Raw genomic sequence first — 57,671 nt, 5'->3', positions numbered from 1 at the left:
AAAACAGCATGTATGTATATTTGCCCTAACGACCTTATGGTTCTTGACCCAACTGCAATGAAGGCTTACAATCAGGAGCCGGATCAGTGCTGGGAATGCTTTTCATGCGTGAAAATATGTCCTACTCAGGCGATTGAAGTTCGTGGCTATTCCGATTTCGTACCTCTTGGAAGCAGCATTATGCCTATGATGGGTACAGAGGATGTTATGTGGACATGTAAGTTCAGAAATGGCCTTATTAAACGCTTTAAGTTCCCCATCAGGACAACTCCTGAGGGTCAGGCTAATGCCTATTTAGATCTTAAAGGAAAAGATCTTGACAGTGCTCTTCTTTCAACAGAAGAGACTGATGGACGCGTACTTCCAGTACCTGCGAAATAAACAGGTTTGGTTAGCTTAAGTTTAAATTTAAAAGAATAATGATGAATAAAATTTCTTAAGGAGGATTTAATATGGCATTACCTAATAAACCTTTGGGTGAAACAAAGGCCGTCAAAGATCCGGCAGTTGAAGAGCTTGAAGTAGATATTCTTATAGTAGGTGGCGGTATGGCTGCATGCGGAACCGCTTTTGAAGTAAAGAAATGGGCTGCTCCGGATGCGAAAATATTACTGTGCGATAAAGCTGCCATGGAAAGAAGCGGCGCTGTTGCTCAGGGCCTTTCAGCTATAAATACATATATTGGTAAAAATACACCAGACGATTACGTCAGAATGGTACGTAACGACCTTATGGGTATTGTACGTGAAGACCTTATTTTTGACCTTGGTACTCATGTGGATGATTCAGTTCATCTTTTTGAAGAATGGGGACTTCCGGTATGGAAAAAAACTGCTGAAGGCAAGAACCTCGATGGTAAAAAAGGTCAGGCTGCCGGTACATTAAAAAGCGGTTCAGAGCCTGTCCGTACAGGTAAATGGCAGATAATGATCAATGGTGAATCATATAAGAGAATAGTTGCAGAAGCTGCAAAACTTGCTCTTGGAACAGATAATATTCTTGAACGCTGCTTCATCGTTGAATTGCTTCTTGATGCCAACAAGCCAAATCAGATTGCAGGCGCTGTTGGTTTTTCAGTTCGTGAGAACAAAGTTTATATCATCAAATGCAAAACCATGATGGTTGCATGCGGTGGTGCTGTTAATATTTATATGCCGAGAAGTGTTGGCGAAGGCAAAGGCCGCGCATGGTATCCAGTATGGAATGCAGGCTCCACATACACAATGTGTATGAAAGTTGGTGCCGAGCTTTCAATGATGGAAAACCGTTTCACCCCGGCTCGTTTTAAAGACGGTTATGGCCCGGTAGGTGCATGGTTCCTTCTTTTCAAGGCCAAAACACTTAACGGTCTTGGTGAAAACTTTGCAGCAAGTGATGCAGCAAAAGCAGAACTTCAAAAATATGCTCCTTATGGAACAGCTGCTGTTACACCGACCTGTCTGCGTAACCACCTCATGCTGTTTGAAATGAAAGCAGGACGCGGTCCGATCATAATGGATACAGTTACAGCTCTTGGTGAGCTTGGTAAAACCATGGACAAGAAAGAACTCAAACACCTTGAGTCTGAAGCATGGGAAGACTTCCTTGATATGACTTGTGGTCAGGCAAATCTGTGGTGTGCCCAGAACTGCGAGCCTGAAAAGAAGGTTTCCGAAGTTATGCCTACAGAACCGTACCTTCTTGGTTCACATTCCGGCTGCTGCGGCTTGTGGGCATCCGGCCCGGATGCTGCCTGGGTCCCCGACTCATATAAATGGGGAGATGCAGGAAAAATTTATAACCGTATGACCACAGTTGTCGGTCTGTTTACAGCTGGTGACGGTGTAGGTTGTTCAGGTCACAAGTTTTCTTCAGGGTCACATGCTGAAGGCAGAATTACTGCAAAGGAAATGGTAAAATTCGTACGTGATCATGCCGATTTCAAACCAGCTATTAAACAGAGTGCTCAGGAACTGGTTGATATGGTTTACAAGCCGGTAAGAACTTACCTTGAAAACTGCAATTATACAACTGCAGTTGATATTAATCCCAATTACATTAAACCTTCCGGAATGGCTTTAAGACTTATGAAAGCCACTCATGAATACGGTGCAGGAACAGCCACTTACTATCAGACAAGCAGCAAGAGTCTTGAAATTGTAATGGAACTTCTTGCAACAATGCGCGAAGACTGTGAAAAACTCGGTGCCGGTGATCTCCATGAACTTATGAGAGCATGGGAAATCTATCATCGTATATGGACAGTTGAAGCGCATCTGCGCCATATCCAGTTCCGTAAGGAAACTCGTTATCCAGGATTCTACTATCAAGCTGATTATCCGGGACAGGATGATGCAAACTGGTTCTGCTTTGTAAACTCAAAGTATGATCCGGCAAAGAAAGAATGGGATGTATTCAAGAAAGATTACGTCAAGATCATTCCTGATTAATTCTTTTATATGTATATGTTGTAGTTGAATAAACCTCCAGGTGTCGAAAGACGCTTGGAGGTTTTTATTAAGTTAAAACACAAAAATCAAGGCAATAAGACGATATCCTTATACAAATATCCGTTAGCTTAAGGTTTTTATATTAAAAAAGATTGACTTTTTTTAAAAGCAAATCTAATTGAAATAAAATCTTTAAGCATTCGGATATTTGTATCAGATATTAATTATTACAAACGATAATACTAATTTTTCAGATTATTATTATACTAACTTTATTAAGCACGGAGGGATAGCATGACAGCAGACAATACAGCTCCTGCTAGTGGAAGTATTTTAGTCGTCGGGGGCGGAATAAGCGGTTTGACCACTGCCCTTGAGGCTGCAGAGGTGGGGTATGAGGTCTTGGTAGTCGAAAAAAATCCTTATCTGGGCGGAAGGGTAGCACAGTTAAATCAATATTTTCCTAAGCTATGTCCTCCGACCTGCGGTCTTGAAATTAATTTCAGAAGGATTAAGGATAACCCCAAAATAAAAGTTTTCACACTGGCAGAAGTTCAAAAAGTTGAGGGTGAACCCGGAAACTATAATGTTCAGATCAAGATAAGCCCTAGATATGTTAATGAAAATTGTGTGGCTTGTGATGAATGTGTGAAGGTATGCCCTGTTGAAAGGAAAAATGATTTTAATTTCGGTCTTGACAATACTAAGACTATATACAGACCTTTTGAGATGTCATTTCCAATGAAATATGTGATAGATGGTGCCACATGCAAAGGTGCAGAATGTGCCAAATGCGTAGATGCCTGTAAATACAGTGCCATTGATCTTAACATGGAAGCAAAGACAATTGATCTGAAAGTCGGGGCAATTGTGTGGGCTACCGGATGGGCTCCATATGATGCTACTAAAATGGATAATCTTGGATTTGGTAAGCATCCAAATATTATAACAAACATGATGCTTGAAAGATACGCATCTCCAAACGGTCCTACAAAGGGGAAAATTATACGCCCATCAGATGGCAAAGCAATTGAAAGCATCGCCTTTGTTCAATGCGCCGGATCAAGAGATGAGAATCATCTGCCTTACTGTTCTTATATTTGCTGTATGGCGTCTTTAAAGCATGCGACTTATATAAGAGAGCAGTATCCGGATGCCAATATTTATATTTTCTATATAGATTTAAGGGCGCCCGGTTTAAGATATGAAAAATTTTATAATAAGATCAAAGAAGATGATAAAGTTTTTTTTATAAAAGGCAAAGTTGCGGAAGTAAGTGAAGATCCTGCTACAAACAATATTACTGTAGTTGCTGAAAATGCTGTAACCGGTGAAAAGATCAAACAGACTGTTGAAATGGCAGTTCTTGCTACCGGTATGCAACCGACAAATGCAGTAAGCAAACTGCCTGCTGATCTTAATTGCAATTCTGATGGTTTCATAATCAATAATTTTGAAAAAGGCGGAATGTTTGCTGCAGGATGTGCTAACAAGCCTGCCGACGTGGTATCATCAAACCAGAATGCTACCGGTATGGCCCTAAAGGCTATTCAAACCCTGGTGAGGAGGTAGGAGGTTATCCATGAATAAAAAATATGGCGTATATATATGCACTGGTTGCGGAATCGGGGAAGCTCTGGATATAGATAAGCTTAGCGAGGTTCCTAAAGAAGAAGGCGTTGGCATTGTTAAAACACATCCTTTTCTTTGCAGCAAGGAAGGAGTAGAGTTATTGCAGAAGGACATCGCCGATGAGGGTGTTAATGCCCTTGTGATTGGAGCCTGCTCCCGACGTGTCAATTTTGATATTTTCAGATTCGATGGCTGTCTTGTTGATCGTGTTAATTTAAGAGAGCAAGTGGTATGGACTCATCCAAGTACAAAAGGTGCGGAAGATGGGATAGACCATACCCAGATGATGGCCGAAGATTATATAAAAATGGGTGTAATTAAAACACAAAAGATTACACTTCCCGAACCATACAAACTTGATGCATTTTGCAAAAAGATTTTGGTTATCGGCGGTGGAATTGCCGGCATATCGGCAGCGCTTGACGCTGCAAAAGCCGGATACGAAGTAACAATTGTTGAAAAACAAGGCTCTATTGGCGGTTATGCCGCAAAGGTCAGAAAACAGTTGCCGATAGCAGATCCTTTCGAAAATATAATTCCCCCGATTATTTCCGACAAGATTAAAGAACTTGAGTCCTTCTCCAATATAACTGTTAAAACCAATACCCTTGTTGCAAGAATTGCAGGGCAACCCGGAGATTTTACTGTTACACTGAAAAAACCCGGTGAAAAAATAGAATATGACGTTCCTTTCCCGCTGCCTGATGAGATGAAAGTTGATGAAACAGGGAAAGAATATGACAAAGAGAAGCTGATTGAGCTTTATAAGGAATATAATGAAGGCAGAGTAGATATCCTTTCTTTTGATCCAAACGGCGAGAAATTCGGAGCTGTTATACTTGCAGCTGGATGGAGGCCATACAAGGCCAAAGAAAACGAATTCGCTCATCTTGGTTTTGGAACAATTCCTGATGTAGTTACCAATGTCCAGTTTGAGGAAATGGCTGCGAAAGGCAAAATTACACGTCCCTCAGACGGAAAAGAAGCTAAATCCGTTGCCTTTATTCAGAGCCCGGGGCAAGGTGGCAATGATAACGACTTCTCATTTTGTGGATCTGTTACAAGCCTTGTTGCACTCAAGCAGGCTAAATACGTCCGCGAAGATTATGCTGATGGTAAAGCTTATATATTTTATCAGCATATGCGAACGCCAGGTCTTATGGAAAACTTCTATAAGAGTTTGCAACAGGATGCCGGCATCTTTTTAACCAAGGGTGATGTCGCAGGTGTTTCAAAAAATGGCGATGGTTTAATTATCGAGGCAGATAATACTCTTCTTGGAGAAAAAATTAAAGTTAAAGCAGACATCGTTGTTCTTGCTACAGGCATGGTACCTGTAACAAAAGATGACCCTGTTATCAATCTCGCATACAGGCAGGGTCCCGGTTTTCGTGATATAGATCTTTTTGATAAATATACTGATTCCAATTTCATATGTTTTCCTTATGAAACACAAAGAACCGGTGTTTATGCAGCAGGATGTATAAGAAGAAGTATGACCATGGAAGAAACTATTGAAGATGCTACAGGAGCCGCCTTAAAAGCAATTCAATGTATTGAATCTTCTAACAGAGGTGTTTCCGTTCATCCAAGATCCGGTGATATGACATTCCCTGACTTTTTCTTCCAGAGATGTACACAGTGCAAGCGTTGCACGGAAGAATGTCCTTTCGGAGCATTAGATGATGATGAAAAAGGAACACCCAAACCCAACCCGACACGATGCAGACGTTGTGGAACCTGTATGGGTGCATGCCCTGAACGTATTATTGGTTTTGCCGATTATAACATTGACAGTGTTGGTTCAATGGTTAAAGCAATAGGTGTTCCATCGGAAGATGATTTTGATGAGCCACCGTTTAGAATTCTATGTCTTGTTTGCGAAAATGACGCTTATCCTGCTCTGGATATAGCGGGCATGAACAGACTTAATTATTCCAACACTATCCGCTTTGTTCCTGTAAGATGCCTTGGATCAACTAATGTTATATGGATAAAAGATGCCCTTTCACAGGGTATGGATGGCGTATGTCTGCTTGGTTGCAAGCATGGGGATGACTACCAGTGCCATTTTGTAAAAGGCAGTGAACTTGCAAGCATCAGAATGAAAAAGATAGGTGAAGCTTTACAGAGTCTGGCACTTGAGAATGAAAGGGTTGCACAGTTTGAAGTTGCAATTGATGAGTACGACAAAATTCCGAAGATTTTAGGTGATTTTGTAGAAATAATTGAGGGTCTTGGACCTAACCCATTTAAGGGATTCTGATATTTGTTTATGCCCCCCGCATTTAAATGCGGGGGGATAAACATTATAATATGGCTATAGAATTTCCATTGTTAAGGAGGTATTAGCATGACTGATAAATATCTGATTGAGCCTGATATAAATTTTATTAATGAGGTTGTTGGGCTTGGCGGAGATACATTGAAGAAATGCTTTCAATGCGCAACCTGTTCTGTAGTATGCCCCATTTCACCGGATACAAAACCATTTCCCCGAAAGGAAATGATTGCTGCATCCTGGGGGCTTAAAGACAGAGTTGTTAAAAACGCTGATATATGGCTTTGCCATAATTGCGGAGATTGTACCACAAAGTGTCCTCGTGGAGCAAAACCGGGTGATGTGCTTGGAGCATTACGTTCGATTGCAATTTCCGAATATGCTGTTCCAAAGGGATTAGGCAAAATAGTTAATGACCCCAAAAAGCTGCCTATATTAATTCTTATACCTGCTGTTTTATTCATAGTTGTAGGACTTGCTACCGGTTTACTTAATTTTTCACCGGAAGCCGGAGAAATTGCTCATTCAAAATTCTTTTCCACCTGGCTTGTTGACATGATTTTTGTTCCTCTTTCCATATGGGCTGTTTCAATTTTTGCGCTTGGTGTGAAAAACTTTTTAAATGACATCCATCAAGACGCTGTAATGAATGGAAAAACAAAAAAAGAAAATCTTGATATAAAAGAGTTTTTATCTTCTATTGTAAAAATTCTCCCTATGATTTTAAAACATGACAAATTTGAAGAATGCGGGGAAAATAAAGACAGAGCTTTGGCGCATAAGATGGTTCTATACTCATTTCTTGGCCTTGCTGTTGTTACAGGTGTATTTTGTGTCTTTTTATATATTCTTCATATCGAAGGTCCGTATTCACAGCTTAATCCTGTTAAGTGGCTTGCAAACATAAGCGGAATTGCTCTTGTTGCAGGTGCTTACCTTATGATTAAAAGCAGAATGGATAATGTCGATCAGGTAACCAGCTATAAGGATTGGTATCTTTTAGGACTTGTGATTGGTTTGGGCCTTACAGGGATGCTCACAGAAATGACTAGGCTTGCCCATATGGCAGGTGTTTCATATGCTCTTTATTTCATACATCTTATATTCGTATTCAATCTTTTTGCATTCCTGCCGTTTTCCAAGCTTGCACATCTTGTTTACAGAACGGTAGCTTTGGGATATGCAGAATACAGCAACAGGAAGTAATTAAAGTTTCTATATAAGAAATAATTAGAAACATTAAAACGAATAAAAAAAGGGAGATGCTTTGCATCTCCCTTTTTTTGTTATGTTAAGTATTTTTGTATATATACTTATTTGCCTATAGCTGCTCCATGCAATTTAACTTCAACTTTTTCAGTTAAGCCGGCATAGTATTCTTTAAGAATCACTAATACTTCATCGCGGCCGAAGTGATCCGGAATCGGGGTGCCTTCTGACAATCCCTTGCGAAGCGCTGTACCACTCAATATAACCCGGTCTGCTTTTGTATGCGGGCAAGTCCTGTGAGAAGCCATACCATCACACTTGAAGCAATAAAATGTCCAGTCGATCATAAGAGGCTTGCAAAGAAGTGCTTTGCCAGGCTCTTCCGGATGAGGAATTTTGTCAAAAATTGTCTGGGCTTCAAACATACCGTAAAAATCACCAACACCAGCATGGTCACGTCCGATGATCATGCGTGAGCAGCCATAGTTTTGACGGAATGTTGCGTGAAGAAGAGCTTCTCTGGGACCTGCATAACGCATATCAAGAGGATAACCGCCCTGAAGAACATTTTTTTCTACAAAATAATTCTTTACAAGAGCATCAATACATTTTACGCGGACATCAGCCGGGATATCGCCCGGTTTTAAATTACCAACAAGCGAGTGAATGAAAACGCCATCACATACTTCCACAGCTATCTTGCAAAGATATTCATGTGATCGATGCATTGGGTTTCTTAACTGTAATGCTGCTACTTCTTTCCATCCTCTTTCGTCAAAAATCTTTCTGGATTCGGCAGGTCTCATGTAAACTCCTGCATATTTTGAAGGAAATTCACCTTCGCTCAGAACTTTTACAGGCCCGGCAAGGCTGATAGTTTTTTGCTGCATAACCATCTGAACTCCTGGGTGATCCTGCTCTGCGATTTTCCAGAATTCTTCAGCTGTTTTTGTGCCTTCTCCCATATAAACTTTTTCACACTCAAATCTTTTATCTTTTTCGGTCATTTCAAATTTTTCGGTGACTTTCATAGTTGCCATAATCTCTTTTCTTTCAGGATCATTAAGCGCTATTTCATCACCAACTTTAATGCTGTCAGCTTCGGCTTGGGAAACAGACAGAGTAACCGGAATGGGCCAGAATGTGCCGTCTGCAAGAAGAAAATTTTCACAAACCCCTTTCCAGTCAGCTTTTGTCATAAAACCTGTCAGTGGGCTAAAGCCACCGATTCCCATCATTATCAAATCCCCGTTTTCTCTTGGGGAAACATCAATCTTTTTAAGTCCCTGGGCTTTTTTCTTTTCAGCTTCAAGCTCTGCTCCTTCGAGTAAGCAGCATGTTAAACCTTTTCCTCCATGAGGTGGTATTAAATTCGACATCTGTTAACTTCTCCTTTCAATCATTTTTTTGTTTTTTTAAATAAAAAAGCAACGGCTTTTTATGGATTCTTTTTTGAAAAATCAATCAAATAGAACATCTATTAAGAAATATGATATTTGTCAAGAATTATTGAATACACAAAGCAATTCTCAGTTTGCTACACGTTTGCCCTTAATCGTAGTGAAGATTATAATGCTAATGCTGCTGTTTAAAAGCACCTCGAATTGGCCAGGGCTCTCTTCAAAATGTTGTTTGGTATACGCCTTTCTATTTACCGCTTAACATTATAGAGGCGATATTAAGATATAAACCCTCTGAAGTTTCAAAAATTTCATAATCCTGAACGAAACGCTTTATATCTTGAAAAAGATGATTTTTACGATATATCAAATAGCTGAAAATCTCCTGTCGAACCTTTGGAAAATCATCCCCTTCTGTTGAAGAGCTGACTATACTTTCTATTTCTTTTAGAGATTGAGACTGATTCTCTTCCGGTAATAAAGATATATTCCATATGGCAATAGCTATGGATATAGCTTTTTTCTGATCTTCAAAATTATTGGCAGCATCTAAAAGCGGTGCGGCAAATTCAGTTATTATTTCTGACATTTTTTTTCTACTTGCCGGTGAAATTTCAAACTCAAATTTATTATCATCCACTCGCTCCCTTGCCCTTTGCAATAATTTCTCCTGACTTTCATTTATAGATTTTTTAAAACGACGTTGCTCCTTAAACTTTTTTCTCATACTCTTGGGTACTTTCAAATTCTTTTTTTTCTTTTTCATATTTTATAAGTCCTAATTATTTGCTGAACGATGAGCTGTGCCGCCCGGCTTTTTGGGTCGGTAGGGAATTGTTAAACGCTTTTATTTTTTCTTTGCCTTATTTGTTAGTATTTTGTATTGATCATAGCTAAATCCAAAATATGATTTCCTACCTAATAGACTAATTTTATCTCCTGATGCCAAAGATTCCCAATCAGCCTTGTTTATTCTGCAAACCTCATTATTTAGGAAATATTTATGCTCATTAATATACATACCATTTCTACAATACCTGACGGATCTTTTGGATTTTACTGTTACCACTAATTGCCCAGGTTCTGACACCAACATATGCAATGCAGAAGGAAGGCCAACTGAAATGGACATATATAAAATCAATGGAGATAAGAAGCAAATACCCAATAGTAATAAACTTGGTTTTTTCCCTTGTGCTTCTATATTTTTGTGAAATTTAGACGTTTTATTCAATAGTACAATAAAAAAATAAATGACGGTCAAAATATATACAATAATAGCAAGAACGCTGAAAGTAACAATAACATTATCGTTTACAAGTACACGCGAAAAAATAGGAAAAAATGAGAACCCGATTATAGCACAAAACAAGCTCACTCCGACCTTTTGCTTAAGAGATGATACTTCTTTAAAGAATAACGGCATATTTATACCTGTTGAACAATTAATATACGTAATATAATTTTACCTGATGCTGGAAACAAAATCTGTATGGAAAGTCCTTATTTTATGATGAAATATACAGTTTTTGTCAAATTATTAGTGAGATGTTTTGTGCAATAATAACCCAATATTATTTTTAACTTCGCAATCAAAGTAGAATTCAAGCATTAGGCTGTTTCAAATAACAGCACTATCTTCTTCTGTGTTGGGTCGGCGGACAGGAAAGTAATCAAACGGCATTACCGGATCTCTGAGAAGCAGGTCAATAGCTTCGGCTGCAGTTTGGGAGGCTTCTGGAAATGCTTTTGAAAGGGATCTTATGTGCCTTAAATTATCGGCGGTTCGCAAAATAAGCATCGCAAGATTACCTTCATCCATTTCAGACATTAAAACCGTTTTCTCCCAGGTCTCTCCGGAAGCCCAGGCATAAATTGTAGCGCAAGCCCTTAAGAAAAGTGGTCTTATCTCAAAACCGCTGTCAAACATCAGTTTGGCAAAGGGTAATAAGCCTTTTTTTACTTCAACAAAAGCTGAAACAAGTTTTACAGGAGTAAAACTTTTATCTATTCTATCATCCATTTCTCTTTCGTTTACAAACGATGCTATTATACCGGCAAGAAGTGCAGGATCTTTTTGGGGAAAAATTCCAAGCATGAATCCCTGTGCAATTATAAGAGGCTGATCTACCCGAAGCTGGGATGCCCACATTCCGTCTTCTGTTAATTTTCCGCTCTTTGCTACATATCCGGTTTCAACTAAAAAGTTAAGATGATGTGTGAATGCTTTCAATAAAAGAATAGTTCCGTTTTCGGAATGCTTTTTCCCCCGTTTTTCTTTCTCATTTTTTAAAATATAGGCAGCAAATGATTTTTTTAGCAGATCTTTAATCTGATCGGGAGAGTGCGAAAGCAAAAGATTTAAAACCATTGAAAAGTTAATCCTGATCTGGCTGGGAATATCAAGGGGTGAAGAATAAATAAGCTTTGCTATTAATCTGATATCAAGATATCTGCCGGGGATTGCGAGCATAAAGCCGATTTTATCCATGCCTCGTCTGCCGGCTCTTCCGGTCATCTGGTGAAATTCGGTTGATGAAAGAGGCAAAAACTCTTTTCCGTTGAAGCGGTCGGAATTAAGGAAGGCAACAGATCTTGCCGGAAAATTAACTCCGGCAGCAACCGTTGATGTAGCAAATACTGCATCAAGCAGCCCCTCGGTCATTAAAGTTTCTACCATTAGTTTCCATGAAGGGAGTTGTCCGCTATGATGAGAGGCAACCGCTAAATTTTCAAGTTTACCCAATTGACGATGAAATGAGATATGTGGGAGGGTTTTTTCAAGTTCTTTTATTCTTTCCTTAAGCTCTCTTTTGCGGGCATTTGAAATGCTGTGATTTAAACAAAGATTAAGGGCGGCATTACAATCGGCGCGGGATTTTAAGAAAAATATCACAGGCAAAAGACGGTACTTTTTAAGCGCAGCCAATATATCGCCAAAAGGAGGCAAAGTTTGAAAATAAGGCTGCATACGGGATTTTTTTGCCTTTAAAAAATCCCCCGTTTTTTTGAAAAGCTGCGCTCCGGCATCTGATGTAGTATTTGATAAAAGCGGCAGAAGTGTTCCGGTGGGATGAAGAAAAAGCGGAAAAAGTGGTACTGGCCTTTTTTCTTCACTGATAACAATGCAGTTTTTGTTTCTGACAGATGACAGCCAGGATGCTATCTGATGGGCATTTCCGATTGTTGCCGAAAGCATTAAAAGAGGAATTCTTGCGGGAAGATATATCATTGTTTCTTCCCATACAACGCCTCTTTCCTCATCGCCAAGAAAATGGGCTTCGTCAAGAACCACAAAATCGGTCGCAAGGGTTACACCATGATGCATTGCATCATAGAGCTGGTTTCTTAATATCTCAGTTGTTCCGACTATAATGGGAGCATCGGGATTTTCTTTCCTGTCTCCGGTCAGTATGCCGACATTGTGCGAGCCGAATATTGCAGAAAACTCATGATATTTTGAATTGGATAAAGCCTTTAATGGAGAAGCATACCATGATTTTTCCCCTTTCCCGAATACTTTTGCGATAGCCTGCTCGGCTATCCAGGTCTTGCCTGCGCCTGTTGGAGCGGTAACAAGGCAATCCGCTTTTTCTATTGCTTCTATTGCATTTAATTGAAAAGGATCAGGTTTAAATTCGGTATGCTCCGGAACTCCGATAGAAGCAAAAACTTTTTTTAATTCCCCGTCTGCATTAGGCCTTATCTTAGTTGCTGTGGCTCGTTTGCCCGAAAGTCTTTTATCAGGAAAATATCGTTTCCTCATTTTTCAGTCAGTCCGGCAATTACCTTTTCAATTTCTATTATAGCACTGGTTTCATAGTCAAAAGGAGCTATCCCATTAAGATCGGCTTCAATAAGGGCATCATCGTATGGAATAAAACAGGCAAATTCAAAACCCGGAAGGTTCTCTTTTAAAAATGTGATGTCTTTATCACTTCTTATCTTGTTTCCAACAAGTGATAGATTCTTAAGACCTATTTCGGAAGCCAGTTTTTTGATATGTCCGGCGGTTTCTATGCTGCGGCGTCCCGGCTCAACTACTATAAAAAGCTTGTCAACAGCCTGTGCGGTAGCCCTGCCAAGATGCTCGATGCCTGCTTCCATATCCATAACCACAACTTCATCTCTTGAAAGTACTACATGCGTTACAAGCGCTTTTAAAAGGGTGCTTTCGGGGCATATGCAGCCTGACCCGCCTTTTTTTACTCCGCCAAGCCTCATAAGCTTGATGTTTTCAAATTTCGCGGACAAAGATTCCGGCAGATCATCCACTTTCGGATTCAGTTTGAAAAAACCGCCTATGGTTCCGGGTTGTGCTTCAGTTCTTTCAAAAATAAGATCTTTCATTTCTGCTATAGGTACTATTTTGTCCGCTCCCTTAATCCCAACTGCTGCTGCAAGATTGGCATCAGGATCAGCGTCTATTGCGAGCACATGTTTGCCTTTTTTGTTTAAAGCCCGTATCAAAAGAGCCGAAAAAGTAGTTTTGCCAACCCCACCTTTGCCGCTTACTGCTATTTTCATCTTGGAATCCTTTCCATTATATATAGAACATTATAAATGTTAATCAGTTATATACCTTATTTTAAGGTATACCACCGGGATGTTATGCGGGCAAGGGAATAATACTGCCAAGATATATCAAAAAAAAATAGCACCCACTGACAAGGTGTAAGGTTATGAAAAAGCGCAGCATCTATCTAATATCTATGATATATACCAGTCACGACATTATATAATAATCTGTCATCCGTTGATTTAGAAAAGGGCATAGATGAACGGTGCTACCACACTGCTTTCCGTAAACACGATAATAATACCGAAAAGTCCTAAAACAATTATAATCGGTAACAGCCAGTATTTTTTACGGGCCTTTATAAATTCCCAGAATTCGCTGACAATCGACTGATTGGCCATGGTTTCTCCTTAAAATCTTTTTGTAAATCGTTCTTTTGGCTGGGCAGGTTCGGCTCTTTCGACCCAGTAGGATGCAGCCTCCTTATCCGGCCTGGTCGGCAGTGGTACGCCACCAAAAATTCGTTTGATAAATCCAGCCGGGGTAATCACCAGGTAATAAGCAAGCGCCAGAATCAAGCCGGTTACTACGGTACCTATAAAATGGGCTATTTTCATCCACCCCTGATGTATAGGAGCCATTGGACCGGGCAGCAGGATAAAACCAATGCCCAAGATACTCAATGTTCCAAAGAAATAAGTAGGCGTAGTCTTTTGCGTCCATATTCCTACACCACACAGGGTTCCGAAAAAAAGAAATGCAATGATACCGAATTTTCGAATTTCGCGTTTATCAGTCAAGTTCGAGTTTATCACGCCAATTATCCTTTTCTTGCCAGACCGGCTGTTCTTCCTTGAAAAGCATGCAGTTTTCGATCACCAGAACATCTATTTCAGTTCTCATAAAACAGCGGTATGCATCCAACGGAGAACAGACAATCGGCTCCCCTCGCACATTAAAGCTTGTATTGACTATTACAGCGCATCCGGTCAAGTCCTCAAATGCTTTGATAACACCGTGGTAATCCGGCTTATCGGCCTGATTAACTGTTTGCAGCCGTGCTGAATAATCCAGGTGCGTAACAGCCGGTATGTCGCTACGCTTGATTTTGAGACGCTCCATCATATTTTTCCCATCGGAAGGCGGAACCGGGGGTTGCGACAGGCACCTTTTCTGGCAGACCTTGGATACCAGAAGCATAAAAGGACTTGGCCTGTCGATATCGAAATATTCGCCCGCCTTTTCTTCCAAAACTGATGGTGCAAAAGGCCTGAATGACTCGCGATACTTGATTTTTAAATTCATGGTTGTTTGGGTATCCTCGCGCCTGGCATCTCCGAGAATACTGCGTGCTCCCAATGCCCGCGGACCGAATTCCATACGGCCTGCCATATAACCGACGATCTTGCCATTTGCAATCTGACCGGCTATCTGCTGTGCGCGCTTATCTTCGGTCATTTCATGGTATGGGTACTTGTTTTCCTCAAGAAAACGGCGAATACCCTGCATATGAAAATCAGGTCCCAGATAGGTCTGCATGCCATGGGTATATGAATGCACATTTTTGCGGGGATTGCCCAGAAAACGGTGCCAGACAGAAAGCGCAGCACCGACGGCGCAGCCCGCATCACCGGCAGCCGGTTGAATCCAGACATCCTTGAAAGGCCCTTCAGCAATCAGTTTGCCGTTTGCCACGCAGTTCAGTGCCACACCACCGGCCATACAAACGTTTTTCAGTCCTGTTTCTTTATGCACATGACGAGCCATCTTCATGACGATATCTTCGGTAACGGCTTGAATGCTGGCAGCAATGTCCATCTCTCTTTTGGTGATCCGGCTTTCAGGCTTTCTTGCCGGGCCGCCGAATAGTTTGGCAAAGCGGCGGTTAGTCATGCGCAGGCCGCCAAGGAAATCAAAATATGTCAAATTCAATCGAATCGATCCGTCGGCTTTGACATCCACCAGCTTGTCAAGGATAATATTCTTGTATATCGGCTCACCGTATGGTGCAAGTCCCATCAGCTTATATTCACCGGAATTGACACGAAAACCCGTGAAATAGGTAAACGCCGAATAAAGCAAACCCAATGAATCGGGAAAATGAAGCTCCTTGAGCAGTGTTATTTCGTTTCCCTTCCCGTAGCCATAACTGGCCGTAGCCCATTCGCCGACACCATCTATGGTCAGGATGGCAGCCTCCTCGAAAGGAGAAGGGAAAAATGCTGATGCTGCATGTGCCTCGTGATGTTCGGTAAAAAGAACATCGCCTTCATAGCCGATCTTTTCCCGGATAATTTTGGGAATGTGCAGCTTTTGTCCAAGCCACAAGGGCATGGCTTGCATCCAGGAGCGCAAACCTTGCGGTGCTACGGTTAAGTAGCTCATCAGCAAACGCTCGAAAGTAAGAAAAGGCTTATCGTAAAATACAACATAGGACAGGTCAGAAACTGAAATCTGCTCTGTTTTCAGGCAAAAGTCTATCGCATTTTCCGGAAAACGAGGGTCATGTTTTTTTCTGGTGAATCTTTCCTCCTGGGCAGCGGCTAAGATCAATCCATCTTTTACGAGACAGGCCGCACTGTCATGATAGAAACAACTGATGCCCAAAATGTAGGTCGATTTTTGTTTTTCGTTTATCATACCAAATGTATCACCCTTTGTTTTGAAGGCTGCATTTGCAATCAGCAACACTGTCTAAAAACGATGCTTACGTCAAAAGCTACTGAACTTGCGTTCGTGGCGTATCCAGATAATGCCAGAGCAGATCAGCCACCAATGAGTGTCCTTCTGAAGTCCAGTGCTGATCATATGTATAATACACTTGCACACCCTGATCAAGAGCCTCCCGCAAGGTAGCCGTAGTGCTTAGAAATTCAATTCCTTTTTTACTGCAATATGATGCAACCAGGTTTTCACAATTATCCAGATTAGCATACAGCTTTTGCCGAACCTGAGCAGCGGAAAGAGAAGTGTTCTTTTTTAGCGATATGAATTTATAGATTTCATCATCAGTCAGGCGTTCCTTCAAGAGCGGCATGATTACATGGGGTTTATCCGGCGCATAAAGGATCACCAGCCGAATTCCATGCTCTTTACACATTTGGTTAAGAGCATCAATTGCCTTGCGAATCGTCTTCCAGCCGCCTGATGCTGCCAGGTTGTCCATATCGGTATAATGGCAAAGCAAGCGTTTGACATTGAAATGATAATAAGTATCCCGATCGGGAGGAACTGCCACCGGCAACCAGCTATGAAACTGCTGCTGAATGAATTTAGCCGGAGCCTTTGTGTGTTCTTGCTGATCGGCTGTATGCAAGTCCGCTGCGGCTTTTACAAATTGTGAACCTATGTGCCCTTTGCCGATGGTAAATTTTTGCATAAAAAAAAGTTTAACTGCAATAACCACCGGCGAAGTTTTAACATAGGTCTTGAAACGATATCTGAAAGATGAATATTTGTAAGCGCGGTCGACAAGTTCCCCTGAACCCCGGAAATCATTGCCCTCGTAAAACATGCATACCACAATCCGCGGATGTTTTTCTACTCCCCATTTTCGACATATTTCAACATAGTTACTCGGGCTACCCCCCGACATGCCAAGATTATAAAGCGTATGGCCGCTTTTGGCAGCATATAGCACCGGCCAGGCCTGATCATCTGAAACCCCCGAACCCTCGGTAAAAGAATCGCCTAGCGCTACCACTTCGGAGCTATCGGGAACACTCTTGTTTCTAAAGCCGAGATTGTCTACCGTCAAAGTAAACGGCACATCCGGATGACCGGGGGGCTTTTCAATCAGCATGTGCAGACTATCTGGCAGATCCTGAAATATCCCTGTTGTGCGGGTATTCGGCGGGCGGTGATATATATTTTCTGTGGAAACATAGCGGGCTGTTTTGCGTGTTGCCCGCAACCCGAAATCAAGCATCATCACCCCAAATATGATGCCGATGAATACGGCAGTAGTTCTAAAAATACGCTCGCGGCGATTTCTTGTATCGGCCCACAGGAGATACAGAACCGGCCAGGTAAGCAACAAACCGAATATCATGACCGTAAAGCGGTCTAACGAGTAGCGTCCCAGCAATATATCGCGATCCTGCGCAATCAGATAGGCAACATTGCTGGGCATCACCCACCAGATAAGATGCAACAAACATAATATAGCCGTGATGACCCATTTGATTTTGTTTTGTTTCATTTCAGAAAATTATCATCCTTAAATAAATATTAATAGTTAATTCCGACAATAGTTTTCGTTTGCGAGAAAAAAGCAAAAAAGTTTTATGCCATACTTGCAAGACTTTTTCAAGATGGATAACTGCCCCGGGTGCAACAAAAACAATTGGGAAAGATATGTATCAAAGTCATATCAATTTGAAAAAGTAAAGATAATTCAGGGGTTGGGAAGTTATAAATCCCCTAACTATTTGAATAATATATAAAATGAAACTATAGGCGTTTGATTGTTATAAGTGCATGGATACACTCCAAAAACATTCGGAGGGTTGTACATATACTATATTTGAAAATAGTACCAACGAAGCTAACAACAAAACCAAAAGAAAAGTTTTTTTCATAGAAATTGGCTCTATCGTTTTTTTGTTTTGCCACTATCTATGGCTTTCATATATAATGCATGTCCGAGAATAAAGGGGATTTTGTATTTGTTGCAGAAATCAGATATCCAGTACCAGCAAAAAACACATTCAACAGCGATAATGATATGCTTCAGATACGGTGAGATCAGTTCTAAAAGCATTTCCGGGTCTGTTTTAATATTCTGATGCACGAGTGATTTGCCCTTTTCATCTACGATGCATACATACATTTTGGTAAAGGGGCTGATATCAATGCAACAGATAAATATGATAGATTCATAAAAAGTCCGACTATTTTAAAAAATTTTCCCCCTGCACTCTCGCTTCATCATTTCTTCATATTTATTTTGGTATAAAACTATTCAAAAATTATTGAGGAAAATATTATGCCTAAAACTACAGATCCGACTTTAAGGTATTCAGCACTTGCCGACGCCTCTTATATATTAGGAAGCAGTGCAATCTTTCTGCTATTGTTCGCTATCAGCCGTACGCTGCTGTTATTTAGAAATAGCAATCTGATCGGCAATACTCCAATATCCGATCTGCTTATGTCCTATGCAATCGGATTTCGTTTCGATCTGATTATGACCAGCTACACAATGATCCCACTTTTACTTGGCATGCTTATCCCTGTAGGTTTATACCACCGCAAAATTTGGAATTTCTGGCTTGGTATTGCAATAATTCTTTTTAGTTTTCTTGCTGTCCTTGAATTGGACTTTTATCATGAATTTCATACCCGTTTAAACAGCTTGGTATTTCAGTATATCAAAGAAGATCCTAAAACGGTTATGAACATGTTATGGTACGGATTTCCGGTTGTGCGTTACTTGCTTTTGTGCGGTTTGCTTGCCGGTTTGTCGTTTCTTGCATTGCGTCAGGTTGATCGCCGTACCCGCCGCCCTGGCAAACACAACCGCTACCCTTTGCGACTCTTGATTTCTATTGTACTAATACTGATTGGAGTATTTTCAATGCGCGGTGGAACCGTTGGTCACGGCCCCCCAATTCGCTGGGGTGATGCATTTCACAGTACCCATATTTTTGCAAATCACCTGTCATTAAACGGATCATTTATGCTGGCCAAAACTGTTGAACAATCCCTGAAACACCGGAAAAAAAATCCATGGCTGAACAAAATGGATAGGCAGGAGGCACTGACTCTTGTACAAAAGGAATGGACACTTCCTCAGGAAACACTGATAAACCCGAAACAATTTCCTCTGCTTCGCCGCTTTGATCCTTCATCTTCCTCACCGCCTTCTCAATATAAAAACGTTGTTTTTATTTTGCTGGAAAGTTTTAGCGCACAAAGAACCGGGGTGTTTGGCAACAGTTTAAATGTTACCCCTTATTTTGATAAACTGACACAAGACGGTTTACTGTTTGACCATATTTTTTCAAACGGAACACACACTCATCAGGGTATGTTCGCCAGTCTGGGTTGTTTCCCAAATTTGCCTAACTATGAATATCTGATGCAGCAACCGGAAGGAGCATATAGATTTTCAGGGCTTGCTAAAGTGCTTTCCGAACGTAATTACGATAATGTTTTTGTTTATAATGGAGATTTCAACTGGGACAACCAGGGCGGCTTTTTCCGCCAACAGGGTGTTAATAAATTTATAGGGCACGATGATTATATAAATCCTCGTTTAACAGATCCGGTATGGGGTGTTACCGATGAAGATATGTTTGATCGCGCTTTTGAAGAAATTGTGAAGCTGGAAAAGAACAATAATCCTTATTTTGCCATATTACAGTCAGTATCCAACCACGTTCCTTATTTTCTTCCCTCGCCCTTACCCGTTAAAAAAGTAATGGTAAATGGAGTAGAGGATGCGCATCTTACTGCTATGCGTTATTCGGATTATGCACTGGGGCAGTTTTTTGAAAAAATTAAAAACCACGGTGGTTTCGACAACACTCTTTTTGTAATAACAGGCGATCATGGTTTCGGAGGCAGTGTGCAGATTACGGATATGGATTTATATCGTTTTCATGTGCCCCTTCTTTTTATCGGAAAAGATATCCGGTCTATCTTCGGTAAAACCTCTATGGTAGCCGGCTCCCAGGTAGATATAGTACCCACTGTTATGGGCATGCTGGGCGGAAGTTATGTACACCACTGCTGGGGAAGAGATTTATTGGCTCTGCCGGAGGATGATCATGGTTTTGCAGTAATTAAACCTTCAGGAAATGATCCTATGGTTGCCTTGATAAAAGGGGAAACCATATTAATCCAGGCGCCAGATACCGAACCAAAATTATACGGGTATCATATTTATCCCTCAATGTCTGCCAAACCGCTTGATGATCCCCAAAGGCTAAAGCAAATGCAAAAATCTTTGAATGCTTATCTGCAAACAGCAACAAGCGCATTGTTGAATAATAGTGTCGGACACAATGATGAAATAAACCAGGAATAAATATAACTCTTTTTCCGGGTGCCAATCTAACAAAGGTATAGTTTAGTACATCAATATATCAGATTGATCTAAAAGAAGCTTTTTGGCGTTTAATCCGCAAATTTTTTCAATATCTTCTTTTTCCAGATTTGATCTCTCAAGCTCTGAAAAATATCTTGAGGGGTTTAAAAGAGGAAAATCACTCCCAAACAAAATCTTGTCAATTCCGGCAAGCTCTTTTGCTTTAAGGTAAATCTGTGGGTCATAAAGAAATGGCGATGCGGCTGTGTCGAAATATATATTTTTCATATTCTCTTTTACTTCTTTTTTTAAAAGATTAAAGAAAAATATTCCTCCGCCCCAGTGAGCAAGTACAATTTTATTGTCCTGAAATTTTTTAATCAGATTATAAATTTGTAAAAGAGTGTTAGCGGTTTTGCCTGGATAAATATGCCCTACCGGCTCATTTGTGTGGATTAATACAGGCACATCTTTAGCTTTACAAATATCCATAACAGGACTTAATTGATTTAATGTTTCTTCATCAATGCCTGACTCGTAAAAAGCAAGCTCGCCAATACCGGCAAGACCGTCTTTTAAGCATCGTTCAGCTTCTTTTTGCGCATTAACATTGAAAGGATCAAAACAGGAGAGCCCTATAAGACGATCGGGATATTTACTGACAGATTCAATTATATAATCATTGTTGAATACAAAAACTTCATCATTTTTCCAGGGAAAGCCAAAAACAACTGTCATATCCACACCGTTTTTATCCATTGCTTCAATTAGTGTTTCCGCACCTACCAGTTTAGAGTTCGGGGAATCGTACAAAAGTTTAAAGGCAGGTTCTGATTGAAAATATTTTTCTCTGTTTCCGGAAATTTTTTCCGGAAAAATATGTGCATGAAAATCAATGATCACTTTTATGACTCCTATTATATCCTACCACAAAATGATGGTTAATTAAATTTTTGGCTAAGATATAAAACAAGATATTGACTGAAAACAATAATCGGATATATTCAACAATATGTTACTAAGGAGGTCAATATGTATTTTGATAAACCAGGTAAAATAAATACTGAAAAAACTCTTAAGCTTGCTTTTGAACGCGGGAAGGCTTTAAAAATTAAAGAGGTGGTTGTTGCTACATCCAAAGGAGATACTGCCAAAAAGGCCCTTGAAATATTTGAAGGTTTCAAAGTTATCGCAGTAACATACCATAGCGGTTTTAAAGAGCCTTTTAAGCAGGTTATGCCTGATTCAGCAAAAAAATATCTTGAAGAAAGAGGTGCTGTTGTTATCTCAGCAACCCACGCATTATCAGGTGTTGAAAGATCAGTTGCAAAAAAGTTCAGCGGTCTTTACCCAGCCCTGCTGATAGCCGAAACCTTAAGGCTGTTTGGACAGGGTGTCAAAGTAGCTGTTGAGATTTCAATAATGGCCGCCGATGCCGGAGTGCTGACAGGAAACGATATAATTGCCATAGGCGGCACAGGCACAGGAGCTGATTCCGCCCTTGTATTAAAACCTGCAAATCAATCTGACATGTTTAATATGCGGATCAGGGAAATTGTCTGCAAACCAAGTACTTTTTAGCAATGTTTTTTATAGCCGGGATCTCTCCCAAAACTATATTAGTAGATGAAAACAAAAGATTATGCCCTGTATGCGGTTTGGCAAGAGCGTATTACAGACGCGTTGACCAATATTTCACCCTTTTTTTTATTCCACTGTTTCGTGTTAAAAAAGGCGAAGAATATTTAATGTGTGAAAAATGCGAGCAGGATATAAAGGATTTCGGATTCGGAAATGATTCCTTAGAAACCGGTGAAATTGTAACATGCAATAGTTGTGGCCAAAAAATGCAAACAGATTTCATATTCTGTCCATACTGTGGGAAAGCTAAAAAATAAGAGCTTTATAAATATAAATAAGTTAAAGGATTTCGCCATTATTTTTACGGGAAAGAATAACTTTGTTTGTAAGTTTTATAATCAAGCCTGAAAATGATTAAGGAGATTAAAATGCCTAAACAATGGGTTTACATGTTTGATAAACTTGATCTTGCCGAGGAATATGTCGGTGGAGACTGGGAAGATGTTCGAGCACTGCTTGGAGGAAAAGGTGCAAACGTTGCTGAGATGATACGCATAGGAGTTCCCGTTCCGCCCGGTTTTACCGTAACAACCGAAGCATGTAACGCTTATCTTGCAGAAGGCGGGGCTTTTCCTAATGGTATGTGGGAACAGGAATTGGAGGCTCTAAAGGAAATAGAAAGTGTAGCCGGTAAAATATTCGGAGACCCCAATAATCCTTTGTTTGTTTCCTGTAGGTCGGGAGCAAAATTTTCAATGCCCGGAATGATGGATACTGTATTAAACATTGGTCTAAATGATGAAACCGCCCAGGGGTTTGCCAAACAAATTGGCGATGAGCGCTTTGTATATGACTCATATCGCAGGTTTGTGCAAATGTTTGGAAGTGTTGTAATGGGGATACCAGATGAAAAATTTGAAGATGTTATTACCCGCGCACGCACAGTTTCAAAAGTTAAAACTGATGCGGAACTTTCTGCTGATGTATGGAAAAAAGTAACCGAAGATTTCAAAGAAATTTTCAGGCGGCATGCAAAAAGAGAATTTCCAACAGATGTTTATGAGCAATTAAGTCTTGCAACAGAAGCCGTTTTCAAAAGCTGGAACGGAAAAAGAGCTGTTGATTACCGTAATGCAGCAGGCATTCCAAACGATCTTGGAACAGCAGTCACTATTATGGCCATGGTTTTTGGAAACATGGGTAATGACAGCGCAACCGGTGTTGCTATGACCCGTAATGGTTCGACCGGAGAAAAACAGATTGAAGGAGATTATCTTGTAAATGCCCAGGGAGAAGATGTTGTAGCAGGCATTCGCCTAACCAAAGACCTCACAGAATTAAAACTGGAGATGCCGGCTGCTTACGATGAATTTGAAAAAGTGGCCAAACAGCTTGAAAAACACTACCGCGATATGCAGGATGTGGAATTTACCATTGAAAAAAGCAAGCTATGGATGCTCCAGACAAGAGATGGCAAACGAACCGCCCAGGCTTCAGTAAGGATTGCCGTTGATATGGCTGAAGAGGGCCTTATCACACGTGAAGAAGCGGTTCTTAGAGTTAGCCCCGATCAGGTAGATTTTTTCCTTCATCCCCAGTTTGACCGTAAAGCGGTTGAAAATGCCAAAGCAGAAGGCAGATTACTTGCAACTGGGCTTAATGTTTCACCAGGTGCAGCCGTGGGTGTTGTTGCCTTTGATGCCGATCGTGCCGAAACATGGGCAAGGGAAGGAGGCAAAGAGGTTATAATGGTTCGCCCTGAAACACGGCCTGATGATGTTCATGGAATGCTTGCAGCAAAGGGTATTTTAACAACCCGCGGAGGAAGAACAAGTCACGCCGCACTTGTTGCGCGCCAGTTTGGAAAACCAGCTGTTGTAGGTGTATCTTCGCTTAATGTAGATCTAACCAGGCGAAGGATGAGTGTTAATAATACCGTTATTCATGAGGGCGACTGGATATCGATTGATGGAACAAGCGGCGAAGTTTTTATTGATAAATTATCTACAACCATTCCCGACATAAAAGATCCCTGGCTTATAAAGCTTCTTTCATGGGCGGATGAATTCAGACGACTCGGGGTTTGGGCTAATGCCGATTATCCCCGTGATGCACAAAGAGCCCGTGACTACGGAGCTGAAGGTATAGGGCTTTGCCGTTCAGAGCATATGTTCTTTGAAGCCGAACGACTTCCTTTTATTCAAAAAATGATTATGACTGATTTTTCGATTGAACGGCGTGAAGCCATATATGCAATACTCCCATTTCAGCGGGATGATTTTGCAGATCTGTTTCGTACTATGGATGATCTTCCAGTGATCTTAAGGCTGCTGGATCCTCCGTTGCATGAGTTTTTGCCAAATAACATTGAACTTATGCGTGACCTTTCGGATTTAAAAATCAAAATACAGAAAGTCGCAAGTCTTGATGAAATCAATGATCTGCTTTCGCAAATAAGAGTTAAGGAAAATATTCTAAAGCGTGTTGAGAGCTTGCAGGAATATAATCCCATGCTTGGAATGAGAGGAGTACGCTTAGGGATTCGTATTCCGGATCTGACCAGAATGCAGGTTCGGGCGATTTTTGAAGCCGCATGCATTGTAAGTAAAGAAGGTGTAAAGGTTCATCCGAAAGTTATGATACCTCTTACCAGTCATGTTAATGAACTTAAAGTACAGCGTGAAACACTTGAAGCTGAAGCTCTGAAGGTCATGGAAGAACAGGATATGCAAATTGATTACCAGTTTGGAACCATGATTGAGCTTCCCCGTGCAGCCTTAACCGCTGACCATCTTGCTGAATACGCATCATTCTTCTCTTTTGGAACAAACGATTTAACACAGACAACTTACGGTATATCAAGAGATGACGCCGAGTCCGGGTTTCTGGTTGAATATCTTGGTTCCGGCATTTTACCGGACAACCCTTTTGCAACTATTGACAGGGATGGGGTAGGTGAGCTGATGAAAATCGCTATAAAGAAAGGGCGTTCAGTAAAACCGGATATGGAATGCGGTATTTGCGGCGAGCACGGAGGAGATCCAAAATCCATTATGCTCTGTCATGAACTTGGGCTTACTTATGTTTCGTGTTCGCCCTTCAGGGTTCCGGTAGCAAGACTTGCAGCTGCACATGCAGCATTGATTGAAAAGAAAAAAAAGAAACAGCTATAAATTATTTGCCATAGACATGAACGGTGTACTGGCTCCAGAGACTGAGGATGCTAAGCGTTTCAATATCGGCAAAATATACTTCATTCAAGCCGCTCTGCTTGGCAATATCTCCTATGGCATTGCTGTCCCACTTTATATCTACACGATAATGAATATGTTTGATATCGCCTTTTTTGCTTTCGGCAGGCCCTATGGGCGTCTTGTCGGCATTGATATCTAAAGGAGTTGTGATATGAGTATAAACGTATCCTTTTGGACGAAGATGCATACACGCCGTCAAAGCAGGTACTATTAAAAGTATGGCAAAAAAAATACGGATACCTTGCATGAATTGCATACTCTTTTTTCCGGGGTTCAGGTTAATCGCCATAAACGATAGTCGTATTTTTGCAGTAAAGACCTAAAAGAATGCTGACAGACTGCCTGTCCATATGATTGATCACGGAAATTTTACCGTTTAGTGCCGCAGCTGCCGTACTTGCATCACCCCAGGCCACAATCCATAAAATTGAATAAATGCTTGCCTCTCCCACTTTATCTCCGAGAACCGTCTTATTCAGATCTGTGTCATACGGTGTCTTGACATTAACATATGCACACCCCGGAAAAGCAATTATCAAAACAATTATAAGCATCCATGAAAATTTTTTCATTATTTCCCTCCGCAAAAAAATAATAATAGCCGGTTTTTTTATAGCTGGATATATTATCGGAACTGTTTTTTATGTCAAGCTTTTAGGGGTGATTTCAGCATAGGCAGTAAATACGGCCGTGATTATAACTTATCCGAATCGGATATGCTAATAAGCACACTGACCGGTTCGATAACGCCTTCGGATTTTATAAAATTATTAAGGCGGCTAAGCAAAACAGGAGTGACTTCATGCCCTCTTGATATCAGCAAACGACCGGCTTTTGATCGTACATCTTCGTTTAGAATCATACCGGTTTTGAGATCGGCAAATAACATATCGGATATTTCGTGCTTTGCTCCACCTCCGGCAAGATATTCCATGGCAGACAATACATCAGGATCATATTTTTCAGGCAACTCTTTAAGCTGTTTTATAATTTTAAGTTTTTCAATTCCTTTTGCTTCTAAAATATCAAAATCGATAACCGCTTTTAATATTCTTGCTCCAACAGGAATAGTATTTCCTTGCCGATTGTCTTTAGGATTACCTGATCCGTCGAAGCATTTATCCTGATAACGTATGATCTCAGCCAGTTTGTCCAAACGGGGAATTTTAGTAAGCAGATCGGATGCTATCATAGGATGCATATCGTACAACTGGGCGTCTTCTCCGGAAAGTTCTTCTCCTCTGTATAGTTTCTTCAGTGCTTCCTCCGGCAGGATTACGCATCCGATCTGCGAAAGCATGGCCGCCATTTCAAGCAACCATATATTAGAAAGACCGAGCTTTTTGGCAATCTTCTTGACATGGTGTTTGATTCTTGAAGACCTTCCAAAAGCTGCCGGATTTATCAGAGATAGTATTTCGTTTAATACCGATATCGCCCCCTTAAGGGTTTTTTCAAGAAGCTCCTTTTCGGCAATTACCAATCTATATTGTCTGATGCCAAGATTAATGACATTTTTCAAAGTATCCGGAGAACAGGGCTTTGTAAGAAATTGAAATAAATTCCCTTCATTGACCGCCCGAATAGTTTTATGGAGGTCGGCATTGCCGGTCAGCATTATACGGACTGTATCCGGCGCAATTTCTTTTGCCTGTATAAGAAATTCAATCCCGTTCATTTTGGGCATCTGGAGGTCGGAAACAATTACCGCATAATGGCCGTTTTTTTTTATTACTTCAAGCCCCTCAACAGGATACTGCACAGTATCCAGATTAAAATCTTTTCTCAAATGCCGCCTTATTCCGTCCAGGAAATTAATATCATCATCTACAATAAGAATTTTTTCATTCATTGCTTTGCCCTTCATAATTGATACTGGTGCCGATTTTATACCACCCGGCAATTCGTTCGGTTAAGCCGATTTTATCCAAATAATCGTAATCAATGTTTGGAATATTTTCTGCCGATAAATCCGGTTGATCTAAACAATGTTCAAGCCCGTTGGCCATATGTACAATGGTTAAGGGAATAAAACCTTCTATAGTGTAGTATGCAGGAGAGTGATGAAATGCGACAAGTTCTACAATAATATCCGGCATTCCCCAAAGCCCTATTAAATATGCACCTACTAAAGAATGAGTTGTTCCAAATATTTCACGCTCAACTTCGGTTTCGGGAATATTTTGATTTTTTGCCCTGTGAAGGGCCTCGCTATATTGCTCCGGCATATTGGCTGCGAGAACCAGTTTGCCGACATCATGAAGCACACCGGATATAAAGGTTTCGTCTGCCATATATTTAGGGAGGTTCTCCATAAGGGCCAATTTCTTGGCAATTGCTCCGGTCTTTATACTATGGTTAAGCAGTGATTCAATTTTAAAGGGAAACGAATCATTGTGTTCATACTTGGAAAATATGCCGATTGAAAGAATAAGTGCTTTTACAGTATCAATACCAAGAAGACTTACTGCTTCTTCAGCATATGATATGTGCCTTGGGATGCCATAAAAAGAGGAATTGACAAGTTGAAGAATTTTAGCAGTCATGCCAAGGTCTTTAGCAATTGTTTCTCCAATATCCTTTATCGAACATTCAGGTTGCCCAAGAAGCTCAATTATTTTGGAATAAAGAATTGGAGCGCTTGGCAAAGAATCCATACTGGAAATAAGCCGTTGCAGTTTATCATTTTTGAGAAGATCGCGTAATGCAATAGACCTGTTTATTGTATTTTTCAGTACATCAGGAACACATGGTTTTGCAAGATACTGGTGGGCCGATTTAACGGATTTTAAGGCAGCAGTGCTATCCGATTGACCGGAGAGAATAATTCGGACAACTTGCGGATATTTCTTTCTCACTCTGCCAAGAAGTTCGGCACCATCCATTTCACGCATACGCATATCAGAAACAACAACATCAAAGGGCAGCTTTTCCATAAGTTCCAATGCTTCAAAACCGTTTATGGCAAATGCCATTTCCCAGCTGTCTTTCATAGGTCTTAACATACGCTTAAGACCTTGTAATATCATCTCTTCGTCATCTACAAAAAGTATTCTTGTTTTCACGTTATCCACCCAAAGGTTCAGAGGCATCTCTAACCGGAAGACATATAGTAAAAGCGGTTCCGCCTCCTTCTTTCGTTTCAAAACTTAATCTGCCACTGTGTTTTTGTACAATTATCGAATGAGAAATGGCCAGGCCCTGGCCTGTCCCCTTTCCAACTTCCTTTGTTGTGAAAAACGGATCGAAAATCCTGGCCCGGATATTTTCAGGTATTCCGGTTCCAGTATCCCTGATGGTTATTTCCACCCAGGCATTCTTTTTGCGGGTTGACAGATAAATAACCCCCTTTTTATCCGGAGATTTATTCACAACATCAGAAACAGCATGAGCAGCATTGACTATTATATTTAAAAAAACCTGGTTCAGTTCGCCTACATGACCGAAAACCATAGGAAGAGATTCATCAAAATCTGTCTCAATATCCGCAGCATATTTCCATTCATTTCGGGATACGGTAATGATATTTTCAAGGGCATGGTTTATATCAACGCCTGCTTTTGCATCTTCTCCGGGGTGAGAGAAATCCTTCATGGAACGAATAATCTTAGCGACTTGCGCTACACCTTCCTGTGTTTGTTGTATGGCCAAAGGAATTTCTCTGGTAAGATAATCCAGATCCATTTCTTCAATAGACTTTTGGGCTTCATAAACAATATTATCTGTCTGCTTTCCATTTTTCACGGCATCCATTAATTGACGGAAATACCTGATCAGGCTCTCTATATCTTTGTAAGTATCCCGCAAAAAAAGGATATTGTCCCCGATATACTGAATAGGTGTATTAATCTCATGAGCTATACCAGCCGCCAGTTGTCCGATTGATTCAAGTTTGTTGGCCTGGGCGAACTGAAGTTCCATCTGTTTTCTTTCTGTAATATCAGCTCCCATTAATAAAAATCCGGTCTGGTCCGTTTCTTCAAGAAACATCGGATTTAATGTTATCCCTAAATATCCGGATTTTCCATCTGCTTTTGCAAAAACAACATCATCAACACGGATAGGCTTGCGGCTGTTTATGCATTGATTTATTCCGGCTTTTATCTTCTCCCATTCCCATAAACAGCCGCATTCGTTAAGGGGAATTCCCTTGACTTCTTCAGATTTGATTCCAAAGATGTTTTCCGCCATGTTATTCCAGACTGTAATTAATCCGTTTGAATCTACTCCTATTAAAAATGAAGAAATTGAACGAATTAAAGCTTCATTTTCAATGCCTAATTCAATCAGTGAGTCCTGTGTATTTTTGAGATCGGTAATATCGTTCAGTATGCCTATAAGGCCGGCTACTTTACCACTTGAATCCTTATATGTAGCCTTGTTGCAAACAAGGTAATGCTTGCTTCCGTCTTTATGCAGGATCTCTTCTTCTGTTTGCTGATGTAGTTCGGGATTGCTGAAAGTTTCTAAATCGTATTCATGGTGCTTTTCGGCTGCTTCTTTTGGCAATATGTCAAAAACTGATTTTCCTACTAAATATTCTCTCTTTTCTCCTAAATATTCTTCGAATGCACAGTTACAACCCAGACATATCCCATCCGTGTCTTTATAAAATATTGGATTTGGAATGACATCTATAAGTGTTTGTAATAAATCACGCTGTTCCTTCAACTCTTTATTCGCATTATCTAAATATAAAGTTCGTTCAGAAACAAGTCGCTCGAGTTGTTGCTGGTAATGCTGTACTCCGCTTTCAGCTTCCTTGCGTTCGGTAATATTTTCATAACTGACTAATGTTCCAATAATGTTACCGTAATGATCACGCATAAAAATCTTACATGTATCTATCCAGATTTGTTTTCCGTCAGCACGGATACGAGAGTTTGTAATATGGTATTGTGAAGTATTGCTATCTATTATATTTCGTTCAATAACATCATTATAATTCACATCAATATTATTCCATTCCAAATCTGAATCCGTTTTTCCCACAATATCGGCTTTATTATCAATGCCTGCCTCTTGAGCAAAATTTTCGTTGCAACCTAAATAAATACCATTTTGATCCTTCCAGAAAATATGCTGTGGCAAACTATCAATAACTAATTGCAGCCAGTTTGGCTTCTTATCATGAGGTTCGCTAATTGTTTTCAACAAATCATGATCGGAAGGTGTTTTATCTAATTTATTATAAATTGTTTTATTGCCCATAAAGAAATCCTTATAGCGCTACATTTTATTGTTCGGCATATATCAAAATATCTGGTTCGGGCAGATCACCCCATGCCTGGCAACAGATTTTTTACGAACTGCCAAAATAAATCTTTCAACATTCGTGCCAAAAAATCGCAATAATTCAGGGCAATCAAAATTCATTACGAATAAGATAGTATTTCAAGTATATATATATTCACACTCTCCGTTTGAAGTCATTTGCTATATTTGTTGCCCTCGAAAGTTTTTCCTGTTTTTGGGTTTAAAATTCCATCAGGTGAACAGTTTGTGCCGGATGATTCAATTTCATCTGCTTCAAATCAGGCTTTGCTGTAAAAATTAATTGACTTACAACTATCAATTGCTTATTCATGCAAAAATCTATATGATTTTATACACAAAAAATAATGGCATATAACGTACTTTTCGGAAAATACATATGAGCAGCAAAATTATAATAAATGCGGTAGATACTGCCGAATGCAGAATCGCAAAAGTAAAAGACAATAAACTTGAAGAATTCCAAATTGAAAATGCTGCAAGAGAGATTACGCAAAGCAACATTTACAAGGGAATAGTTACGCGTATTGAACCTAGTCTTCAGGCTGTTTTTATTGATTACGGAGCAGAACGCCACGGGTTCCTGCAAAAAAATGAAATCCACAGCGACTATTTTCACGACAGTGATTCCGGAGATCATTCCATAACAAGCATAGTCCAGCCGGGGCAGGAATTTCTGGTACAGGTTATAAAAGACCCTATTATGAAAAAAGGGGCAATGCTTTCAACATTTATATCTCTTGCAGGAAGATTTGTAGTACTTATGCCCGGAAGCGAAGGAATCGGCGTCTCCCGCAAAATAAGTGATGAAGAAGAGCGTAAAAGACTTAAAGAAACAGTAAGCAACATAAAAATTCCGGAAGGATTTGGAATTATAGTAAGAACCGCCGGTATCGATAGTACAAAAACGGAAGTATCCCGTGATATTTCATATCTTTTAAGACTTTGGAAAAACATAAAAAGCAGTGTTATGAAGGTGAACTCTCCAGCGCTGTTATACAAAGAAAGAAATCTGGTTGTAAGATCCATAAGGGATTATTTCACTTCGGATGTTAATGAAATTCTTATAGATGACCCGGCAGTACATCGGGAAGTTAAGGATTTTATAAAAATAATTTCGCCAAAGCATGCAACGATTGTAAAATTATTCAAAGGCGATAAACCTATATTCACAAAATTTCAGCTCGAAAGCCAGATTGATTCCATTTTTGAAAATAGAGTAAAGCTTAAATCCGGAGGCTCTATAGTTATTGTGCAGACCGAAGCGCTTGTAGCTATAGATGTCAATTCAGGAAAGGCTACACAAACAAAATCGATTGAAGAAACGGCTTATGTAACAAATCTTGAAGCTACAGAAGAGATAGCACTCCAATTGCGCTTAAGAGACCTGGGAGGTCTTATAGTAGTTGATTTTATAGACATGAGAGATTCCAAACACAATTTACAGGTTGAAAGGGCTTTTAAAAATTTTGTTAAAGAAGATAAAGCCAGAATCAAGTTTGGCAAAATATCAAGATTTGGCTTAATGGAGCTTTCAAGGCAAAGGATCAGACCTTCAATCGAATTTGGAAGCTATGAAATATGCAATCATTGTAAAGGAAAAGGAGTAACCCCATCGCCTGCAACCCAGGGACTTAGTTTCTTGCGAAAACTCAGCCTCGCTACTTTAAAAGACGATATTGCAAGTGTAAAGGGAATTGTGCCACTTAATGTTGCAGACTATTTATCAAATCAAAAACGTAAAGAAATTTTTGATCTTGAAACAAGACGCAGTTTAAGCATACGTATAGAGGGAAACAGCGCCATGTTGCCGGGAGAATGCGAAATTATCTGTGAAAAGGCATCTTGTTGACACTCCCTTTCGAATCCTGTATCAAGCATAAACTGTTTTTTAAGTTTTCAGTTAACGTTCAACCGTAAACTGAATGCTAAGGTCAATATGCAAAAAGCTCAAATCTCGCACAGCAAACAAACTTATAAAAATCTTTAATTGCAAATAACCAATTACTATTACAGGGAATTATGATATCAAGATATACCAGAAAAATCATGGGCGACATCTGGACGGATGAAAATAAATACAAAACCTGGCTTATGGTCGAGGTGCTTGCCTGCGAAGCCATGGCAAAAATAGGAAGGATTCCGGAAGCCGCAGCTTTAAATATAAAAAATAAAGCAAATTTTTCAGTCGATAGAATTAATGAAATTGAAGCTGCTACCAAACATGATGTAATAGCCTTTTTAACAAACGTGGCAGAATATGTTGGCCCGGATTCAAGATATATCCATATGGGACTCACATCATCGGATATTCTCGATACGAGTATGGCGTATCTGCTTAAAGAGGCAGGCGGAATAATTATAAAAGACTGTGATGATCTTATTGATACTATTAAAGAAAAAGCCTTTAAACACAAAGATACTGTCATGATAGGCCGTTCACATGGGATTCATGCAGAACCTATAACTTTTGGGCTGAAATTATCCGTATGGTACGATGAGATGAAAAGAAATAAAAAGCGTTTCCAAAGTGCCATAGAAACGATCAGCTACGGTAAAATGTCAGGTGCTGTAGGCACCTTTGCAAATATTTCTCCGCAAGTTGAAGAATATGTATGTAAAAATCTTGGTTTAAAACCGGCCCCCGCCTCTACCCAGATTATTCAAAGAGACAGATATGCCGAGTATTTTACAAGCCTTGCCATAATGGCTTCTTCAATTGAAAAAATGGCTGTTGAGATCAGGCATCTTCAAAGAACTGAAGTACTTGAAGCTGAAGAATCTTTTTCCAAAGGGCAAAAGGGTTCATCGGCTATGCCTCATAAAAAAAATCCAATTGGCTCCGAAAACATGAGTGGACTTGCAAGGGTAATAAGGGCAAACTCCATGGCTGCTTTGGAAAACATACCATTATGGCATGAAAGAGACATAAGCCATTCATCTGTTGAACGAATCATAGCGCCGGACAGCACAATACTTATGGATTATATGTTAAGCAGGTTTACAGGTATAATCAAAAATCTGGCGGTATATCCTGACAGGATGACTAAAAACATGAACGCTCTAAAAGGACTTATATTTTCACAGCAGATTCTTATAGCGCTCGCTGAATCCGGCATAAGCCGTGAGGATGCATATCAAATGGTACAGACGCATGCAATGAAGGTGTGGGATGAAGATAAGGATTTTAAGACTCTTCTAACCGGAGACGAAAAAATATGCAGCCTTCTTGGCAAAGATAAAATTGAAGAAATATTTGACGTTAAATATCATTTAAAGTATATCAGCACCATTTTTGACCGTGTTTTTAATTAGTAAGATAATTTTATGCAACTGGTTCGGCAGACAGTTTTAATTATATTAAGTTAGCAACAATTTCGATTTATAACTATACAGAATAAAGGAGGTTTAATTTGATCGGTATAGCATACGCAATGGGCCAGGGAGGAGCAGCCTCTGGGCAGGGAGGCGGTTTCGCAGCGTTTATTCCACTTATTCTAATGTTTGCAATTTTCTATTTTCTTCTTATCAGGCCGCAGCAAAAAAAGGCCAAAGAACATCGGGAAATGATAGCTAATGTTAAAAAAGGAGATAAAATAATTACAAGCGGCGGTATTCACGGAACAATAACAGGAATGGATGATAATACAATAACGGTTGAAATTGCCGACAAAGTTCGCATAAAACTAAACCGCGCAAACATTTCCGGCCTTGCTGGGTCGCAATCTGGAAAAAACACAGATACCGGCAAAGACAAAACGAGTTGATTTTTCACATTTTGAAACAATATTATATGTAAGTTCAAAGTCTTAAGCGAAAGGAACTGATCATTGAAGATTTTTTCATGGAAATTATATTTATCCGTTTTGGTACTGATTGCAGCAGTTATATATCTTCTTCCGACATTTAAGCCTGATATCTGGCCCGACATCTTGCCTAATAAAAAGATAAATTTAGGGCTTGATCTTCAGGGTGGCATGCACCTTGCTCTTGAAGTTGAAAGTGAAAAAGCCGTTGAAAGTACTATTGAACGGATGGCAAACGATCTTAAAGGAAGTATAAGAAGTGAACATTTAAGATATGAAAAGATCGAACGAATTGAAGGCACAAAAATATCAATTATTATAGAAGGTCAGAAAAACATTGACGGTTTTAATAAGATCCTTGACAAGGAATTTAAGGAACTTCGCATACTCTCACGGTCTTTGGGAAATGATCTTCTTAAAATTGTGATGGATCTTCCCGAAAAAGAAACTGAAAGCATCAAAAGGCAGGCTATCGAACAGGCGCTTGAAACCATAAGAAACCGAATCGACCAGTTCGGGGTAAGTGAGCCGGATATAAGCCTTGAAGGTGAAAACAGAATCATTGTCCAATTACCGGGAGTAAAAGATACGCAGAGGGCAAAGGAACTTATAGGCAAAACAGCTTTACTTGAATTCAAGCTTTTGGATGAAATGCATGACGTTGAAAAAGCATTATCTGAAGGCGCGCCTCCCGGAACCGAAATACTTTATGAGATTAAGGAAGATTATCAGTCAAGACGTATCACAAAAAAGCCTTATCTGGTAAAAAAACAAACGCTTTTAACCGGCGCTTCCCTTTCAGGAGCTTCTGTCCAGATAGATTCCCAGTATAACGATCCCTATGTAGCCATAAATTTTGACAACAAGGGAGCAAAGGCATTTGAAAGGATAACAGATGAAAACGTTAAAAAACGTCTTGCAATCGTATTGGACAATAAGATTTATTCGGCCCCGGTAATACAGGAAAAAATATCGGGAGGCCGTGCCCAGATTACAGGAAGTTTTACACCTGAAGAAGCCCGCGATCTTGCTATTATCCTTCGTGCAGGCGCACTTCCTGCCCCTGTTAATATCATTGAAGAAAGAACCGTAGGGCCTTCCCTGGGAACCGATTCAATCAACAAAGGTCTTCTCTCCATGTGGGTAGGCGGTCTTCTCGTTTTTGCTTTCATGATAATTTATTATAAATGGTCAGGAGTTGTGGCAGATATCGGCCTTTTCTTTAATATTTTAATGATTGCAGGAGCTCTTGCAGCCTTTCAGGCAACACTGACTCTGCCTGGAATTGCAGGTATAGTTCTTACTATAGGCATGGCGGTTGATGCGAACGTGCTTATATACGAAAGGATAAGAGAAGAACTCTTACTTGGCAAAACCCCCAGCGCTGCAGTAAACGCCGGTTTTGACCGGGCGGCATTAACTATTCTTGATGCAAACGTAACAACGCTTATCGCAGCTCTGGTTCTTTTTCAATTCGGGACAGGCCCTGTGAAAGGTTTTGCTGTAACACTTAGTATAGGTATTGTAACAAGCGTTTTCACTGCGCTTATCTTAACGCGTATCATATTCGAATATTTTATATATGATTTTAAAATTAAAAAATTGAGCATATAGGTTCGCACAGCATCATATCGAAACAAATTTTATATTTATTAATACTCAACAAAAAACAAGGGGCGGTTAATAAATGCGGTTAATAAAACCAAATACAAAATTTGACTTTGTTGGTCGACGGTATATTGCTTTCAGTGTATCAGGCTTATTGATATTGATCAGCATTATTTCCTTATTATTTCATGGCGGGCTAAATTACGGGATTGATTTTTTAGGTGGATCAATTCTTCAGTTAAAATTTGATACAGCCGTTGAAATAAGCCAAATTAAAGCCGGACTTGAATCAGCTGATATCAGCAAATCAACCGTCCAGACATTCGGAGAAGTTAAAAATAATGAATATCTGATAAGAACGGATACCCCGGTAACGGCAAACCAGGAGTTTACCGATAAATTAGAGCAAAGTTTAAAATCCACTACAGGACAAATTGCTGAAATACGCCGTGTTGAAATTGTCGGCCCGAAAGTAGGTAAGGAATTGCAGAATAAAGCCTTGCTTGCCATATTTTATTCTCTGCTTTTTCTTGCAATTTACATATCCGGCCGGTTTGAATTAAAATGGATGGCAAGTGGAATCATTGCAGCAGCTCTTATGGGTGTGGTATATTTTTTCTCGGTTTTTAAAATCAACATGGTCATTATTACCGGTGTTGCTCTTTTGGTTACATTCATTTTTTTCTGGCTGATGGATCTCAAATACGCAATGGCCGCTATAGTAGCTCTTGTACATGATGTAATAATAACCGTAGGCATGTTTTCACTTTTTAATAAAGAATTTAACCTTCCGATAGTTGCAGCAATCCTTGCTATTATCGGATACTCGTTAAATGATACCATTATTATTTTTGACCGGATACGTGAGAATCTGAAAAAAAATAGAAAAATAAGTCTTACAGGTATTATAAACAAAAGTGTGAATGAGACTTTAAGCCGAACATTTCTCACATCCGGGCTAACCCTTGTTGTTGTGATAGCACTGTTTGCTTTAGGCGGAGGAATTATTCATGACTTCGCTTTTGCTCTTTTGGTAGGAATAATAATCGGAACCTATTCTTCAATATATGTCGCAAGCCCTATCCTTATTGCATGGACGGGAAAAAGAAAGAAAAAATAAATGTGCGTGACAGGCTCTGATCTGCCAAAAATTATGATTATAAAATTACAGTAAATTTTTATGGATAATATTCTGCCATGGTTTGCCTTAAAAAATGTTCCTGGAATTGGAAATCATCTTTTTAAAAAATTAATTAATCACTTCAAATCACCTGAAGCAGTGCTTAAAGCTTCCCGTGAAGAACTATCAAGTATAGATGGCATATCAGACAAGCTTGCAATTGCTATTAAAAAATATAAGGCGCATAAAAATTTTAAGAATGAAATAGAAGCTGTAGTAAATAAAGGTTTTAGAATTGTAACCATGTCGGACAGGGATTATCCGCCACTTCTTCTGGAAATACCCGATCCGCCCCCTTTTCTATATGTTTCCGGGAATCTTGACAGTTCTTCAAAAAACATAGCTGTTGTAGGCTCAAGGAATGCAACAGGCTATGGTATTTCAATAACAAAAAAACTTTGTTCAGATCTTGTTTCCCACAACATAACGGTTGTAAGCGGAATGGCAAGGGGAATAGATACAGCCGCTCATGAAGGTTCTTTAATCGGTAAGGGCAAAACAATAGCAGTGCTTGGAAGCGGTCTTTGCAGGATTTATCCTGAGCAAAACACAAAACTGTTTCAGATGATTTCGGAAAACGGTGCTGTAATATCGGAACTTCCTTTAATGGCAGAACCTGATTCATTTAATTTTCCTGCACGAAACAGAATAATAAGCGGGATTTCACTTGGTACCGTTGTAGTTGAGGCCACCAAAAGGAGCGGATCTCTGATTACAGCGAGATTGGCGGCAGAACAAAACAGAGAAGTGTTTGCAGTGCCGGGAAGTATTCAGTCTTTTAAAAGCACAGGCACTCACACATTAATAAAGCAGGGAGCCAAACTGGTTGAGAATGTAAAAGATATCATAGACGAGCTTTCAAATATACTATCACCTGCAAATGATATAACAATACAGGAAGAAAAAGAAACTGCATATAAAAATATTCGTCCAGACTCCGATGAATTACTGGTATTAAAAGCTCTTGAATCGTATCCTGTCCATATAGACGAACTTGCCCGCAAAGTAAAAATACAGCCGGGAAAACTCCTGAGCATACTATTAACTTTGGAATTGCAGGACTTGATAAAACAAGAACCTGGAAAATTGTTTTCTTTGAGAACATAATTGAAATAAAGTTAAAAATTTAGTGAGGAATATTAAGTGAACAAACCGCTTGTAGTTGTTGAATCTCCAACTAAAGTCAGAACAATAAAAAAATATATAGGCAAAGATTATAATATAGTTTCAACCGTTGGACACATAAAGGATCTGCCGACAAAAAAAATCGGAATAAATATAGAAGAAGGTTTTCAACCCGAATATGTGAATATTCCGGGAAAACAAAAAGTAATAACCAACCTTAAAAAAGAAGCAGGTGATGCTACCGATATATTTCTTGCGCCTGATCCTGACAGGGAAGGTGAAGCAATTGCATGGCATACTGCTGATATATTAAAAAAGAAAGGGCGTAAATTTCATAGAGTTCTTTTTCACGAACTTACCAAAAACGCCATTATTGCAGCAATTGCATCTCCTGAAAATCTCAATGAAAGCAAGTATGAAGCGCAACAGGCCCGCCGGATATTAGATAGGCTGGTAGGATACCAGATTTCACCGCTTTTATGGAGAAAAGTAAAAGGCGGATTAAGCGCCGGCCGCGTTCAATCTGTTGCACTTCGCATAATCTGTGAAAGAGAACGTGCAATACATGCATTTATTTCTGTGGAATACTGGTCAATAACAGCTCTTCTTGAAACAGAAGATAAAGCAGCCTTTACCGCAAAACTTGTTAAGAAAAACGGGAAAAAGATTGATATCCCAAATGAAGAAACTTCATCGCAAATAGTAAATGAATTAAGCAATACTTTATTTACCGTTCAAAAAGTTCAAAAAAAATCAACCGTAAGAAACCCATTTCCACCGTTTATTACAAGTAAACTACAGCAGGAAGCTATTACAAAACTAAAATTCTCTGCTAAAAAAACAATGGTTGTGGCCCAACAGCTTTACGAAGGAATAGATCTTGGTCCCGGGGAACCGGTTGGATTGATAACTTACATGAGAACCGACTCAACAAGAATATCCAAAGAATCGGCGGAAGAAGCATTAATGCTGATAAAAGATACTTTTGGGGAACAATATGCTCTTAAGGAACCAAGGTTTTTTAAAAATACCAAAAAGGTCCAGGATGCCCATGAAGCAATACGTCCTTCATCGGTTTACAATACCCCGGAAAAAGTTGCACCTTACCTTTCTAAAGAACAGCTTGAGCTATATACTCTTATCTGGAAACGCTTTGTAGCATCGCAGATGACTCAGGCCATAATAGACAAAGTAACCGTATCCGTATCTGCTGGCCCGTATACTTTTAATGCAAGCGGATCAAGCGTCAAATTCCCCGGTTTTATGTCTCTTTATTTGACCGCAGATGATGAACAGGAAGAAGAAGAAAAGAAAAAAATGCTTCCCGATATTTCAGAGGGTATGGTTATAAATTTAAACAAACTTGATCCTAAACAGCACTTCACGCAACCTCCTCCAAGATTTTCCGAAGCGTCTCTTGTAAAAGAACTTGAAGAAAATGGTATCGGACGCCCCAGCACATATGCTGCGATTCTTTCAACCATAAGGGATAAAGGCTACGTTGATTTCATAAAAGGCTATTTTAAGCCAAGTGAACTTGGATTTATAGTAAATGATCTTTTGGTAGAAAGCTTTTCGAATATAGTTAATGTTGATTTTACTGCCAAAATGGAAGATGACCTTGATCGGATAGAAGGTAAGGAAGTAAAAATGCTTGATGTTCTCAGCAGTTTTTATACACCTTTTAAAATTGAGCTTGATAAGGCTTCTGAAGATATGTTGAGCATTAAAGGAGTGGGTTTTCCTACAGGCCTGAAATGTCCGGAATGTGATAACGAACTAAAAATTAAAGTTGGGAAAAACGGCCATTTTCTTGCCTGTAGCGCTTATCCGAAATGTTCTTATTCCAGAAATTATAATCGCGATGAAAAAGGGGTAATTTCGCCTGTAAACGTTCCTGAAAGTGAAGTTACGGATTTGTTTTGTGATAAATGCCAAAAGCCCATGGTGTTAAAGCACGGCAAATACGGAGATTTCTTCGCCTGCTCCGGCTATCCTGACTGCAAGAACACGCAATCAATAAATTCAGACGGACAAACAAGCAATACAGGAATTAAATGTCCGGAAAAGAAATGTACCGGTGAAATCGTTGGGAAAAAATCGAAAAGAGGAAAGCTCTTTTATGGGTGCAACCGATATCCTGAATGTACTTATGCAACCTGGGATAAACCCGTTGAACAAAAATGTCCCTCATGCGGTGCGAACTTTCTTCTTGAAAAAACCACAAAAAAAAGCGGCACGGTTTTATACTGTATAGTGCAAGATTGTGGTTACAAAGAAAATATATGAGTAAATTGTTATTGGAGGACCGGTATGAAATTTGGTAATTATGATTGCTTTTCAATCGAACTAGGAGATTTTGTTTTAGATGGTGGCGCTATGTTTGGTGTTGTTCCAAAAATTTTATGGGAAAAGAAAATACCGGCTGACAAAAATAATTTTATCCCCATGAAAGCAAGATCTCTTTTAATACAGGGAAACGGGAAAAATATCCTAGTTGATAATGGGCCAGGAAGCAAATTATCGGAAAAAATGAAAAGTATTTATAAAATTAATGATCAAACAACTGATATTAAGGCTATACTTTCAAAACATCAACTGACATGCGATGATATTACCGATGTAATTATAACCCACCTTCATTTTGATCATGCAGGAGGCTCAACAATAATAATAGATAATGATATAGTCCCGACATTTCCTGCAGCAAAATACTATATACAAAAAAGCCAGTTTGAAGCAGCCATAAATCCCGGCATAAAAGAAGCCGGAAGTTATTTTGAAGAAAATTTTCTGCCTTTGGAAAAATCAGGCGTCCTGGTAATTCTTGATGGCCCGGCAGAGTTATTTGATGGCATAGAAATTCTTATATCAAATGGCCACACTCCGGGACAACAACATCCTCTTGTAAAGGGAAAAGAAGATTCACTTTTTTATTGTGCCGATCTTATTCCTACCTCAGCCCATATTCCGATTCCATGGCATATGGCATATGATAATGAACCATTATCTATTCTTGATGAAAAACAGGAAATTCTTTCTAAAGCTATATTGGAAAACTGGATCTTATTTTTCGAACACGACCCTGTGGTTGCTGCCGCTTCAGTCAAAAAAGGCGATAAAGGCATTACTATAGATAAAGTTATAACTATTTGATGTCAATACTTTTTGTCCTTTCTCTATAAGAGATAACTTCGCCCGTTTGGGCAGGAGTTATCTCTTATAATAATATATTGTGTTAGAATTCAATCGAAGCATTTAATCCACAAACTAAAGTATCATCAAGTTTTCCATTAATATTGTATGAATTTCCGTCAATCTCCCTGTCAGCTCTTTTTGAAAGAGGAAACCAATATTGAACGACAGGCTGTATCGAAGCATGTTTTGCAATGGGAATAGTAAACCCGGCCATAATCATACCATCATGGAATGCCTTATATTTTTCACCGGTATAATCACTTGTTGAGCTTTCGTATGTTTTCCAATAATCGGAATCGCCTACAAAATATCCGGCTGAAGCGCCCAGATCCAGGGTAATCTCCTTAATGATCGGAATGGAATGTGATAGTGAAAAATTGATATATGTTCCTGAATATTCATTGATATCCCTATAAATAGCAAGCGTCGGGCTTAGAAGAATATCATAAGTAGCTGAAACAAATATTTCTTCAGTTTGATCGACATATCTTGTAGCATAGAAGATATATCCGCCAGTAAGTGCAAGTTTATCTATCTCATAAGTATAGCTTAGTGTAAGGTCAGTTTCATTTAAATTAACCTCATCATATCTTTTTTTTCCTGTTGTTGAATCTATGTCGGGAGCAAAAGACTGAGTTGCATTTTCATTTGTGTCAATATTTCCCCACATTGCCATACTGAATCCTTTGTAGGAAGCCTCCAGCGCAGGCTGGATGATTGCACTATCCTTGCTTAATTCATAGCCCCTGAAGACATACTTGTTAAAAATCCCAACCGAAGCACTTCCTGATACCACATCTTCTTCTGCATACGCCATTGATGTTACCACTGTAATCATTAAAAATAATATAGCTGCCGATAATAAATACTTTTTCATTTTTCCCTCCAAATCTAATTAAAATAATAAATATATTTTTTGTTACCATGCAAAAATACTCTTGCTTACAGTCATATATACACATGAAAATAATTCTTACATCAATCGTTTCTTTTACCCCCACCCCCTTTATAAATATTTTGGTTTTTGATTAGTATTCTTGCTCTGTCATTAATATAGCTATAACCGTGCCAAAGCTTAACTATTTGATTTAATATGATATGTATGATTTGCTGAAATACATTATTGTAATATTATTGCAATATATTTACAATAATGTATTGTTTGGCAAGTTATTTGGGGCTGGTTTGTATAAGCTCGGTGGTTTAAAACTGAAGAACCAATTAAGAATAAATGATATTATAAGAAAGAGGGGGATATTTCCATACTCCCGGAACCGGCAGAATATATTGAGCCTCAACAGCCTGCCAGTAAAGATCGGGTCTTAACTCTCTTAACTTTCCATCATCCGGTGGTCTTGCATGATCAGTGAAAGAATAAATTGCCTGGAATATACAAATACTATCCTTTTTATCTTTGGCCACAACATAATTCTTTTTGAAAACATTAGGAGAAATAAAGTTCGATGTGGAAATCTGATTGATTTCATCATCACCAAGCTTCATCAATATTGCTTTCGAAATCCCGCGTTCTGAAATCCGTATCAACGCCCTTGAACCGCTACTTCCAACATAAACAGTTGTAATGCAGGGAATTCTTTTAAAGTACTGCGCAGCCACTATCGCGGCAGTTCTTCTGCCTCCTGCCATTACAGGAAGAGCATAATATTCATAAAATTTTTTCTGGATATCTTCTGCGTACTTATCTCCTTTTTCATAAATATCCTTTGAAATATAACGGAGGTTGCTTGCAAGATTTTCAGCTGCTTCCATCACAGGCCAATCTATTCGTACATGAAAATGCGACAGGATATATCTGTCATTTATTCTGCTTGCAGGGTCCCTTTGAATTAGAAGGGCATAATCAACGGGAAGAAGCATTTGGGTAAAATCAAAGAAACGCGCCGAATCAAAAAATTTTTGGGTTCTGTCAAATTTACAGGTAAGCGGCAAAGTTTTTGACTTTATAATATTATCTTTAGTCGTTTTATTTATATCATAGAAACTGATATATTTTTTATGGTCCGCAGATATTGAGTCTTCAACAAATAATATAAGAAAAGTATTCTGAGATGCATACTCTATGTCGGTTACTCGGGCGCGTGGTTTTAGTTCGCGTTTTTCAACGAAAGGATAGTCTGTATTTTTACTTAGAAAATTATTATAGGAATCAACAAGAGCATATTGGAGCAAAAACTGATCAAGGTCATCTCTTAACAACTCATAATATGAGCGTCTCAACTTATTAGCCTGACTTAACGCTTCTCTTACGCTCCAGAAAGTCACAATTTATTCTCCTGATATTTTGTTTTTATATAGGTGGTTTATAGCATTGTTTAAGGTTACAGTCAATGCTAATAATAAAGCAAAAACAAATCTTGGAAATAAGCCGAAACTATTATTCTTATTAGTTTGTAAAAAGTTTAATCTGATTACGCCCTTCTTCTTTTGCCTGATAAAGAGCCTTATCTGCCATTGTTATAAATGAACCATATAATGAATCCTGCGCTGGGACTCCTCCCGCAACTCCCATACTTACAGTAACTATTTTTGCTACAGGAGAATATTCATGAGGCATATTCAAATCCTTTATTGACAATCTTAGTCTTTCCGCAACTACCATTGCGGCATTAGCATCTGTATCAGAAAGCACAGCAATGAACTCTTCACCTCCGTAACGCGCAATAAGATCTCTCGGTCTTTTAGAAGCTTCTTTTAAAACTCTTCCTACCAGCTTGAGGCACTCATCACCAGCCTGATGGCCATAATTATCATTATAAGGCTTAAAATGGTCTATATCTATCATAACAAATGACAAAGGTGTTCTCTCCCGAATAGCGTTTCTCCATTCCTTATCAACAAAATCATCAAAATGACGACGGTTTGGAATTCCTGTCAATCCGTCCAGGGAAGAAAGATCCTGTAGTATGATGTTAGTTTTTTCAAGTTCTTTTTTTACTATCAGCAATTCTTCTACTTTTTGTTTTAGCTCAAGTGACTGTTCATTAATAAGCCTTTTTTGATTATACAATGCAAGGAAAATCTTCACCTTGCTCATCAGGATAATCGGTTCTATGGGCTTAAATAAAAAATCAACAGCCCCTGCTTCATAACCACTCAATAAATATTTTTGCTCCTTACTGATCGCAGTCAAAAAAATTATAGGGACGCTTTTACTTCTTTTAATTCCCTGCATAAGCTTTGCAGTTTCATAGCCGTCCATTTCAGGCATCTGCACATCAAGAAGTATAAGAGCAAAGTCGTATTCCAAAACAAGGCCAAGGGCTTCATTGCCTGAAGATGCCTTTACAATATTTAATTCGGGATTCTCAAGCAACGCTTCCAGAGCAATTAAATTCTCCGGCCTGTCATCTACAATAAGTATGTCTGTTTTTTCCTTAAAAGTCATAACAACTCTCCGTTTTATTATCTTACAGACAGCTACTGTTTGATAAAATCGGCAAGTAGCAAACCAATTTTATCCAGAGTTAAAATATAATCAATTTCGGAAACTGCTATCGCAGCTATGGGCATTGAATCACGCTCAGCAGTAAATGGGTCCTGGACAATTACAAGCCCTCCGTATTCCTTTATTTTATGCAGGCCTTGGCTGCCGTCACTGTTGGCTCCGGTAAGAATAATACCGATAAGCTTTTCTCTGTAGGCATCTGCTGCAGTTTCAAACAAAACATCAATCGAAGGTCTCGCATAGTTGATATGTCCGGAAACAGACAAAGAAAATGTTTCGTCTTCCTCTACCATCAAATGGTAGTTGGGTGGAGCAGTATAAACTACTCCACTCTTAATTTTTTCTTTTTCTTCGGCTTCTTTTATTTTCATATGGCATTGCCTGCTTAACACTTGATGCAGCCCTTTTGATTGTGGAGATAAATGCAAAACAATAATTATTGCCTGATTAAAATCATCCGGCAAATAGGATAAAATGATACCAAGGGCCTCAATTCCCCCGGTTGAAGCTCCAATTACAACTGCTTTATATTTATTCATCAATTCAGCTTTACTCATATTTCTTATTGTTGAAGCGGTATAACTGTTTAAGGTTTTTAGGTTCACGGTTCACAGTTGGTTACCTTGACTCCTTCATATTTCTTGAAATAGTTGATGAATCCACGAACGGTGGCTGGGTTCGTCTGGCTTGCTCGTAAATTTTGCTCTCTAACCCTGAACCCTGAACCGTGAACCTGGGTTATGATTTTTTTCTGTAGATAGCTTCACCTGCTACCGCATTCTCAAAATTATCGGCACATTCTGAAAATCTTATGCTCTCTTTTGAACCCAAACAAAGAAATCCTCCGTGACAAAGGCTTTCATGGAAAAGGTTTAAAACGCGATTCTGCAATGTCTTATCAAAATAGATAAGAACATTTCTGCACATAATCAAATTCATTTCACCGAATACCCCATCTGTTACCAGATTATGGTCGGCAAATACTACATTTGCTTTCAGATCCTTCTCCATTATCGCAGAATCGTATTTTGCAGTATAGTAGTCGGAAAACGATTGTTTACCACCGGCTTTTATATAGTTGGAAGTATATTTTTTCATATTATCAATTGGAAATATACCATCTCTTGCCTTACTGAGGATAACCTCATTAAAATCAGTTGCGTAAATCTGTGTTCTTTTATAAATAGCCTCTTCTTTAAGCAGAATGGCCATAGAATAAACCTCTTCACCTGATGAACATCCGGCATTCCATACTCTTATAAACGGATATGTTTTTAAAGCCGGTATCACTTCTGTTCTAAGCGCTAAGTAGAATGAAGGATCACGGAACATTTCAGTTACATTTATAGAAAGATCCAATAGCAGGGTTTCAAAAAATATAGTGTCATATAAAAGTTTATGCTGCATCGCAGAAAGGCTTTGAAGCCCTGAAGCTGTTAGCCTGTGGACTAGTCTCCGTTTAATGGAAGCCATTGAGTAATTTCTGAAATCATAGCCATATTTCAGATAAATTGCTTCTATAAGAAGTTTTATCTCAATATTTTCACTTTCCATGGGTTTCAATTCTTATACAACCACACCCGCATAAGAGAGAGTAATTTCTCAATTTCAAACGGCTTTGCCAGATAATCACTTGCTCCGGCTTCTATGCACTTATTCCTTTCGCCGGTCATAGCTTTAGCCGTAAGCGCAATAATCGGCAAAGATTTAAACCTGTCTTGCTTTCTGATCTCCCCCATTGCTTCATATCCGTCCATTTCGGGCATCATTATATCCATCAAGACAAGATCGGTTTCAGGATTATCACTTAAGCGATCCAGTCCTTCCCTGCCATTTTTACCCACAATTACTTCCATCCCTTTTTCCTCAAGAATATTTGATACTGCAAAAACATTTCGCATATCATCATCTACAATGAGGACTTTTTTGTTTTTAAATACCGATTCCTTATCATGAACCATGCGGATCATCTTTTGTTTTTGTTCCGGAAGATCCTTTTCCACCCTATGCAAAAACAGGGTTGTTTCATTAAGAAGTCTTTCATAGGATTTCTCGCCTTTTATAATAATTGCTCCGGCCTGCCTTTGCAAAGCAACCTCATCTTCACGTGAAAATTCTTTGCCGGTATAGATAATAACCGGAATATCCTTTATGCTTTTATCGCTTTTAATCTTTTCTATAAGAGCTGGTCCGGAAAAATCCTTTAAATCAAGATCAAGTATGACACAATCGAATGCTCCTGTCCTTAATAATTCATAAGCTTTATCTCCGGCTTCGGCAATTTCTATACGGACATCTTTCCCATCAAGCAACTCTACGATATTCTTTCGTTCTATGCCATTATCTTCTACAATCAGAAGATGCCCCACCTTTTTTGTAATAATATTTTCTATCTTTCCAAAAGCAGAATCAATATCCTCTATAGACACTGGCTTGACAAGAAATCCTATTGCCCCCATTTTTTTTGCAATATGGCTTTTATCATCAGAAGCAGAGATGAAATGAACGGGTATATGCCGGGTTACAGCGTTTTCTTTTAATCTTTCCATCAGGCTTAAACCGTCCATCCCCGGCAAACCGATGTCTAAGATAATAGCATTCGGTTTATAATAATCCGCAAAATGCAGGCCTGTTTCACCGGAACCTGCAATTAATCCTTTGAAGCCTCTTTCACGGGCAAGATCCAGCAAAACTTCTGCAAATTTTGAATCATCTTCAATAATTAATATTGATTTATCTTCTGATGTAATCTTTATTCTATCATCTTTTATAGATTCCAGTTCTGTTTGTATGGGTTCGGTTTGTTGATTGGTTCTTCTTTTCTCTGCCTCATCGGCCGGGCTTATATCAGGTGACTTTATCGGAAAAGCCCTTACATCCGATTCTTTGGTTCTGTCCTTAGCTTCTTGTTTTTTGGGGTTTTCCGGAAGATATAGAGTAAACACCGTACCCTTTCCTTCCGTGCTTTCAAGCATAATTTCGCCTCCAAGCAGCGTTGCCATTTTTCTTGAAATAGTGAGCCCCAGACCTGTGCCTCCGTATTTTCTGGATGTGGTACCGTCTGCCTGTTGAAATGCTTCAAAAATTGATTGTTTCTTGTCTTCAGGAATTCCTATGCCTGTATCTGAAACAGAGAACGCAATGGTTTTTTTATTGTCAAGGCCCATTTGTGAAAGATCAACATCATTACCGGGACGGAAAATATCAAGAGTAACAGCTCCCTGTTCGGTAAACTTAAAAGAATTGGAAAGAAGATTTTTTGCAATCTGTTCAATCTTTTGCCTGTCGGTAATAAAACCGGGAGGAACCCCATCTTCCTTTTTTATTGTAAAAGTCAATCCTTTTTCCTCAGCAATTGCCATAAAGTATCGCTTTAAGGTGTCACTTAAATCCTCTATTTTCATATGCTCAAAAACACATTCCATCTTTCCGGATTCAACTTTAGCAAGGTCCAATGCCTCATTGATAAGTTTTAAGAGGTCTGCTCCGGCATCATGGATAGTTTGAACAAATTCAACGTTTTTCTGATCAAGATTCCCCTTCTTGTTTTCAGAAAGCAGTTTTGAGAGAATAAGAATACTGTTTAGCGGCGTTCTCAGCTCATGCGACATGTTTGATAGAAAATCCGATTTATATTTACTTGTAACCTCCAGATCTCTTGCCTTTAATTCAATCAGCCTTTTCGCTTCTTCCAACTCAACATTCTTCTTCCTGACATTTTCTTTTTGTGCTTCGAGCAACAGTGCGTTCTCTTCAAGATCAACATTCATCTCTTCCAAAGCTTTCTTCTGATCCTTCAATTTATCTTCAGATTCTGTTAAAGCCAGTGCCTGTTCCTCAAGTTCCTGATTTACCTGTTGGAGTTCCTCCTGCTGGACCTTCAGCTCGGAAGACTGCGCCTGGGTTTCTTCCAGAAGTTTACGGGTACGGATATAAGCTTCGCAGGCATAGATGGAAATCGCAATCCCATTGCCTGCCTGATCAAGAAAATCCTTCTGCATGTCGGTAAATTCCTGAAAAGAACCAATCTCTATTACCCCTTTAAGTTTATCTTCATAGAAAAAGGGTGCAAACAGGATGTTGCGGGGAGCGGATTCACCCAGGCCTGAATTTATTTTTATATAATCATCCGGAACATTATTTATGGTAATGCTTTTCTTTTCTATAGCAGCTTGCCCAACCAGACCTTCGCCGAATTTAAACTCATCGGGAATTTCTTTTCTTTTTTTATAGGCATAGCCGGCAGTTAACTGAAGCATATCTTTGTCTCGGACCAGATAGAGCGCACCGATTTTTGCATCCAGGCGGGTGCAAAGATAGTCGATAATTTTTTGGGATAGCTTGGCAAGATCCTGTTCGCCACGAATTCTCTCGCCCAATTCAGCCTTGCCGGCTTTTAACCAATTCTGTTCCTGTTCAAAGTGCTTGTTATCTTTTAATGCACGGGTCATATTATTAAAAGCAAGCGTTAGAATCCCTATTTCGTCACTTGATTTTGAAGCAATCTCTTCCTGAGTAAAATCACCGGCAGCAATTTTTTTAGCGCTTTTTGTTAACTCCATAAGAGGAGTTGTTATGGAACGCACTATTTTAATTCCGATAAAAGTATTTATGGCAACTAATATTCCGGCCAATACAAAAAAGATCCATAAAGAAGCCGAAACGATCCACGATGAAAAAGCACTGATTTCAGTAGTGTATTCAGTAAAAAGCGCTTTATTTTTCCTGTCAAGATTAAATATTTGCACTAACTGCCAATTTTTTCTCATATTGAATTCATCTGTTTTATAAAATTGTTCCGCTAACATTAGAATCTGTTGCATATTCTTCAAAGATTCTGATGAAGTATTAGCGATTTTTTTTCTCAGTTGAGTTTGAGGAATAAGAGTTGCCACTATCACCATAGCTTTGGCTTTGTTATAATTTAGTGTCTCAAAGCTTTCGGAAACTCTTCCGGCAATATCGTCTAAAGATGTTGTTTTTGTTGCTTTCACTAAATCCGTGATAGCCATTGTTCCGGCTATAGAGCTGTTAAGATGCTTTGTAAAGTCATTGTATGTTAAAACTGCCGTTTCATCCACCAGATCAGAAGGGTCATCCCTTTGTTTCAGTAAATATTCCCGAAACAACGAGATTGCATCAGAATATTGAATCTCAGTTTTGTGTTCGGCACTCATTATAGTTCCTACCATATTAATCAACACCATCAAAAAAGCCGAAACAGCAAAGAACAATACAAAAGCCGCAATAGTAGAGATGATAAACGCATAAATTTTTTTGCCGATGGAATCTTTTGTTGAAAATATCATAGCTTAAATCTCTCTTCATTAAAAAGTTTAAGGCAGGCATCAACAGCTGCCGTATCATAAAGGATACCTTTTTTTTCGGAAATTTCATCCAGTGCTATATCAATTCCTAACGCAGGGCGGTAAGGACGGTGTGAAGCTATGGCCTCCACCACATCAGCTACAGCAAGTATTCGTGACTCAAGAAGAGTGTTCTCCTCTTTAAGGCCCTGAGGATATCCTGAACCGTTTATTCTCTCGTGATGTTGATAAACGATTTGAGCCACAGGATAAGGGAAATCTATAGTTTCAAGTATTTTATAACCGGCTACAGCATGCATTTTTACAAGTTCAAATTCGATATTGTTCAGTTGTGATGGTTTGGTAAGAATTTCCGATGGAACATTCAGTTTGCCGATATCATGTATAATGCCAGCCATTCTCAGTCCCTTGATCTGCACTTCGGTTAGTTGCATCTCCTTTGCAATAGCTACAGCCAGACTTGTTGTCCTTTCCTGGTGGCCGGCTGTATACATATCCCGGTTTTCCACGATCATAGCCATTGCACGGACGGTATCTTCTACATTTTGTATCAGCCGTTCCTCCGCCTGTTTACGTTTGCTTATGTCGGAAAGAATACCCTCATAGTATAGCAAAACACCGTTTTCATCTCTTACGGCACGCGCATTTTCTGATACCCAGGCTTTAGTTTTATCTTTGCGATAGACAGGATATTCAAAATCCCTGACTTCACCATGGCTTTCCATAATACGACTAAACTTGGCATAATCATCAGGGTTAATATATATCTGAAGGCAAATATCCGTAATATTTGTCATCAGATCCTGGGGAGAATCGTAACCAAACACACGGGCAAGGGCGGGATTGGCAGAAATTATTTTCCCATCGGGCAAACGCTGATAGATTCCGTCAAGTATATTTTCAAAAATCGAACGGTATTTTTTCTCACCTTCACGTAACTGTATATAAAGTTGAGTTCTTTCCAGAATAGGGGAAATAATGCTGACAAGAATACCAAGCACATTCAACTGCCCCAACGTGAAATGGCGGTGGTTTTTTGTAATATTCACATTCAGCACACCGACTAGTTTGCCGCTTGACATCATTGGCATGGAAACAGAAGTTTGAATGTCGCTGCGCGGCATGAAGGGCGTAACACGCGGGTCATTAACTTCTCCCCGCAACACCAGGGGCTCCAGGTTGCGTGCCACCCAGCCGGCAATTCCTTGCTCCAAAGGTATCTGCACCCCGATTTTTTCCGTACTTCCATTACCGCGTACAATAGCAACATAAAGCGCTTTACCGTCTGCTGTTGGCAGCATGATGGAAACTTCATCTGCCAAACACTGCAAAAGAGCAGCATCGGCTACTCTATTCATAATTGAATCCAGATCGGAAGAAAAAGCTATAGCTTTTCCCAGTTCATGAATAGCAACAGTTTCACGCAATTGCATGTTTTCTGTTCGCAAACTGCGCATCTGCATAGCACGGGAAAGTATAGGAAGAAGATTCTTCAGCCTGAAAGGTTTCTGAATGTAGTCGAAAGCGCCCGTCTTCATTGCTTCAACAGCAGTTTGTATAGTTCCATATCCTGTCATTACAATGCAGACAAGATTAGGATCAATTTCAAGTCCTGCACGCAGAATATCTATTCCACTGACTCCCGGCATCATCAAATCGGTTATGAGCAGATCGAATTCCTGTTTTTTAAGAGATTCTAAAGCTTCTGCGCTTTTGCAAAAACCCACTGCTTCATAACCCTCTTCAATTAGCAATTTACAAAGAGGTTCCATCATTCCGATTTCGTCATCCAAGACCAAAACACGCCCTGCTTTACCATTTGATTTCTCAGTTGTCATATTTTCCATCGGCCAACCTCTTAAACAAAAAAGTTAAAACTCAAACCCCTTTTCATTAAAAGTCTTAAGACAGGCATCCACAACTGCCGGATCATAAAGAATACCTTTTTCCCCTGAGATTTCCTCAAGAGCTTTGCCAACTCCCAGAGCCGGACGGTAAGGGCGGTGGGATGCTATGGCTTCTACAACATCGGCAACACTCAATATCCGTGTTTCCATAAGAATATCCTCGCCTTTAAGGCCATTTGGATAGCCTGAACCATCCAACCTTTCGTGATGTTGTAAAATAATTTGTGCAACCGGCCAGGGGAATTCTATTTCTTTTAAAATATTATAACCGGCTTCCGGGTGAATCTTTATAAGCTGGTATTCAAGTTCATTTAATTTGGTTGGTTTGCTCAAAATATCGGCAGGAATCGACAACTTGCCTATATCATGTATTGATCCTGCCATGCCGATTCCCTCTATCTGCTGCATTGGTAAATTCATTTCTGAAGCAATTGCCTCCGCAAGTTTGGCCACACGCCTCTGATGCCCGGCTGTATAAGGATCGCGGGTTTCTATCGTTAATGCCATGGTTTGAATAATGCCTTTAGTGGCTTTTTGCAGCCTTTTAAGGCTTTCTTTAAGGCTTTCTTTAAATTTTTTGTCTTCATCTATATTGACAATCAGACCGCGTAAGCCGACAATTTTATTATCTTTGATTATCGAGCGGCTTGACGAACTTATCCATATTGTTTCCCCTGTTTTTTTAACAATCCTGTATTCACTCGGTTCAAGATGTTTTGACAGCCTTTTGTCAAACTGCTTCTCAATAAAGGGGAGATCATCCGGACAGATAAGCATAAATAATGAATGGCCGGTAATTTCTTCCTGACTATATCCTGTCAAAAAAAGCACAGAAGGACTGATATAGGTAACAATCCCTTTGGTATCTACCGTATAAATAATATTGGTGATGTTTTCGACAAGCTCCCGGTATTTTTCCTCGGATTCTTTCAATGCATTTTCACTTTGCTTTCGCTTTATTTTTAACTCCGATTCCTTCAAAGCTCTTTTAACTGCCTGTTCAAGCCTGTAAAGTCCTCCTTTATTCACATAATCAGTTGCGCCGCTTTTTAACGATTCAACGGCAATTTCCTCACCCATCGTACCGGTGACAAAAATGAACGGTACATCAGGACATCTTTTCAGAGCAATAGAAAGCGCAGACAGTCCGTCAAATGCAGGGAGTGTAAAATCTGCAAGAATCAGGTCCAAATTGTGGTTTTCTATTGCAGAAAGAAAGTCTTTTTCATTATCCACACGAATAATTTCATACTCAATTCCTGCAGCAGAAAGAGTTTCCTTTATCAGCTCAGTATCAAGCAAACTGTCTTCAAGATTCAGAATATGTAAATTTTGTTTCATAATAGTCTTTGGTTAAGCATCAATCTTACTTTCTCACACCGATCCCTGTTGACCCGGCAAACTAAAATATAAAGTAGCCCCCATATCCACGGCTCCTATAGCCCAGGTTCTTCCTCCATGCCGGTGTATTATCCTGCGAACATTTGCAAGCCCTATGCCAGTGCCTTCAAATTCCTCATCCCGGTGCAGACGCTGGAAAACGCCGAAAAGTTTATCTACATATTTCATATCAAAACCAGCGCCATTATCTTTAACATAAATACATATTTCATCATTAATATCGGGCATACTTCCGATTTCTATAATAGCCATGTTTCTTTCCCTGGTAAATTTTAAAGCATTCGATATAAGATTTACAAATACCTGCTTTAACATGGCAGGATCTCCGGTAACATCGGGGAGATTGCTGATTTTCCATTCGATATTTCTTGCTTTTGTTTCAATTTTAAAATCATTTATCACTTCGCTGACAAGGCTGCCGATATTTACATTCTTTTTCATCATTTCAGTGCGTCCCATGCGTGAAAAAGACAGAAGATCATCAATAAGCGCTCCCATCCTGGCTGCCGAATCCTTGATAATTTCCAGATAGTGCCTGCTTTTTTCATCAAGCGATTGATTTATGCGTTTATCAAGCAGTTGCGCAAAGCCTGTTATATGTTGCAGTGGTGATCTTAAATCATGAGAAACAGAATAACTGAAGGACTCAAGCTCCTTGATTACTTCCTCAAGCCGGGCAGTGCGCTCCTGCACACGTTTTTCCAGCCCGGCATTTAATTTCTGGATCTGCCTCTGGGATTCTTTCTGATCTTCTACAATACTTAACAGCACATGGCGTGATTCTTCGGCATCCTCAAGCAGTTTCTGTATTTCTTCATTGGCGGCAAGCATTTTTTCTTCTGCCAGCTTTTGCTTAGTTATATCCATTATATTGCCGAACACACGGGCTATCTTGCCTCCTTTGCGTTCGGCCTGCCCGGTTGTCCAGACCCATATCAATGTTCCATCCGCCTTTATTGAGCGTATGGTAAGATCATAGGATTCGCCATTTTCAAGAGCCCGGCGGAATGCTTCGTTAAGTATTCCCTGGTCTTCAGGTAAGTAAAACTTCGTTTCAAAGTCAGGGTTGCCCGGATCGTATTCTTTTGATACGCCGTGAATATTATAAACTTCATCACTCCATAACATAGTCCTGTTTTCTATATCATACTCCCATCCTCCGATATTGCTTATTTTCTGGGTTTCTTTAAGAAGACTTTCACTTTTCCGGAGGTTTTCCTCCGTTAGTTTTTGTGCAGTAATATCTCCGTGTATACCTATCATTTCTGTCGGGTGGCCCTCGCTGTCCCATTCAACAATCTTGCCTACAGAAAGAATCCATACCCATTCCCCGGATTTTGACCGCAATCTGAATTCAACTCTGAAAATCGGAACTTCTTCTTTAATGCATGCTTCATACATTTTCGAAACTTTTTGGATGTCGTCAGGATGGATTTTTTCAAAAAACTCGCCAACTGTTTCTAATATATCAAAAGAGCCTATACCCGTCATGGTATCGTATTCGGAATCGGTAGTTGCTTTGCCGGTTATTAAGTTTAAATTATAGACGCCAAAATCAGCACTTCTTAATGCCAGTTGCAGCCTATTTTTACTATCGCGCAAAGCCTTTTCCGCAGCTTTGCGTTCGGAAATATCGCTAATAAAGGCATAGTAGTATTCCGGCAGTCCTTTTTTATCACTTACAATATGAACTAATAATTCAACAGGAATAAGGGAGCCGTCTTTACGAATATATTCTTTTGTATAACGGATGGGTTTTTCTGAACTTCGTAACTTTTTAAGCACTGTTACTTCGGTTTCAAGCCATTCCGGATTTGTGAAATGGTAAGGTTGTTTTGTATTTTCGATCTCTTCCCTGCTGTAACCAATGAGGCTTGCAAAAGCATTGTTGAATAAACCAATGTGACCGTCAGGATATCTTACGCAAAAAGGCTGAGAAGATTTTTCAAGTAAATTTGCAAAAAAAGCAGCTTCCTGCCTGCTTTCATTAAGTGCTTCTGCTGTGATGCGTCGCTCCTGTTCGGATGCAAGCTGCTGCCTGAGAATCTGGTTATTTCGCCGTTTCAATACAAAACCTGCAGCAAATAAACAGGAAAAAAGCAGGGCAAGCACTATCGCACCATTTTTCCAGGCATGTCTGCGCACAATGGCATAGATTTCCTCCCGGTCGATCTTTGCTACCATGAACCAGTTTGTTCCCGGAATGCTTCGCACCTCTGCAAGCACCGGCACATTGCGGTAGTCAATTCCCTCTACAAGTCCTTTTTGCCCTGATATGGCAATAGCAGCAGGAAGATTTTTCTTAGTATCAAAAGGTATCCGCAAATTAAGGGCCGTGTTTTTCCGGTGACGAAGTTCATTTAAAAACAGGATATCATTGCCTTCGCGTTTCACAAGAAGAGTTTCGGCGCTGTATCTGGCAGAGGGCCATGTTTGAATCAGGGGATACAAGAGCTTGTAAGGATCGATCTGTATCATCCAGGTTCCTTTTGCCATACCGCCTGCACCCTGTTTGATTCCTACCGGAATATATATGCCGAGATGGATATATTGCCAGTCATCGTGCCCTCTATGCAAATCTATAGGCATAATAGTATCGGATTGCAAGGCAGCACTGAAATATTTGTTGTGCGAAATATTATCAACAGCTAAACCTTTTGGAACAGATAGCAGCGGAACTCCTTTTGAGTCAAAAAGAACCATCTGCCTGTATTCATGATATTTCTGCCGGTTTCCCATCCATTCAAGCAATTCCTGCCTAAGGGTAGTATCTTTTGAACCCGATAGCAGTTGCAGAGCTTTTTCCCGGATTATGAAATTGTTTGAAATAACGCCGGCATCTCTTAAAAAACTCTTATGCCAGCTTTCAATCTGACTGACTTTAAGATCGGCTACTGCAGAAATTTCTATTTGTGCCGCTTCTCTTGCTTCTGAAAACTGGCGTTTTATATCAAAATATCCTGGAATTACTACAGCAAGAACCAGAAACATAAAGACCACCGTAATCGCTTTCACAGACCAGCGGGGCGGTGAAAATTTTTGCTGTGCGGAAGTATTTTCTAAGGGTGTTTTCAGGTTCATGGTATCAGTTATCAGTTGACGGTTATCAGTTGACAGTTAACAATTATCAGGTTTTGGTAATGTATCATCTCTATCGGCATAGCATACCGGCCGGGAGGATTTATGTATAATTTCGGCGTAGAATTGCGCCTCTTTGTGACTTTGGGCAACGGCTTCTTCAGCGATTGTGAGCTTGTACTTTGATGTAAGAGCTTTTACAAGACTGAGGATAGAAGAAGCTTGGGGCAGTACAAAAATCTTTTCCGTTTGCATTTCCGGTTTCATAATGCCCTCCAAAAACCAAAGGTTAAACCAAGGTCGTTCCCGGCGCAGTATCCGTTGATGCTTTTTGAACTATATTATATTCTTTTTAACATTTATGCTCAATATGTCAAACAATTAATATAAGATACGATAATTTGCGGTGGAATAATATTTTTATTATTAGATATATCGGCATAGAAAGAATTGATAAAGTATTATGGTTGAAAGACAATAATCAATAATGTTTTTAACAATATGAAATAAAATAAAAATGCCAGGGTAACCGCATTTAGAAATAATGGTTATGTACAAACAACTTAAACCGTCATGCCGGACTTGATCCGGTATCCAGAACCCAATGTAATTACTGGATAGTGCTAATTTCACTGCGTGTCCTGACTTCGCAGGAATGACAAAAGGTGTTGATTCTGCTTTCTATTTTCTCAACAAACAGTAAATTAATCAAAACAGAGTGTATGAAAAATCCAAATGCGGTTACCCTGACAGATTCCCCCTTAAAAAAGGGGGATCAAGGGGGTTGTAATAAAATATTGTGCAACCCGAAATTGGAGGTTCTATCAAGAATGTAGGATACTGTATGATATGAAACGACTATGGGCATTGGAGTCTGCGAACTAAACAACCCCCTTGCCCCCTTTGTTAAGGGGGAATTGATGTTGATTTATCTACGTGGAGATCATGTGAATTCCAAATGCG

General features: G+C 39.5%; 42 protein-coding genes (1 of these 42 running past the window's edge). 17 read left to right on the top strand and 25 right to left on the bottom strand.

Annotation, left to right across the window (positions count from 1 at the left end):
- From aprB to qmoC, 5 genes are all read left to right on the top strand, one after another.
- Window positions 1–381, top strand: partial view of an adenylyl-sulfate reductase subunit beta gene (gene aprB, locus KKC46_01045; protein ID MBU1052400.1) — the 3' portion only. 51 nt of this gene lie to the left of the window's left edge; the window shows 381 of its 432 coding nt (coding positions 52–432); the start codon falls outside the window, past its left edge; the stop codon is at window positions 379–381.
- Between the two features lie 71 nt (window positions 382–452).
- Window positions 453–2,429 carry an adenylyl-sulfate reductase subunit alpha gene (gene aprA / locus KKC46_01040; GenBank protein ID MBU1052399.1) on the top strand — a complete coding sequence of 659 codons (1,977 nt, stop codon included), beginning with the start codon at window positions 453–455 and terminating at the stop codon, window positions 2,427–2,429.
- 294 nt (window positions 2,430–2,723) lie between these two features.
- On the top strand, window positions 2,724–4,001 hold the full coding sequence (locus KKC46_01035; GenBank protein ID MBU1052398.1) for a CoB--CoM heterodisulfide reductase iron-sulfur subunit A family protein: 1,278 nt from the start codon (window positions 2,724–2,726) through the stop codon (window positions 3,999–4,001).
- Between the two features lie 10 nt (window positions 4,002–4,011).
- Window positions 4,012–6,327: an FAD-dependent oxidoreductase gene (locus KKC46_01030; GenBank protein ID MBU1052397.1), complete on the top strand. Its 2,316-nt coding sequence runs from the start codon at window positions 4,012–4,014 to the stop codon at window positions 6,325–6,327.
- 87 nt (window positions 6,328–6,414) lie between these two features.
- On the top strand, window positions 6,415–7,548 hold the full coding sequence (qmoC, locus tag KKC46_01025) for a quinone-interacting membrane-bound oxidoreductase complex subunit QmoC (GenBank protein MBU1052396.1): 1,134 nt from the start codon (window positions 6,415–6,417) through the stop codon (window positions 7,546–7,548).
- Between the two features lie 107 nt (window positions 7,549–7,655).
- On the opposite strand, the gene sat is transcribed toward qmoC, so the two are convergent.
- The 9 genes from sat to KKC46_00980 form a co-directional block, all read right to left on the bottom strand.
- The gene (gene sat / locus KKC46_01020; protein ID MBU1052395.1) at window positions 7,656–8,930 is read right to left on the bottom strand and encodes a sulfate adenylyltransferase; all 1,275 of its coding nucleotides are present in this window, start codon (window positions 8,928–8,930) and stop codon (window positions 7,656–7,658) included.
- Window positions 8,931–9,198: 268 nt separating this feature from the next.
- Window positions 9,199–9,717, bottom strand: coding sequence for a hypothetical protein (locus KKC46_01015; GenBank protein ID MBU1052394.1), 519 nt, complete (start codon window positions 9,715–9,717; stop codon window positions 9,199–9,201).
- Window positions 9,718–9,798: 81 nt separating this feature from the next.
- Window positions 9,799–10,377 (bottom strand): hypothetical protein, encoded by a 579-nt coding sequence (locus KKC46_01010; GenBank protein MBU1052393.1) that lies wholly within the window; start codon window positions 10,375–10,377, stop codon window positions 9,799–9,801.
- Between the two features lie 195 nt (window positions 10,378–10,572).
- Window positions 10,573–12,717 (bottom strand): DEAD/DEAH box helicase, encoded by a 2,145-nt coding sequence (locus KKC46_01005; protein ID MBU1052392.1) that lies wholly within the window; start codon window positions 12,715–12,717, stop codon window positions 10,573–10,575.
- Window positions 12,714–13,478, bottom strand: coding sequence for an AAA family ATPase (locus tag KKC46_01000; GenBank protein ID MBU1052391.1), 765 nt, complete (start codon window positions 13,476–13,478; stop codon window positions 12,714–12,716). Before KKC46_01000 ends, KKC46_01005 begins: the two co-directional genes overlap by 4 nt.
- Window positions 13,479–13,712: 234 nt before the next feature.
- A complete protein-coding gene (locus KKC46_00995; protein ID MBU1052390.1) occupies window positions 13,713–13,871 on the bottom strand; it encodes a hypothetical protein in 159 nt (52 codons plus the stop codon).
- 9 nt (window positions 13,872–13,880) lie between these two features.
- The gene (locus KKC46_00990; GenBank protein ID MBU1052389.1) at window positions 13,881–14,285 is read right to left on the bottom strand and encodes a hypothetical protein; all 405 of its coding nucleotides are present in this window, start codon (window positions 14,283–14,285) and stop codon (window positions 13,881–13,883) included.
- Window positions 14,263–16,110 (bottom strand): carbamoyltransferase, encoded by a 1,848-nt coding sequence (locus KKC46_00985; GenBank protein ID MBU1052388.1) that lies wholly within the window; start codon window positions 16,108–16,110, stop codon window positions 14,263–14,265. The genes KKC46_00990 and KKC46_00985 overlap by 23 nt, the downstream gene beginning before the upstream one ends.
- 79 nt (window positions 16,111–16,189) lie before the next feature.
- Window positions 16,190–17,671, bottom strand: a complete 1,482-nt coding sequence (locus KKC46_00980) for a hypothetical protein (protein MBU1052387.1) — start codon at window positions 17,669–17,671, stop codon at window positions 16,190–16,192.
- A 786-nt stretch (window positions 17,672–18,457) separates the two neighbouring features.
- On the opposite strand from KKC46_00980, the gene KKC46_00975 reads away from it, so the two are divergent.
- Complete coding sequence (locus KKC46_00975) at window positions 18,458–20,503, top strand: LTA synthase family protein (protein ID MBU1052386.1); 2,046 nt, start codon at window positions 18,458–18,460, stop codon at window positions 20,501–20,503.
- A 42-nt stretch (window positions 20,504–20,545) separates the two neighbouring features.
- Here KKC46_00975 and KKC46_00970 read toward each other — a convergent pair whose 3' ends face one another.
- Window positions 20,546–21,406: an amidohydrolase family protein gene (locus KKC46_00970; GenBank protein MBU1052385.1), complete on the bottom strand. Its 861-nt coding sequence runs from the start codon at window positions 21,404–21,406 to the stop codon at window positions 20,546–20,548.
- Window positions 21,407–21,535: 129 nt separating this feature from the next.
- On the opposite strand from KKC46_00970, the gene KKC46_00965 reads away from it, so the two are divergent.
- The 3 genes from KKC46_00965 to ppdK all read left to right on the top strand — a co-directional run bounded on the left by KKC46_00965 (window position 21,536) and on the right by ppdK (window position 25,257).
- Complete coding sequence (locus tag KKC46_00965) at window positions 21,536–22,084, top strand: hypothetical protein (protein ID MBU1052384.1); 549 nt, start codon at window positions 21,536–21,538, stop codon at window positions 22,082–22,084.
- A 2-nt stretch (window positions 22,085–22,086) separates the two neighbouring features.
- Window positions 22,087–22,401 (top strand): zinc ribbon domain-containing protein, encoded by a 315-nt coding sequence (locus KKC46_00960; protein ID MBU1052383.1) that lies wholly within the window; start codon window positions 22,087–22,089, stop codon window positions 22,399–22,401.
- A gap of 111 nt (window positions 22,402–22,512) precedes the next feature.
- Window positions 22,513–25,257 (top strand): pyruvate, phosphate dikinase, encoded by a 2,745-nt coding sequence (gene ppdK / locus KKC46_00955; GenBank protein ID MBU1052382.1) that lies wholly within the window; start codon window positions 22,513–22,515, stop codon window positions 25,255–25,257.
- Between the two features lies 1 nt (window position 25,258).
- Here the strand turns inward: ppdK and KKC46_00950 are convergent, their stop codons facing one another.
- The 5 genes from KKC46_00950 to KKC46_00930 form a co-directional block, all read right to left on the bottom strand.
- Complete coding sequence (locus KKC46_00950) at window positions 25,259–25,594, bottom strand: hypothetical protein (GenBank protein MBU1052381.1); 336 nt, start codon at window positions 25,592–25,594, stop codon at window positions 25,259–25,261.
- 22 nt (window positions 25,595–25,616) lie between these two features.
- Window positions 25,617–25,910, bottom strand: coding sequence for a TRL-like family protein (locus tag KKC46_00945; GenBank protein MBU1052380.1), 294 nt, complete (start codon window positions 25,908–25,910; stop codon window positions 25,617–25,619).
- Between the two features lie 122 nt (window positions 25,911–26,032).
- Window positions 26,033–27,190, bottom strand: a complete 1,158-nt coding sequence (locus KKC46_00940) for a response regulator (GenBank protein ID MBU1052379.1) — start codon at window positions 27,188–27,190, stop codon at window positions 26,033–26,035.
- Window positions 27,183–28,403 (bottom strand): HDOD domain-containing protein, encoded by a 1,221-nt coding sequence (locus KKC46_00935; protein MBU1052378.1) that lies wholly within the window; start codon window positions 28,401–28,403, stop codon window positions 27,183–27,185. The genes KKC46_00940 and KKC46_00935 overlap by 8 nt, the downstream gene beginning before the upstream one ends.
- 1 nt (window position 28,404) lies before the next feature.
- The gene (locus KKC46_00930; protein MBU1052377.1) at window positions 28,405–30,549 is read right to left on the bottom strand and encodes a PAS domain S-box protein; all 2,145 of its coding nucleotides are present in this window, start codon (window positions 30,547–30,549) and stop codon (window positions 28,405–28,407) included.
- 442 nt (window positions 30,550–30,991) lie between these two features.
- On the opposite strand from KKC46_00930, the gene KKC46_00925 reads away from it, so the two are divergent.
- The 8 genes from KKC46_00925 to KKC46_00890 all read left to right on the top strand — a co-directional run bounded on the left by KKC46_00925 (window position 30,992) and on the right by KKC46_00890 (window position 41,487).
- The gene (locus KKC46_00925) at window positions 30,992–32,464 is read left to right on the top strand and encodes a ribonuclease E/G (protein ID MBU1052376.1); all 1,473 of its coding nucleotides are present in this window, start codon (window positions 30,992–30,994) and stop codon (window positions 32,462–32,464) included.
- 170 nt (window positions 32,465–32,634) lie between these two features.
- On the top strand, window positions 32,635–33,927 hold the full coding sequence (locus tag KKC46_00920) for an adenylosuccinate lyase (GenBank protein MBU1052375.1): 1,293 nt from the start codon (window positions 32,635–32,637) through the stop codon (window positions 33,925–33,927).
- 98 nt (window positions 33,928–34,025) lie between these two features.
- Window positions 34,026–34,379: a preprotein translocase subunit YajC gene (gene yajC / locus KKC46_00915; protein MBU1052374.1), complete on the top strand. Its 354-nt coding sequence runs from the start codon at window positions 34,026–34,028 to the stop codon at window positions 34,377–34,379.
- 63 nt (window positions 34,380–34,442) lie between these two features.
- Window positions 34,443–36,032, top strand: coding sequence for a protein translocase subunit SecD (gene secD / locus KKC46_00910; GenBank protein ID MBU1052373.1), 1,590 nt, complete (start codon window positions 34,443–34,445; stop codon window positions 36,030–36,032).
- Between the two features lie 73 nt (window positions 36,033–36,105).
- Window positions 36,106–37,146, top strand: a complete 1,041-nt coding sequence (gene secF, locus KKC46_00905) for a protein translocase subunit SecF (protein ID MBU1052372.1) — start codon at window positions 36,106–36,108, stop codon at window positions 37,144–37,146.
- 60 nt (window positions 37,147–37,206) lie between these two features.
- A complete protein-coding gene (gene dprA, locus KKC46_00900) occupies window positions 37,207–38,313 on the top strand; it encodes a DNA-processing protein DprA (GenBank protein ID MBU1052371.1) in 1,107 nt (368 codons plus the stop codon).
- Window positions 38,314–38,349: 36 nt separating this feature from the next.
- Window positions 38,350–40,620, top strand: a complete 2,271-nt coding sequence (gene topA, locus KKC46_00895) for a type I DNA topoisomerase (protein MBU1052370.1) — start codon at window positions 38,350–38,352, stop codon at window positions 40,618–40,620.
- A 24-nt stretch (window positions 40,621–40,644) separates the two neighbouring features.
- Window positions 40,645–41,487, top strand: coding sequence for an MBL fold metallo-hydrolase (locus KKC46_00890; protein ID MBU1052369.1), 843 nt, complete (start codon window positions 40,645–40,647; stop codon window positions 41,485–41,487).
- Between the two features lie 82 nt (window positions 41,488–41,569).
- Here KKC46_00890 and KKC46_00885 read toward each other — a convergent pair whose 3' ends face one another.
- The 10 genes from KKC46_00885 to KKC46_00840 form a co-directional block, all read right to left on the bottom strand.
- A complete protein-coding gene (locus KKC46_00885) occupies window positions 41,570–42,406 on the bottom strand; it encodes a hypothetical protein (protein MBU1052368.1) in 837 nt (278 codons plus the stop codon).
- Window positions 42,407–42,750: 344 nt separating this feature from the next.
- Window positions 42,751–43,812: a hypothetical protein gene (locus tag KKC46_00880; protein ID MBU1052367.1), complete on the bottom strand. Its 1,062-nt coding sequence runs from the start codon at window positions 43,810–43,812 to the stop codon at window positions 42,751–42,753.
- Between the two features lie 121 nt (window positions 43,813–43,933).
- Entirely contained in the window at window positions 43,934–44,935 is a 1,002-nt protein-coding gene (locus KKC46_00875; protein MBU1052366.1) for a diguanylate cyclase, read from the bottom strand.
- A gap of 32 nt (window positions 44,936–44,967) precedes the next feature.
- Complete coding sequence (locus tag KKC46_00870; GenBank protein MBU1052365.1) at window positions 44,968–45,534, bottom strand: chemotaxis protein CheB; 567 nt, start codon at window positions 45,532–45,534, stop codon at window positions 44,968–44,970.
- 199 nt (window positions 45,535–45,733) lie between these two features.
- The gene (locus KKC46_00865) at window positions 45,734–46,549 is read right to left on the bottom strand and encodes a protein-glutamate O-methyltransferase CheR (GenBank protein ID MBU1052364.1); all 816 of its coding nucleotides are present in this window, start codon (window positions 46,547–46,549) and stop codon (window positions 45,734–45,736) included.
- A gap of 5 nt (window positions 46,550–46,554) precedes the next feature.
- A complete protein-coding gene (locus KKC46_00860) occupies window positions 46,555–50,304 on the bottom strand; it encodes a response regulator (protein ID MBU1052363.1) in 3,750 nt (1,249 codons plus the stop codon).
- Entirely contained in the window at window positions 50,301–52,169 is a 1,869-nt protein-coding gene (locus KKC46_00855; GenBank protein ID MBU1052362.1) for a response regulator, read from the bottom strand. Before KKC46_00855 ends, KKC46_00860 begins: the two co-directional genes overlap by 4 nt.
- Window positions 52,170–52,193: 24 nt before the next feature.
- On the bottom strand, window positions 52,194–53,570 hold the full coding sequence (locus tag KKC46_00850) for a PAS domain S-box protein (GenBank protein ID MBU1052361.1): 1,377 nt from the start codon (window positions 53,568–53,570) through the stop codon (window positions 52,194–52,196).
- A 33-nt stretch (window positions 53,571–53,603) separates the two neighbouring features.
- Complete coding sequence (locus tag KKC46_00845) at window positions 53,604–56,711, bottom strand: PAS domain S-box protein (protein ID MBU1052360.1); 3,108 nt, start codon at window positions 56,709–56,711, stop codon at window positions 53,604–53,606.
- Window positions 56,712–56,747: 36 nt separating this feature from the next.
- A complete protein-coding gene (locus KKC46_00840) occupies window positions 56,748–56,975 on the bottom strand; it encodes a hypothetical protein (protein ID MBU1052359.1) in 228 nt (75 codons plus the stop codon).
- Window positions 56,976–57,671 lie beyond the last annotated feature (696 nt).

This window comes from Pseudomonadota bacterium (assembly GCA_018817425.1).
Taxonomy (GTDB): Bacteria; Desulfobacterota; Desulfobacteria; order Desulfobacterales; family RPRI01; genus RPRI01.
This window is presented reverse-complemented; position numbering and strand designations above follow the sequence as displayed.

Bases quoted from the DNA above. Each gene is read 5' to 3' on its own strand.
- aprA (MBU1052399.1), top strand. From the start codon at position 453: ATGGCATTACCTAATAAACCTTTGGGTGAAACAAAGGCCGTCAAAGAT.
- KKC46_01035 (MBU1052398.1), top strand. From the start codon at position 2,724: ATGACAGCAGACAATACAGCTCCTGCTAGTGGAAGTATTTTAGTCGTC.
- KKC46_01030 (MBU1052397.1), top strand. From the start codon at position 4,012: ATGAATAAAAAATATGGCGTATATATATGCACTGGTTGCGGAATCGGG.
- qmoC (MBU1052396.1), top strand. From the start codon at position 6,415: ATGACTGATAAATATCTGATTGAGCCTGATATAAATTTTATTAATGAG.
- sat (MBU1052395.1), bottom strand. From the start codon at position 8,930: ATGTCGAATTTAATACCACCTCATGGAGGAAAAGGTTTAACATGCTGC.
- KKC46_01015 (MBU1052394.1), bottom strand. From the start codon at position 9,717: ATGAAAAAGAAAAAAAAGAATTTGAAAGTACCCAAGAGTATGAGAAAA.
- KKC46_01010 (MBU1052393.1), bottom strand. From the start codon at position 10,377: ATGCCGTTATTCTTTAAAGAAGTATCATCTCTTAAGCAAAAGGTCGGA.
- KKC46_01005 (MBU1052392.1), bottom strand. From the start codon at position 12,717: ATGAGGAAACGATATTTTCCTGATAAAAGACTTTCGGGCAAACGAGCC.
- KKC46_01000 (MBU1052391.1), bottom strand. From the start codon at position 13,478: ATGAAAATAGCAGTAAGCGGCAAAGGTGGGGTTGGCAAAACTACTTTT.
- KKC46_00995 (MBU1052390.1), bottom strand. From the start codon at position 13,871: ATGGCCAATCAGTCGATTGTCAGCGAATTCTGGGAATTTATAAAGGCC.
- KKC46_00985 (MBU1052388.1), bottom strand. From the start codon at position 16,110: ATGATAAACGAAAAACAAAAATCGACCTACATTTTGGGCATCAGTTGT.
- KKC46_00980 (MBU1052387.1), bottom strand. From the start codon at position 17,671: ATGAAACAAAACAAAATCAAATGGGTCATCACGGCTATATTATGTTTG.
- KKC46_00975 (MBU1052386.1), top strand. From the start codon at position 18,458: ATGCCTAAAACTACAGATCCGACTTTAAGGTATTCAGCACTTGCCGAC.
- KKC46_00965 (MBU1052384.1), top strand. From the start codon at position 21,536: ATGTATTTTGATAAACCAGGTAAAATAAATACTGAAAAAACTCTTAAG.
- KKC46_00960 (MBU1052383.1), top strand. From the start codon at position 22,087: ATGTTTTTTATAGCCGGGATCTCTCCCAAAACTATATTAGTAGATGAA.
- ppdK (MBU1052382.1), top strand. From the start codon at position 22,513: ATGCCTAAACAATGGGTTTACATGTTTGATAAACTTGATCTTGCCGAG.
- KKC46_00950 (MBU1052381.1), bottom strand. From the start codon at position 25,594: ATGCAATTCATGCAAGGTATCCGTATTTTTTTTGCCATACTTTTAATA.
- KKC46_00945 (MBU1052380.1), bottom strand. From the start codon at position 25,910: ATGAAAAAATTTTCATGGATGCTTATAATTGTTTTGATAATTGCTTTT.
- KKC46_00940 (MBU1052379.1), bottom strand. From the start codon at position 27,190: ATGAATGAAAAAATTCTTATTGTAGATGATGATATTAATTTCCTGGAC.
- KKC46_00930 (MBU1052377.1), bottom strand. From the start codon at position 30,549: ATGGGCAATAAAACAATTTATAATAAATTAGATAAAACACCTTCCGAT.
- KKC46_00925 (MBU1052376.1), top strand. From the start codon at position 30,992: ATGAGCAGCAAAATTATAATAAATGCGGTAGATACTGCCGAATGCAGA.
- KKC46_00920 (MBU1052375.1), top strand. From the start codon at position 32,635: ATGATATCAAGATATACCAGAAAAATCATGGGCGACATCTGGACGGAT.
- secF (MBU1052372.1), top strand. From the start codon at position 36,106: ATGCGGTTAATAAAACCAAATACAAAATTTGACTTTGTTGGTCGACGG.
- dprA (MBU1052371.1), top strand. From the start codon at position 37,207: ATGGATAATATTCTGCCATGGTTTGCCTTAAAAAATGTTCCTGGAATT.
- KKC46_00890 (MBU1052369.1), top strand. From the start codon at position 40,645: ATGAAATTTGGTAATTATGATTGCTTTTCAATCGAACTAGGAGATTTT.
- KKC46_00885 (MBU1052368.1), bottom strand. From the start codon at position 42,406: ATGAAAAAGTATTTATTATCGGCAGCTATATTATTTTTAATGATTACA.
- KKC46_00875 (MBU1052366.1), bottom strand. From the start codon at position 44,935: ATGACTTTTAAGGAAAAAACAGACATACTTATTGTAGATGACAGGCCG.
- KKC46_00870 (MBU1052365.1), bottom strand. From the start codon at position 45,534: ATGAATAAATATAAAGCAGTTGTAATTGGAGCTTCAACCGGGGGAATT.
- KKC46_00865 (MBU1052364.1), bottom strand. From the start codon at position 46,549: ATGGAAAGTGAAAATATTGAGATAAAACTTCTTATAGAAGCAATTTAT.
- KKC46_00860 (MBU1052363.1), bottom strand. From the start codon at position 50,304: ATGATATTTTCAACAAAAGATTCCATCGGCAAAAAAATTTATGCGTTT.
- KKC46_00855 (MBU1052362.1), bottom strand. From the start codon at position 52,169: ATGGAAAATATGACAACTGAGAAATCAAATGGTAAAGCAGGGCGTGTT.
- KKC46_00850 (MBU1052361.1), bottom strand. From the start codon at position 53,570: ATGAAACAAAATTTACATATTCTGAATCTTGAAGACAGTTTGCTTGAT.
- KKC46_00845 (MBU1052360.1), bottom strand. From the start codon at position 56,711: ATGAACCTGAAAACACCCTTAGAAAATACTTCCGCACAGCAAAAATTT.
- KKC46_00840 (MBU1052359.1), bottom strand. From the start codon at position 56,975: ATGAAACCGGAAATGCAAACGGAAAAGATTTTTGTACTGCCCCAAGCT.